This is a genomic window from Caballeronia fortuita, assembly GCF_001544835.2.
Lineage (GTDB): Bacteria > Pseudomonadota > Gammaproteobacteria > Burkholderiales > Burkholderiaceae > Caballeronia > Caballeronia fortuita.
In genome coordinates, this window is sequence record NZ_FCNX02000013.1 from 1 (window position 1) to 54,510 (window position 54,510).

At 62.0% G+C, this 54,510-nt stretch carries 61 protein-coding genes (1 of these 61 only partly in view); 28 read left to right on the top strand and 33 right to left on the bottom strand.

Going from position 1 to position 54,510, the window contains the following annotated elements; genetic code table 11:
- Positions 1-400 precede the first annotated feature (400 nt).
- The 6 genes from AWB77_RS23310 to ehuR all read right to left on the bottom strand — a co-directional run bounded on the left by AWB77_RS23310 (position 401) and on the right by ehuR (position 6,598).
- Positions 401-877: an Lrp/AsnC family transcriptional regulator gene (locus AWB77_RS23310; protein ID WP_061136817.1), complete on the bottom strand. Its 477-nt coding sequence runs from the start codon at positions 875-877 to the stop codon at positions 401-403.
- A gap of 1 nt (position 878) precedes the next feature.
- A complete protein-coding gene (doeB, locus tag AWB77_RS23315) occupies positions 879-1,901 on the bottom strand; it encodes a N(2)-acetyl-L-2,4-diaminobutanoate deacetylase DoeB (protein WP_061136818.1) in 1,023 nt (340 codons plus the stop codon).
- Between the two features lie 4 nt (positions 1,902-1,905).
- The gene (gene doeA / locus AWB77_RS23320) at positions 1,906-3,135 is read right to left on the bottom strand and encodes an ectoine hydrolase DoeA (protein WP_061136819.1); all 1,230 of its coding nucleotides are present in this window, start codon (positions 3,133-3,135) and stop codon (positions 1,906-1,908) included.
- A gap of 11 nt (positions 3,136-3,146) precedes the next feature.
- A complete protein-coding gene (locus tag AWB77_RS23325) occupies positions 3,147-4,151 on the bottom strand; it encodes a cyclodeaminase (RefSeq protein ID WP_061136820.1) in 1,005 nt (334 codons plus the stop codon).
- 3 nt (positions 4,152-4,154) lie between these two features.
- Positions 4,155-5,120, bottom strand: a complete 966-nt coding sequence (gene eutB / locus AWB77_RS23330) for a hydroxyectoine utilization dehydratase EutB (protein ID WP_061136821.1) — start codon at positions 5,118-5,120, stop codon at positions 4,155-4,157.
- 80 nt (positions 5,121-5,200) lie between these two features.
- On the bottom strand, positions 5,201-6,598 hold the full coding sequence (gene ehuR / locus AWB77_RS23335; protein WP_061137014.1) for a MocR-like ectoine utilization transcription factor EhuR: 1,398 nt from the start codon (positions 6,596-6,598) through the stop codon (positions 5,201-5,203).
- A gap of 225 nt (positions 6,599-6,823) precedes the next feature.
- Between ehuR and ehuB the strand changes: the two genes are divergently transcribed.
- The 7 genes from ehuB to AWB77_RS23370 all read left to right on the top strand — a co-directional run bounded on the left by ehuB (position 6,824) and on the right by AWB77_RS23370 (position 12,596).
- Positions 6,824-7,678 carry an ectoine/hydroxyectoine ABC transporter substrate-binding protein EhuB gene (gene ehuB / locus AWB77_RS23340; protein ID WP_061136822.1) on the top strand — a complete coding sequence of 285 codons (855 nt, stop codon included), beginning with the start codon at positions 6,824-6,826 and terminating at the stop codon, positions 7,676-7,678.
- A 50-nt stretch (positions 7,679-7,728) separates the two neighbouring features.
- Complete coding sequence (gene ehuC / locus AWB77_RS23345; RefSeq protein ID WP_208601554.1) at positions 7,729-8,412, top strand: ectoine/hydroxyectoine ABC transporter permease subunit EhuC; 684 nt, start codon at positions 7,729-7,731, stop codon at positions 8,410-8,412.
- Positions 8,409-9,077: an ectoine/hydroxyectoine ABC transporter permease subunit EhuD gene (gene ehuD, locus AWB77_RS23350; protein WP_061136824.1), complete on the top strand. Its 669-nt coding sequence runs from the start codon at positions 8,409-8,411 to the stop codon at positions 9,075-9,077. Before ehuC ends, ehuD begins: the two co-directional genes overlap by 4 nt.
- 26 nt (positions 9,078-9,103) lie before the next feature.
- Positions 9,104-9,928 (top strand): ectoine/hydroxyectoine ABC transporter ATP-binding protein EhuA, encoded by an 825-nt coding sequence (gene ehuA / locus AWB77_RS23355; protein WP_061137015.1) that lies wholly within the window; start codon positions 9,104-9,106, stop codon positions 9,926-9,928.
- A gap of 85 nt (positions 9,929-10,013) precedes the next feature.
- Positions 10,014-11,576 carry an FAD-dependent oxidoreductase gene (locus tag AWB77_RS23360; protein ID WP_061136825.1) on the top strand — a complete coding sequence of 521 codons (1,563 nt, stop codon included), beginning with the start codon at positions 10,014-10,016 and terminating at the stop codon, positions 11,574-11,576.
- 6 nt (positions 11,577-11,582) lie between these two features.
- The gene (locus tag AWB77_RS23365; protein ID WP_061136826.1) at positions 11,583-12,206 is read left to right on the top strand and encodes a UdgX family uracil-DNA binding protein; all 624 of its coding nucleotides are present in this window, start codon (positions 11,583-11,585) and stop codon (positions 12,204-12,206) included.
- Between the two features lie 9 nt (positions 12,207-12,215).
- Complete coding sequence (locus tag AWB77_RS23370) at positions 12,216-12,596, top strand: DUF3175 domain-containing protein (RefSeq protein WP_061136827.1); 381 nt, start codon at positions 12,216-12,218, stop codon at positions 12,594-12,596.
- A 57-nt stretch (positions 12,597-12,653) separates the two neighbouring features.
- Here the strand turns inward: AWB77_RS23370 and AWB77_RS23375 are convergent, their stop codons facing one another.
- Positions 12,654-12,836, bottom strand: coding sequence for a hypothetical protein (locus tag AWB77_RS23375; RefSeq protein ID WP_061136828.1), 183 nt, complete (start codon positions 12,834-12,836; stop codon positions 12,654-12,656).
- A gap of 155 nt (positions 12,837-12,991) precedes the next feature.
- On the opposite strand from AWB77_RS23375, the gene AWB77_RS36465 reads away from it, so the two are divergent.
- The 3 genes from AWB77_RS36465 (at position 12,992) to AWB77_RS23385 (ending at position 14,964) form a co-directional block, all read left to right on the top strand.
- Entirely contained in the window at positions 12,992-13,159 is a 168-nt protein-coding gene (locus AWB77_RS36465) for a hypothetical protein (protein WP_167354173.1), read from the top strand.
- An 89-nt stretch (positions 13,160-13,248) separates the two neighbouring features.
- The gene (locus AWB77_RS23380; protein WP_061137016.1) at positions 13,249-14,499 is read left to right on the top strand and encodes a PQQ-dependent sugar dehydrogenase; all 1,251 of its coding nucleotides are present in this window, start codon (positions 13,249-13,251) and stop codon (positions 14,497-14,499) included.
- A complete protein-coding gene (locus AWB77_RS23385; RefSeq protein WP_061136829.1) occupies positions 14,500-14,964 on the top strand; it encodes a hypothetical protein in 465 nt (154 codons plus the stop codon).
- Positions 14,965-14,973: 9 nt separating this feature from the next.
- On the opposite strand, the gene AWB77_RS23390 is transcribed toward AWB77_RS23385, so the two are convergent.
- Positions 14,974-17,169 carry a hybrid sensor histidine kinase/response regulator family protein gene (locus AWB77_RS23390; RefSeq protein WP_061136830.1) on the bottom strand — a complete coding sequence of 732 codons (2,196 nt, stop codon included), beginning with the start codon at positions 17,167-17,169 and terminating at the stop codon, positions 14,974-14,976.
- 170 nt (positions 17,170-17,339) lie between these two features.
- On the bottom strand, positions 17,340-18,542 hold the full coding sequence (locus AWB77_RS23395; RefSeq protein ID WP_061137017.1) for an ammonium transporter: 1,203 nt from the start codon (positions 18,540-18,542) through the stop codon (positions 17,340-17,342).
- Between the two features lie 274 nt (positions 18,543-18,816).
- Between AWB77_RS23395 and AWB77_RS23400 the strand changes: the two genes are divergently transcribed.
- The gene (locus AWB77_RS23400) at positions 18,817-19,467 is read left to right on the top strand and encodes a phosphoribosyltransferase (protein WP_061137018.1); all 651 of its coding nucleotides are present in this window, start codon (positions 18,817-18,819) and stop codon (positions 19,465-19,467) included.
- Here AWB77_RS23400 and mdeB read toward each other — a convergent pair.
- The gene (gene mdeB / locus AWB77_RS23405; RefSeq protein WP_061136831.1) at positions 19,464-22,175 is read right to left on the bottom strand and encodes an alpha-ketoglutarate dehydrogenase; all 2,712 of its coding nucleotides are present in this window, start codon (positions 22,173-22,175) and stop codon (positions 19,464-19,466) included. The two genes, AWB77_RS23400 and mdeB, sit on opposite strands and share 4 nt — an antisense overlap.
- 138 nt (positions 22,176-22,313) lie before the next feature.
- Between mdeB and AWB77_RS23410 the strand changes: the two genes are divergently transcribed.
- Entirely contained in the window at positions 22,314-22,844 is a 531-nt protein-coding gene (locus tag AWB77_RS23410; RefSeq protein ID WP_061136832.1) for an Lrp/AsnC family transcriptional regulator, read from the top strand.
- Positions 22,845-23,001: 157 nt separating this feature from the next.
- Positions 23,002-23,814: a mechanosensitive ion channel family protein gene (locus AWB77_RS23415; RefSeq protein WP_061136833.1), complete on the top strand. Its 813-nt coding sequence runs from the start codon at positions 23,002-23,004 to the stop codon at positions 23,812-23,814.
- Between the two features lie 5 nt (positions 23,815-23,819).
- Here the strand turns inward: AWB77_RS23415 and AWB77_RS23420 are convergent, their stop codons facing one another.
- The 8 genes from AWB77_RS23420 to AWB77_RS23455 form a co-directional block, all read right to left on the bottom strand.
- On the bottom strand, positions 23,820-24,722 hold the full coding sequence (locus AWB77_RS23420) for a LysR family transcriptional regulator (protein ID WP_061136834.1): 903 nt from the start codon (positions 24,720-24,722) through the stop codon (positions 23,820-23,822).
- Between the two features lie 197 nt (positions 24,723-24,919).
- Positions 24,920-25,684, bottom strand: a complete 765-nt coding sequence (locus AWB77_RS23425) for a ParA family protein (protein WP_061136835.1) — start codon at positions 25,682-25,684, stop codon at positions 24,920-24,922.
- 738 nt (positions 25,685-26,422) lie between these two features.
- Complete coding sequence (locus AWB77_RS23430) at positions 26,423-26,932, bottom strand: hypothetical protein (protein WP_061137019.1); 510 nt, start codon at positions 26,930-26,932, stop codon at positions 26,423-26,425.
- 62 nt (positions 26,933-26,994) lie between these two features.
- Complete coding sequence (locus tag AWB77_RS23435) at positions 26,995-28,113, bottom strand: ABC transporter ATP-binding protein (RefSeq protein WP_279616193.1); 1,119 nt, start codon at positions 28,111-28,113, stop codon at positions 26,995-26,997.
- 5 nt (positions 28,114-28,118) lie between these two features.
- Positions 28,119-29,156 (bottom strand): carbohydrate ABC transporter permease, encoded by a 1,038-nt coding sequence (locus AWB77_RS23440; protein ID WP_061137021.1) that lies wholly within the window; start codon positions 29,154-29,156, stop codon positions 28,119-28,121.
- Positions 29,156-30,304, bottom strand: coding sequence for a carbohydrate ABC transporter permease (locus AWB77_RS23445; RefSeq protein WP_061137022.1), 1,149 nt, complete (start codon positions 30,302-30,304; stop codon positions 29,156-29,158). The genes AWB77_RS23440 and AWB77_RS23445 overlap by 1 nt, the downstream gene beginning before the upstream one ends.
- Positions 30,305-30,354: 50 nt before the next feature.
- Positions 30,355-31,833: an extracellular solute-binding protein gene (locus tag AWB77_RS23450; protein WP_061136836.1), complete on the bottom strand. Its 1,479-nt coding sequence runs from the start codon at positions 31,831-31,833 to the stop codon at positions 30,355-30,357.
- 61 nt (positions 31,834-31,894) lie between these two features.
- The gene (locus tag AWB77_RS23455; RefSeq protein ID WP_061136837.1) at positions 31,895-32,623 is read right to left on the bottom strand and encodes a GntR family transcriptional regulator; all 729 of its coding nucleotides are present in this window, start codon (positions 32,621-32,623) and stop codon (positions 31,895-31,897) included.
- Between the two features lie 131 nt (positions 32,624-32,754).
- Here AWB77_RS23455 and AWB77_RS23460 point away from each other — a divergent pair, with 131 nt between their 5' ends.
- From AWB77_RS23460 to AWB77_RS23470, 3 genes are read left to right on the top strand one after another with little or no spacing between them, the layout of a single operon-like run.
- Positions 32,755-34,053, top strand: a complete 1,299-nt coding sequence (locus AWB77_RS23460) for an L-fuconate dehydratase (RefSeq protein WP_061136838.1) — start codon at positions 32,755-32,757, stop codon at positions 34,051-34,053.
- On the top strand, positions 34,041-34,916 hold the full coding sequence (locus AWB77_RS23465; RefSeq protein WP_061136839.1) for an ATP adenylyltransferase family protein: 876 nt from the start codon (positions 34,041-34,043) through the stop codon (positions 34,914-34,916). Before AWB77_RS23460 ends, AWB77_RS23465 begins: the two co-directional genes overlap by 13 nt.
- Before the next feature lie 54 nt (positions 34,917-34,970).
- Positions 34,971-36,014 (top strand): S1C family serine protease, encoded by a 1,044-nt coding sequence (locus tag AWB77_RS23470; protein WP_061136840.1) that lies wholly within the window; start codon positions 34,971-34,973, stop codon positions 36,012-36,014.
- Positions 36,015-36,067: 53 nt separating this feature from the next.
- Here the strand turns inward: AWB77_RS23470 and AWB77_RS23475 are convergent, their stop codons facing one another.
- Positions 36,068-36,358 carry a hypothetical protein gene (locus AWB77_RS23475; RefSeq protein WP_061136841.1) on the bottom strand — a complete coding sequence of 97 codons (291 nt, stop codon included), beginning with the start codon at positions 36,356-36,358 and terminating at the stop codon, positions 36,068-36,070.
- 287 nt (positions 36,359-36,645) lie between these two features.
- Between AWB77_RS23475 and AWB77_RS36065 the strand changes: the two genes are divergently transcribed.
- Complete coding sequence (locus AWB77_RS36065; RefSeq protein ID WP_157694903.1) at positions 36,646-36,813, top strand: hypothetical protein; 168 nt, start codon at positions 36,646-36,648, stop codon at positions 36,811-36,813.
- A gap of 62 nt (positions 36,814-36,875) precedes the next feature.
- Here the strand turns inward: AWB77_RS36065 and AWB77_RS23480 are convergent, their stop codons facing one another.
- A complete protein-coding gene (locus AWB77_RS23480) occupies positions 36,876-37,250 on the bottom strand; it encodes a hypothetical protein (RefSeq protein WP_082852741.1) in 375 nt (124 codons plus the stop codon).
- A gap of 256 nt (positions 37,251-37,506) precedes the next feature.
- Between AWB77_RS23480 and AWB77_RS34725 the strand changes: the two genes are divergently transcribed.
- Positions 37,507-37,950 carry a hypothetical protein gene (locus AWB77_RS34725; protein WP_074168953.1) on the top strand — a complete coding sequence of 148 codons (444 nt, stop codon included), beginning with the start codon at positions 37,507-37,509 and terminating at the stop codon, positions 37,948-37,950.
- 10 nt (positions 37,951-37,960) lie between these two features.
- Here AWB77_RS34725 and AWB77_RS36070 read toward each other — a convergent pair whose 3' ends face one another.
- Positions 37,961-38,167 (bottom strand): hypothetical protein, encoded by a 207-nt coding sequence (locus tag AWB77_RS36070; protein ID WP_157694904.1) that lies wholly within the window; start codon positions 38,165-38,167, stop codon positions 37,961-37,963.
- A 410-nt stretch (positions 38,168-38,577) separates the two neighbouring features.
- Positions 38,578-38,739 (bottom strand): hypothetical protein, encoded by a 162-nt coding sequence (locus AWB77_RS36075; RefSeq protein WP_157694905.1) that lies wholly within the window; start codon positions 38,737-38,739, stop codon positions 38,578-38,580.
- Between the two features lie 270 nt (positions 38,740-39,009).
- Between AWB77_RS36075 and AWB77_RS23490 the strand changes: the two genes are divergently transcribed.
- A complete protein-coding gene (locus tag AWB77_RS23490; protein ID WP_061136844.1) occupies positions 39,010-39,948 on the top strand; it encodes a DMT family transporter in 939 nt (312 codons plus the stop codon).
- A 21-nt stretch (positions 39,949-39,969) separates the two neighbouring features.
- Here AWB77_RS23490 and AWB77_RS23495 read toward each other — a convergent pair whose 3' ends face one another.
- Positions 39,970-40,254, bottom strand: coding sequence for a helix-turn-helix domain-containing protein (locus AWB77_RS23495; protein ID WP_061136845.1), 285 nt, complete (start codon positions 40,252-40,254; stop codon positions 39,970-39,972).
- A gap of 553 nt (positions 40,255-40,807) precedes the next feature.
- Here AWB77_RS23495 and AWB77_RS23500 point away from each other — a divergent pair.
- Positions 40,808-41,371, top strand: coding sequence for a phasin family protein (locus AWB77_RS23500; protein WP_061137023.1), 564 nt, complete (start codon positions 40,808-40,810; stop codon positions 41,369-41,371).
- 49 nt (positions 41,372-41,420) lie between these two features.
- Here AWB77_RS23500 and AWB77_RS23505 read toward each other — a convergent pair whose 3' ends face one another.
- Genes AWB77_RS23505 through AWB77_RS37235 form a run of 4 tightly spaced genes read right to left on the bottom strand, consistent with a single transcriptional unit; the run spans position 41,421 to position 43,854 of the window.
- Positions 41,421-41,789, bottom strand: coding sequence for a DOPA 4,5-dioxygenase family protein (locus AWB77_RS23505; protein ID WP_061137024.1), 369 nt, complete (start codon positions 41,787-41,789; stop codon positions 41,421-41,423).
- A 51-nt stretch (positions 41,790-41,840) separates the two neighbouring features.
- Positions 41,841-42,194 carry a hypothetical protein gene (locus AWB77_RS23510; RefSeq protein WP_061136846.1) on the bottom strand — a complete coding sequence of 118 codons (354 nt, stop codon included), beginning with the start codon at positions 42,192-42,194 and terminating at the stop codon, positions 41,841-41,843.
- Positions 42,191-43,726: an FAD-binding oxidoreductase gene (locus AWB77_RS23515; RefSeq protein ID WP_061136847.1), complete on the bottom strand. Its 1,536-nt coding sequence runs from the start codon at positions 43,724-43,726 to the stop codon at positions 42,191-42,193. The genes AWB77_RS23510 and AWB77_RS23515 overlap by 4 nt, the downstream gene beginning before the upstream one ends.
- Complete coding sequence (locus AWB77_RS37235) at positions 43,726-43,854, bottom strand: hypothetical protein (protein WP_279616194.1); 129 nt, start codon at positions 43,852-43,854, stop codon at positions 43,726-43,728. The genes AWB77_RS23515 and AWB77_RS37235 overlap by 1 nt, the downstream gene beginning before the upstream one ends.
- Before the next feature lie 223 nt (positions 43,855-44,077).
- Here AWB77_RS37235 and AWB77_RS23520 point away from each other — a divergent pair, with 223 nt between their 5' ends.
- The 8 genes from AWB77_RS23520 to AWB77_RS23555 all read left to right on the top strand — a co-directional run bounded on the left by AWB77_RS23520 (position 44,078) and on the right by AWB77_RS23555 (position 51,926).
- On the top strand, positions 44,078-46,399 hold the full coding sequence (locus AWB77_RS23520) for an ATP-dependent DNA helicase (RefSeq protein ID WP_061136848.1): 2,322 nt from the start codon (positions 44,078-44,080) through the stop codon (positions 46,397-46,399).
- A gap of 120 nt (positions 46,400-46,519) precedes the next feature.
- Entirely contained in the window at positions 46,520-47,020 is a 501-nt protein-coding gene (locus AWB77_RS23525) for a hemerythrin domain-containing protein (protein WP_082852744.1), read from the top strand.
- 83 nt (positions 47,021-47,103) lie between these two features.
- Positions 47,104-47,838 (top strand): 2OG-Fe(II) oxygenase, encoded by a 735-nt coding sequence (locus AWB77_RS23530; protein ID WP_061136850.1) that lies wholly within the window; start codon positions 47,104-47,106, stop codon positions 47,836-47,838.
- Positions 47,839-48,103: 265 nt separating this feature from the next.
- The gene (locus AWB77_RS23535) at positions 48,104-49,342 is read left to right on the top strand and encodes a hypothetical protein (RefSeq protein WP_061136851.1); all 1,239 of its coding nucleotides are present in this window, start codon (positions 48,104-48,106) and stop codon (positions 49,340-49,342) included.
- Between the two features lie 104 nt (positions 49,343-49,446).
- Positions 49,447-49,728 carry a hypothetical protein gene (locus AWB77_RS23540; RefSeq protein WP_061137025.1) on the top strand — a complete coding sequence of 94 codons (282 nt, stop codon included), beginning with the start codon at positions 49,447-49,449 and terminating at the stop codon, positions 49,726-49,728.
- An 870-nt stretch (positions 49,729-50,598) separates the two neighbouring features.
- Positions 50,599-51,075: a hypothetical protein gene (locus tag AWB77_RS36080; RefSeq protein ID WP_157694906.1), complete on the top strand. Its 477-nt coding sequence runs from the start codon at positions 50,599-50,601 to the stop codon at positions 51,073-51,075.
- The gene (locus AWB77_RS23550) at positions 51,017-51,580 is read left to right on the top strand and encodes a helix-turn-helix transcriptional regulator (protein WP_061136853.1); all 564 of its coding nucleotides are present in this window, start codon (positions 51,017-51,019) and stop codon (positions 51,578-51,580) included. The genes AWB77_RS36080 and AWB77_RS23550 overlap by 59 nt, the downstream gene beginning before the upstream one ends.
- Positions 51,570-51,926: a hypothetical protein gene (locus AWB77_RS23555; protein WP_061136854.1), complete on the top strand. Its 357-nt coding sequence runs from the start codon at positions 51,570-51,572 to the stop codon at positions 51,924-51,926. Before AWB77_RS23550 ends, AWB77_RS23555 begins: the two co-directional genes overlap by 11 nt.
- 73 nt (positions 51,927-51,999) lie before the next feature.
- Here AWB77_RS23555 and AWB77_RS23560 read toward each other — a convergent pair whose 3' ends face one another.
- The 6 genes from AWB77_RS23560 to AWB77_RS23585 all read right to left on the bottom strand — a co-directional run.
- Positions 52,000-52,557, bottom strand: coding sequence for a lysis system i-spanin subunit Rz (locus AWB77_RS23560; protein WP_061136855.1), 558 nt, complete (start codon positions 52,555-52,557; stop codon positions 52,000-52,002).
- Positions 52,558-52,559: 2 nt separating this feature from the next.
- The gene (locus AWB77_RS23565) at positions 52,560-53,084 is read right to left on the bottom strand and encodes a glycoside hydrolase family protein (protein ID WP_061136856.1); all 525 of its coding nucleotides are present in this window, start codon (positions 53,082-53,084) and stop codon (positions 52,560-52,562) included.
- Complete coding sequence (locus AWB77_RS23570; protein ID WP_061136857.1) at positions 53,056-53,346, bottom strand: DUF7940 domain-containing protein; 291 nt, start codon at positions 53,344-53,346, stop codon at positions 53,056-53,058. Before AWB77_RS23570 ends, AWB77_RS23565 begins: the two co-directional genes overlap by 29 nt.
- Positions 53,347-53,405: 59 nt before the next feature.
- Entirely contained in the window at positions 53,406-53,963 is a 558-nt protein-coding gene (locus AWB77_RS23575; RefSeq protein WP_157694907.1) for a hypothetical protein, read from the bottom strand.
- Positions 53,947-54,366, bottom strand: coding sequence for a hypothetical protein (locus AWB77_RS23580; RefSeq protein WP_157694908.1), 420 nt, complete (start codon positions 54,364-54,366; stop codon positions 53,947-53,949). The genes AWB77_RS23575 and AWB77_RS23580 overlap by 17 nt, the downstream gene beginning before the upstream one ends.
- Before the next feature lie 86 nt (positions 54,367-54,452).
- On the bottom strand, positions 54,453-54,510 hold the 3' portion of the coding sequence (locus AWB77_RS23585) for an acyltransferase family protein (RefSeq protein ID WP_061136860.1). Its footprint extends 1,052 nt past the window's final position; only the last 58 of its 1,110 coding nucleotides appear in the window; the start codon falls outside the window, past its right edge — the gene reads right to left on this strand; the stop codon is at positions 54,453-54,455.

The window sequence follows — 54,510 nt, forward strand, 5'->3', positions numbered from 1 at the left end:
GCGTGGCTCGTTGGTTCAGCACCAAATAGCTCCAGCCCGCTTCGCGGCCGATGGGTTAATCGGAACGCGAGCGCGCTCGCGTCCCATCGGTTTCCCTCGCATACTCGCCGGCAGCGCGCAGCGCTGTGCCGAAACTGTTTGGTGCTGAACCAGCGCGCTCAAAGTAATGGCAAGTCAGACCGTGCGCGATCCAAGCCCGGTTGGGCCTATGAGGGCACTCTTTAGGCGAGTGCCGCCTTGGACGAGAGAACTACCCAAACTGCGTGTGACCGCGGGCTTGAAAAGCTGCTTTCTTTGGTTACTTTCTTTGCAGCAGCAAAGAAAGTGACTGCCGCCCCGCACAGGGGCAACGCTAATAGACCACAAAGAAAACGGGATCCGGCGAAAATAAATCTAACTCTCACCCCCCCAAAAATTCCGGCAACCCCAAACCAGAATCCTTAACGACCTTAGTCACGATATAAGTGAAATACCGCTCGATCCCCAACTCCTCAACGAGCAAAGAATCGATGAACCGCTGATAGTGATCGATATCCCTCGCCACGACATGCAGCACATAATCCACGCCACCGCCGGTGGCATAACACTGCACGATCTCCGAAGCCCCACCAACACGTTCTTCAAAGCGCCGCATATCCTGCGCCGTATGACGCGAGAGCGTCACCTCGACCACGATGCGGCTACCTTTGAACGCCGCCGTCCAGTCGATATCCGCGCGATATCCCTTGATAAGCCCGCTCGCTTCGAGCTTCTTCACACGCTCCCAAGCAGGCGAGATCGACAGACTCACCTCTTCCGCGAGCCGCGATTTCGTGATGCGGCCATCCCGCGCAAGGATGCGCAAAATGGCCAAGTCATAGCGGTCGAGCTTGATCAACTTATACGCTCACAGCAATGTTTCGTTCGACGATGTCCGCGACCACCGCCACCGTATCGCCCGTTTGCACGAGGCCCGGAAAATGCCGCGCCGCAAGCAGTCCATCACGCTTCGCACGATACTCCACAGGCGCCGCGCCCGTGCGCGTCATGTCGTACACGCGCGCGAGCACATCGCCCGCCTTCACCCTGTCGCCGAGATCGCGGCACATTTCGAGCAAGCCCGAATGCTCGCTCGTCGTGTAGCAGGATGCATCCGGCATATCGAGCAGCGTCGTCGTGCGCGCATCAACGCTCACAACTTCTTTATCGATGATGCCCGCGCTCACGAGAAAGCCATACACGCCACGCTCCGCGATCGCCACGCTCTTCGACGTCGACGTTCCGCCGCCGCCCAGTTCGGTCGATACGAATACCTTGCCCGCATCCTCGGCCGCGCTATCATAAAGACCGACGCTGTCGAGTTCCAGCATGCGCATCGAATACGGCGCGCCGAATGCGCGCATCGCGGCTTCGCAACGTGATTGCTGTGTCGCGTCGTTCAGCACGTGTATCGCCGCGAACGGCAAGAAGTCGAGCGTGCGTCCGCCCGCGTGTATATCGAGCACGTAATCGGCGAGCGGCAGCAGATGACGCTGAAAGTAATCCGCGATCTTCTCCGTCACCGTGCCGTCGGGCTTGCCGGGAAAGCTGCGGTTCAGATTGCCCGCATCGATCGGGGATGTGCGCGAACCCGCTTGAAACGCGGGATAGTTCATGAACGGCACGATGATTACGCGGCCGTTCACGTCGCTTGCCTTTAGCGTCGATGCGAGCTTGGCCAGCGCGATCGGCCCTTCGTACTCGTCGCCATGATTGCCGCCCGTGAGCAGCGCGGTCGGCCCGTCGCCGTGTTTCACCACGGTGACCGGAATCATCACGGCGCCCCACGCGGAATCGTTGCGCGAGTACGGCAGCTTGAGGAAACCGTGCTGCACGCCCTGCGCATCGAAATCGACGGTCGGGCTGATCGGTGACGCGCGCATCGTGCTACTCCTTCACGAACAATTTGCGAGGCGTGTTGCAGAAGGTCTCGACGCCGGAATCAGTAATGAGGATGCTCTCGGTGATTTCGAGGCCCCAGTCGTCGAGCCATAGCCCCGGCATGAAGTGGAACGTCATGCCGGGTTCGAGGACGGTCTGGTCCCCGGGACGCAGGCTCATCGTGCGCTCGCCCCAATCGGGCGGATAACTCGCGCCGATCGGATAACCGCATCGGCTATCTTTCTCGATGCCGAACTTGCGCAGCACCCCGAAGAACGCGTTGGCGATGTCCTCGGTCTTGTTGCCTGGCTTCGCCATCGCGAGACCCGCCTCGATACCTTCGACGACCGCCTTCTCGCCTTCGATGAAATGTTGTGGAGGCTTGCCCAGATACACCGTGCGCGACAGCGGACAGTGATAACGCCTGAAGCATCCCGCGATCTCGAAGAACGTGCCCGCATTGGCCGTGAACGTCGAGTCGTCCCACGTGAGATGCGGCGCGGCCGCGTCCGATCCCGTCGGCAACAGCGGCACGATCGCGGGATAGTCGCCGCCATGACCTTCGACGCCAGTGATGCCCGCTTCATAAATCTGCGCGACGAGATCGCTCTTCTTCATGCCCGGCTCGACCTTGTCGAGAATGCGCCCATGCATCTTCTCGACGATGCGCGCCGCGACCCGCATGTACTCGATCTCGCGCGCCGACTTCACCGCGCGTTGCCAGTTGACGAGCGCGGTGGCATCGACGAACTTCGCGTTCGGCAGATGCCACGTGAGCGACGCATAGGCCTTTGCGCTGAAGTAGTAGTTGTCCATCTCCACGCCGATGCGCTTGCTATCCCAGCCACGCGCGGCGATAACTTCCGTGGAGAGGTAGTCCATCGGATGACGCAGCGTCGACTGTACGTAGTGATCCGGATAGCCGACGATATCGCCGTGCGACATGAACACCGTGCGTTTCGCGCCGTTCGCATCCTGACCTCGGCCATACCAGACCGGATCGCCCTCCATCGCGAGCAGCACGCATTGATGCACATAGAACGACCAGCCGTCATAACCGGTGAGCCATGCCATGTTGGTCGGGTCGGTCACGATCATCAGATCGATGCCCGCCTTGTCCATCGCGCGCCGCGTCTTCGCGATGCGCGCATCGTACTCGCTGCGCTCGAACGGCAGGCGTACCACGGGCGCCTCTCGTTCATCCGGCTTCTTCTTCTGTTGCATGATTTCGGACATCGTCCCCTCTATCAGGCGCTTACGTCGTTGTGGAAAATCGTTCCCGCCCGCGCCGCGCGCGCACGCCGGATCGCGAGCGTTGCGATCGCCGTGTCCTGCGCGCCGGTGCCGGTCAGATCGCACACGGTGATGTCGTCATCGCCCGCGCGGCCTTGTGCTTTGCCCGCGATGACTTCACCAAGCTCCGCAAACGATGCGTGCGCGTGCGTCACGCCCGCAACGATTGCATGATGCAGTTCGCCCAGCACGCGCACCTGTTGCAAGCGGTCGCATACGTAGTGCGCTTTCGCGAACACATCGGGCGCGATCTCGTTCTTGTGCTCCGCATCCGATCCCATCGCGGTGATATGCAGGCCAGGATGCAGATCGCGCGCATGGATCAGAGGATCGCGGCTCGGCGTCGTCGTGATGGCGATGTCGGCGTGCTTGAGCGCATGATTCACGCTATCGGCGACATCGCATCGCAGGTCTTCGCAATCACGCGCGAACTGCTGCGCGCGCTTTGCATCTCGTGCCCACACGGTGACGTGTTCGATGTCGCGCACGAGACGCAATGCCTTCAATTGCAGACGCGCCTGTTCGCCCGCGCCGATGATCGCCACGCGCTTCGCATCCTTGCGCGCGAGCCAGCGCGATGCGACCGCGCCCGCCGCGGCAGTCCGCACGGCGGTCAGATAACCGTTGTCGAGCAACACCGCTTCAGTGAGGCCAGTACGCGCGGATAGCACGAGCATCAGGCCATTGAGACTCGGCAGGCCGAGCGATGGGTTGTCGAAGAAGCCGGGGCTCACCTTGATTGCGAAGCTCGAAAAGCCCGGCAGATAAGCGGTTTTCACGTCGACTTCGCCCGCATGCTCGGGAATGTCGAGACGAAGGATCGGCGGCATCGCGACGGCTTCGGTCGCAAGCGACTTGAACGCGGCTTCGACCTGCTCGATCGCGTCGAGGTCGAGCGGCACGAGCTTGCGCAATTGCGCCTGCCCGAGCAGCACGGTTGATGTATCGATGTTGGACATGGTTCAGGCCGCTCCGATGAGACGGCGATGCGTTTCGATATCGATGTTGCTGCCGCTCACGACGATGACGACCGGTCCGCCTTGCGCCTTCACCGAGCCGCCGAGCAATGCCGCGATGCCGACCGCCGCCGCGCCTTCGACGACGAGCCGTTCCTCGCGATACGCGTGCACGATGCCGCGCGCAATCGATACTTCGTCGAGCAGCACGACCTCGTCGATGAGATCGCGCGTCATCGCGAACGTATGACGGTTCTCCAGACCTATGCCGCCGCCGAGCGAATCGGCGAGCGTTTCGAGTTCATCGACGAACACGGGCTTGCCTGCCGCGAGACTCGCTTGCATCGCGGCACCGCGTTGCATCGACACGCCGATCATCTTCACGCCGGCGCTTATGTTCTTTGCCGCGAACGCCACGCCGCTGAAAAGCCCGCCGCCCGACAAAGGCACGACGATGCTCGCGGCATCGGGCAATGCTTCGAGAATTTCCAGGCCGATGGTGGCTTGCCCCGCGATCACGCGTTCATCGTCGAAAGGCGGCACGAACGCATAACCTTCCTCGCACACGAGACGTTGCGCTGCGACTTGCGCATCGTCCTGACTCTTGCCTGCGATGACGACGCGCGCGCCGAGCGCGGCCACCGCATCGACCTTGTTCTTCGGCACGAGCGACGACATGCATACGGCCGCTTCGATGCCGAGCGCGCGCGCCGCATGCGCAACGGCGCGGCCATGATTTCCCGTCGATGCCGTGACGACGCGCCTGCATCCTTGTTCCGCGATCTGCGCGAGCGCATTGGTCGCGCCGCGCAATTTGAAGCTGCCCGTGGGTTGCAGCGTTTCGAGCTTCAGATGTACCGGCACGCCCGCAACACGCGAGAGCGACAGCGAATGAACCAGCGGCGTGACGAGCGCGCGGCCTTCGATGCGCTGGCGGGCGCGGTAGACATCGGCGAGCGTGAGTGCGGACATGTGAGGCCGGATTGCGTTTGAGCGAACGATGCAACCCAGTCTAATGTCCTAAAAAATCGTTTTCGATTGTCCTAGTTCATTTAGTTGAAGTCATGCACATGCGGGTATTGGCCGAAGACTTCGCGCATGGTCTGCACCGCGCCGCGAAACGTGCTCTCGCCGACTTCAGCGCCTACGCATAGCCGCACCGCATTGGGCCGGTCCGCGCCGCGCACGAGAAACGGATCGGGCGACGTCACCGCGATATTGCGATTGCGCAGCTCGCGCGTGATGCGTTCCGCTTCCCATTCGTCGGGCACGCGCAGCCATACCGACAACGCGTTCGGATGGCTGCCGAGTACATATTCGCCGAGCACTTCGCGCACGACGCTCTGACGCGCCGCGAGCCGTTCGCGCTGAATCTGCACGAGACGGTGCGCCGTGCCATCCATGATCCAGCGCGCAGTGACTTCGGCGATCGGCGATGTCGCCATCCAGCAACTCACGCGCAAGACGCTTTCCGCGCGCAACGCGAGACGCCGCGGCACCGTCATGAAGCCCGTGCGCAACCCGCTCAGCACGGACTTCGTCATGCTCGTGCAATAGAACGCGAGCTCTGGAATCAAACTCGCGATGGGCGTCTGTGCTTTCGCGGGCAGCGCGCCATAGACATCGTCCTCGATCACATAAACGCCGTAGCGTTCCGCGATGCGCGCAATTGCGCGTCGGCGCGAATCGGGCATCATCGCAACCGTTGGATTGTTGAGCGTCGGCGTGCAGACGAGCGCGCTCACGCGTTCGCTGTCGCACACCTCCTCGAAGTGCTCGGGGCGAATGCCGTGTTCGTCGATCTCGAGACCCTTGAGCGTAAACCCCAGCACGTTCGCCGAACCGATCACGCCGTGATCCGTGAGGCTTTCGCATAGCACCGTATCGCCCGGCCCGACGATGCTCGCCAGCGCAAGAAAGATGCTATGCGCGACGCCGTTGGTGACGAGCAGCGTCTCCACCTTCGCGGGCATGTTGAGCGATGCGAGCCACTCGACGCCCGCCTGACGATGACTGTCGAAACCCGCGATCGGACGGAACGCGCGTATCCACGGCTGATCCTCGATGGTCGATAACGTCGCGCAGACCTTGCGCCACATCGCATCATGTTCGGGCGTATGCACGATGCGCGCGATCGAAAAGTCGACGACCGAGCGCTCGGCGGTATCGAGCATGTAGTTGGACATCGTCTCGGTCACGCGCGCGGTGACGAAGCTGCCGCGCCCGACTTCGCAGCGAATCAGCCCTTGTCTTTCGAGTTCCTTGTACGCGTTGGTCACGGTCTGCACGCTGATCGCGAGATCGGCGGCCACTTCGCGCTGCGGCGGCAGACGTTCGCCCGACGCGAGCGCGCCGCTTTCTATATCGGCGGCCATCGCCTTGACGAGCCGCTTGTACTTCGACTGCACGCCCTGCACGGTACGCACGGCGTCGCGCCATCTCTCGTTCACTTCCCGTTCCTCGCATGCCTGGTTCCATGCGCAATAGTGGCGCAAAAGCGCGCGCGAAAATAATTGTCCTAGAGCAATCGGAACAAATATATGGCTTTGTATTCTGCATCGGTGGCTATGCGGCGAACACGTCGGAGCCCTCTGAAGTAAGGGTTTTCCTCGGCCCCACACATGCAGCGCCGCCCCACTCGACCACGCTTGAAGAACCATCACCACGGGAACGATATGAACACGAAGCGACTGTCTGGAATGCTGGCGGCGGCGTGCGTCGCGGCAGCGAGTCTCGCCGCCTATGCCACGAGCGCAAGCGCGGAAACCACGTTGCAGCGCATCCAGCGCACCGGCGAGGTGCGCATCGGCTATGCGAACGAAACGCCCTTCGCCTATACGACGCCCGATGGCACCGTGACCGGCGAATCGCCCGAGATCGCAAAGAAGGTGTTCGCGAAGCTCGGCGTGAAGAAAGTCGATGCCGTGCTGACCGAATGGGGCGCATTGATTCCGGGCCTGAAAGCAGGCCGCTTCGATGTAATCGCGGCGGGCATGTACATCACGCCCGAGCGCTGCAAGCAAGTCGCTTTCGCCGATCCGCAATACCAGATCCCCGACACGCTGCTGACCATGAAGGGCAATCCGAAGAACCTGCATAGCTATGCCGATGTCGCGAAGCAACCGGACACGAAACTTGCGGTGATGGCAGGTACGGCGGAACTCGGTTACGCGCGCGCGGCGGGTATCAAGGATGACCAGATTCTTCAGGTTCCGGACACGACCGCGCAATTGCAGGCGGTGCGCGCGAAACGTGCCGATGCAGCCGTGGGCACTGCACTGACGATGAAGGGTCTCGCCGAGAAGGGCGGCTCGTCGGTCGAAGCGCTCAAGCAGTTCAACGACGATCCGAAGCACACCGGTTACGGCGCGCTCGCGTTCCGTCCGGAAGATACCGATCTGCGCGACGCCGTCAGCAAGGAACTGCACCAATGGCTCGGCACCGACGATCATCTGAAGACAGTCGCGCCCTTCGGCTTCGACAAATCCAACGTGACGACGAAGAAAGCGCCGGAACTGTGCGCCGGTTGAACATCGATGCATCGCGACGCGCAACGTTCACCTACTAGCGAGGAACCGTCATGAGTGACCTCAATGAGCTTTTGCCCTTGATGATGAAGGGCACGCTCGTCACGATCCAGATCGCGGTCCTGAGCATCCTGCTCGCGATCGCGATGGCGGGCATCGCGACGGCGTTGCGCGCCGCACCCTATCGCGTCGTGCGCTGGGCCGGCAACGTGTACGTCGAGGTATTTCGCGGCACATCGCTGCTCGTGCAGTTGTTCTGGCTGTTCTTCGTATTGCCGCTGCCGCCGTTCAACGTGCAGCTCACGCCGTTCACTGTAGCGATCGTCGGCCTCGGGCTTCATTACGGCGCGTATGGATCGGAGATTCTGCGCGGCGCGCTGCGCTCCGTGCCAGGCGGTCAATACGAAGCGGCGCTCGCGCTGAACATGCCGGCCGCCGCGCGACTGCGGCGCATCGTACTGCCGCAGGCGATGATCAACGCACTGCCGCCCGCGACGAATCTCATGATCGAACTGTTGAAAGGCACATCGCTCGTCTCGCTCATCACGCTCTCGGACCTCACCTTCCGCGCGCGTCAGCTCGACGAAGCGACCTTCAAGACCGCGGAGATCTTCGGGCTCACGTTGCTGATTTACTTCGTGCTCGCGCAGGTGATCGTCGCCGTGATGCGCGTGTTCGAGCGGCGCGTGAGCAGTCATGTGGCGATTCGCCAAACCGTACCGAGGGCCGCATCATGACGTCGCTGGGTCAGCTCTTCGATGTGAAGTACGCGCTGCATATTCTTCCCGAACTCGCGCGCGCGGCGATCTATACCATCGGCATCACGCTCGTCGGCTTTGCGATCGCGCTCGTGCTCGGCCTCGTCCTTGCCATCATGCGGCGCAGCGATTTCACGCCGCTCGCGAAGACGACCGCGTTCTTCATCGAGTTCATACGCAGCACGCCGCTGCTGATTCAGGTGTACGTGCTCTTCTATGTCGCGCCGCTCTACGGCTTCACGATGTCCGCGTTGACGGCGGGCACGCTCGGCATCGCGGTCCATTACGCGTGCTATGTGTCCGAGGTGTATCGCGCGGGTCTCAACGGCATCGCGCGCGGGCAATGGGAAGCATCGTGCGCGCTGTCGTTGAATCCGTGGCGCACTTATACGGGCGTGATCTTGCCTCAAGCGATTCGCCCGGTGATTCCCGCGCTCGGCAACTATCTCGTCGCGATGTTCAAGGACACGCCGGTACTCTCCGCGATCACCGTCGTCGAATTGATGCAGCAGGCGAAGAACATCGGCTCCGAGACCTTCCGCTATCTCGAACCGATCACGATGACCGGGATCTTCTTTCTCATCATCAGCGTGACGTTCGCCTCGGGCGTGCGTCATCTCGAACGGCGCGTGAGGCTGCCATGACCGCGACTCACTATCAGGAGCAGCAGATGAAACGAGACCTCGACCCCGCGCTCGGCGCAGCAGCCAATGCCAGCGCGAACACGCCGATCGTGCGCTTTCGCAACGTCACCAAACGCTATGGCGCGCTCACCGTGCTCGATGGCCTCGATCTCGATGTCGCGCCGAACGAGAAAGTGGCGATCATCGGGCCGAGCGGCTCGGGCAAGTCCACCTTGCTGCGCGTCTTGATGACACTCGATCCGCTGACCGATGGCGTCATCGAAGTGGATGGCGAGCCGCTCACGCACGAGATGCGCGGCGGCAAGCTCGTCCCCGCATCGCCGCGTCATGTTCGCCAGGTCCGCAGCAAGATCGGCATGGTGTTTCAGAGCTTCAATCTCTTCCCGCACATGACCGCGCTCGCGAATACGATCGAAGCGCCGATGAGCGTGCTCGGTCTGTCGAAGAAGGAAGCGACCGAACGCGCGCGCGAACTACTGTCGATGGTCGGCCTCTCCGAGAAGTGCGAGCACTATCCGTCGCAGTTGTCAGGTGGACAGCAGCAACGCGTCGCAATTGCACGCGCGCTCGCCATGCGCCCGAAGATCATGCTGTTCGATGAAGTCACTTCCGCGCTCGATCCCGAACTCTGCGGCGAAGTGCTCAACGTGATCCGACGTCTCGGCGAGGAACACAACCTGACGATGCTGATGGTCACGCATCAGATGGGCTTTGCAAAAGAGTTCGCCGATCGCGTGTGCTTCTTCTCGCAAGGCAAGATCATCGAACAGGCGCCGCCACAGCAGTTTTTCTCTGCGCCGCAGCATGACCGCACGCGGCAGTTCCTGCGCGCCGTGACCGAAGCGCTCTGATCGAAGCGTTACACGCCTTACACGCGGTCCGATAATTGCTGCGCGCTCTTCGTATGGACTGATACTTCAGCCACCGGAGAGTGCGATGTCCCCCACCTTGCATAAAGTCGCGCGCTTCGCGGATCTGTCCGCCGAGCGCGGGACGCGCGTGAGCGTCAGAAGCGACGACAAAGACGCGAAGGAAATTCCCATCCTGCTCGTGCGCGATCGGCACACCGTGCGCGCCTACACCGCCGAATGTCCGCATGCGGGCGGCCCGCTCGATGAAGGCGCCATTTGCAACGGGCGCATCGTATGTCCGTGGCACAAGGGCACGTTCGATGTCAGCGACGGCAGTCTCGTCGAGCCGCCGCCGTTGAAGGCGCTAACGCGTTACGAAGCAACGATTCGCGATGGCGACGTGTACGTGTCCGCACATCCCATCGACAGCGGCGCAACATCGCAAGCCAAGACGAACGATAGCCGCACCATGCTCATCGTCGGCGCGGGCGCGGCGGGCGCGGCAGCATGTTCGGCGTTGCGCGAAGCGGGCTTCGACGGGCGCATCGTGCTCGCGGGCGACGATGCGCGCGAGCCGTACGATCGCACGTCGCTCAGCAAGTTCACGCTCGCCGGCGACATGCCGCCCGACGAAGTGCCGCCGCTTCTCGACGGTGACTTTTTCAGGAAGCACGACATCGAACGCATCGAATCGCCCGCTGTTCGTCTCGATGCGAGAGAGAAGCACGCCGAACTCGCGAACGGACACCAGATCGATTACGACGCGGCTCTCATCTGCACCGGCGGCAAGCCGAAACCGCTCACGATGCCCGGCGCGAATCTCGATCACGTGCATCTGCTGCGCACGCGCGACGATGCGCGCGCGATTCTCGCATCGCTCGAAGGACACAGGCGCGCGGTGATCGTCGGGGCGAGTTTCATCGGGCTGGAAGTGGCTTCGTCCTTGAGAAAGCAGAAGATCGACGTGACCGTCGTCGCGCCGGGCAAGGTGCCGTTCGCAAAGCAGTTTGGCGCGCGCATCGGCGATATGTTCAGGAGGCTGCATGAAAAGAACGGCGTGGCGTTTCATATGAATGCGCACGTCAGCGCATTCAGGGGCGGCAATGCGGTCAGCGAGGTGATCCTCAATTCGGGCGAGAAGATCGCGGCCGATATCGTGATCGCGGGCACGGGCGTCGCGCCGGCGACGTCGTTTCTTTCAGGCCTCACGCTCGCGGACGATGGCGGCATCGACGTCGATACGTCCATGCTCGGCGCGCCCGCGCTCTATGCCGCCGGCGACGTGGCGCGCTTCGTGTTGCCGCGTTCGAATCAGCGCGTGCGTATCGAGCACTGGCGCGTCGCGCAGCAACATGCGCGCGTGGCCGCTTACAACATGGCGGGCAGCGCGCGTCAGTTTGCGGGCGTGCCTTACTTCTGGACGTTTCACTACGACAAGACCTTCGACTATCTCGGGCATGTCAGCGAGCCCGAGAGCATCGAAATAGACGGCGATCTCGACGCGCAGCACTTCATCGCATATCTGATGAAGAATGGACACGTGGGCGCTGTAGTCGCATGCGAGTACGACACCGCCGTGTGCCGTCTGGCCGAAGCGATGCGCGAGCCGCTCACGCTCGACGCCGCGCGCAGCATCGCGAACGCCTGAGCGGACATGGCGACGAAACAGCCGGGCGTCGAACCGGAGCAAACCCCCGCATCGCTCGACGAATGCAGGCGCTGCGCGCTCTGGGAACACGCGACGCAAGCGGTGCCCGGCCAAGGTCCGCGTCATGCGACGATCATGATCGTCGGTGAACAGCCCGGCGATCAGGAGGATGTGCAGGGCAAGCCGTTCGTCGGACCGGCGGGCGCGATGCTCGACCGTGCGCTGGACGAGGCTGGCGTCGCGCGCAAGGAAGTGTATGTGACGAATGCCGTGAAGCACTTCAAGTGGGAGCCGCGCGGCAAGCGGCGCCTGCACAAGACGCCCGCGCAACGTGAGATCGACGCATGCCACTACTGGCTCGATCGCGAAACGGGCGATGTCGCGCCGAAGGTGATCGTCGCGCTCGGCTCGACTGCGCTCAAGTCCGTTCTGCGCGATTCGAAGGCGACCTTGCAAGCGTCGATGGGTCGAGACATCGAACATGAAGGCCGTGCCATCGTCGCGACGTATCATCCTTCGTATGCGTTGCGCGCGCCCGATCCCGAGACGCGCGAACGTGCGTACAAAGCGATAGTCGATGCATTGCGTGAAGCGCATCGGCTCATCGCGCATCGTCGGAAAGAGCGTTGAGGAAAGGCTATGGCAACGAGCACCCGAACGGCAAAGAAGAAGACCACGACCGGCAAGCGGCCGAGCACACGGCAGCGGCATTCGCTCGCGGGCGCTCGCAAGAAGCCGGCGCGCTCGACACATCGCTGGTCGCATGATGTGATGGAAACGAGCGATGCGATGGATATCCAGCGCGACATCTTCAAGACCGGCAACGCGCAAGAGATCGCTGATTCGCTCAAGCGCTCTTCGACACGCAGCACGCGCCGCAAGGGCTCGCCGTTTCAATCGGCGATGTCGATGCTCAACTTCTACATCAATCGCGCCGGTCGCAACCTGCCGAAGTCGCGCAAGAGCACATTGGAACGCGCAAAGAAACGCTTGCGTGAAGCGTTCGGGCGCAAGCCTTGAAAAAGGCGCGGCCCCGTCGGAACGAGGCCGCGGCGTGCTGCAGCACTGCGAAGACGATCAAGGCTGACGCTGGCCGCCCTGATGTTGCGGTTGCGGTTGATTCTGCTGCCGCTGGCCGCTCTGCTGATCCTGTTGCGGTTGTCCCGGCGACTTTTCTTGCTGGCCGTGTTGCCGCTGCGATTGATTCGACTGATCCGGCGTCGACGGCTGGTTGCCCATTTGCTTCTGGTTTCCGCTCATAGAGTCCTCCTGCAAGTGGTAAAAGCCGCGGCTTGCGCCGCATGATAGTGAGCGCATCGCGCGTACCAGACCGGGCGTTCTTTTCGATCGATTGGGAACATCGTTTGCTTGCGTCTGATCGAAACGATGCGACCCGTACAACAAAGGAGATAGCGATGGCGCAAGAACCTCCTCTCAATCCCGGCGATGAAGCCGAACCCGGCGCACCCGGCACCGGCGAAGATCTCTGTCCCGACTGCAACGGCACGGGCAAGCGAGAAGGCACCGAATGCAATACCTGCGGCGGCACGGGCAAGGTGACGCAAGGCATCGGCGGCGGTTGAATTTAGCTTCGGAGAGACGTTTGAACCCGCATTCGAATCGTGTGGTGCGTGCAGCCGTGTTAGCACTGTTGCTCGCGAGCGGCGTAGTCATGGCCGAAGATTACGCGCCTGGATTCGGCCCAAATCCGGTCTTGCCCGCGCCGCGTAAGTCCATGATGCCTACCGTCAACATCGCGCCGGCAAAGCCGTGGGGCGAGGGACAAAGACCCATCGCGCCCGAAGGCTTCGACGTGACTGCGTTTGGTACGGGACTCGTTCATCCGCGCTGGCTCGCGACGCTGCCCAATGGTGATGTCCTCGTCGCCGAAAGCAATGCACCCGCGCAGCACGATGAAAACGCTGGCATCAAGGGCTTCGTCATGAAGAAGGTGATGAAGCGCGCGGGCGCGGCGGTGCCGAGCCCCGATCGCATCACGCTGCTGCGCGATGCGGATGGCGACGGCGTCGCGGAAACGCGTACGGTGTTCATCGACAATCTGCATTCGCCGTTCGGCATGGCGCTCGTCGGCGACGATCTCTACGTCGCGGATACCGATGCAATCCTGCGTTTCAAGTACGAAAGCGGCGCGACGCAAATCACGACGCCCGGCGAGCAGTTCATCGACTTGCCAGCTGGCGATATCAATCATCACTGGACCAAGAACATCATAGCGAGCCGCGACGGCAAGAAGCTCTACGTGACGGTCGGCTCGAACAGCAACGCGGCGGAAAACGGCATCGATGCCGAGCGCGGCCGCGCGGCGATCATGGAAGTGGACATCGAAACGAGGCAAACGCGCCTCTTCGCAACGGGTCTGCGCAATCCGAACGGCATGGCGTGGCAACCGCAAAGCGGCGCGCTGTGGACCGTGGTCAACGAGCGCGACGAACTCGGCAACGAACTCGTGCCGGACTATCTGACGTCGGTAAGAGACGGCGCGTTCTACGGCTGGCCTTACAGCTATTACGGCGCGCATGTCGATGAACGCGTGAAGCCGCAGCGCCCCGATCTCGTGCAGGCGGCGATCGCGCCGGACTATGCGGTCGGCGCGCACACCGCTTCGCTCGGACTCGCGTTCTACGATGGCAACGCGTTTCCCGAACGTTATCGCAATGGCGCGTTCATCGGTCAGCATGGCTCGTGGAATCGCAAGCCGAGGAGCGGCTACGAGGTCATCTTCGTGCCCTTCGATAACGGCAAGCCATCGGGTCCGCCGCAAGATTTCCTGACGGGATTCCTGTCGTCGGATGGTCATGCGCTCGGGCGGCCAGTCGGCGTGGTGGTCGATGCCAAGGGCGCCTTGCTCGTCGCCGACGATGTCGGCAACACGGTGTGGCGTGTCGCGCCCGCCGCGAAGTGAATGGCCGCGAAGAGACCGGCGCGAAGCGCGCAAAGCCTCTTCACGTTCGCGGAAAAGCAGCTCGTCGCGCTCTACGATGCAGGCGTGATGTCGCCCGCCGTGCTGCATCACGTCGTCGCGGCGTATGCGGATAGCGGCATCGACTGGAATGAGAACGGCACGCTGAAGACCGTCGACGGACATAGCGTGCATGAAGCCGTCGTGCTCGTCATGATGCCCGGACGCGCATTGAAGAACGCGCGCAAGGACTTCATCTCCGTGGTCGAGCATCTTACCGGTGGCGAAACTTCATCCGGCGAAGAAGCCGCGGAGACGCAAGACGATGAAGACCTGCTCAGCCAGTTGAGCGGCGATGCATCGCCGTCGCGTTCGAAGACTCGCACCGCGAAGAGAAGCTCGCAAGCGGAGGAGCCGAAGCGCGCGGCGTTCAATCCACTCGTCGGCGCGCGTGCCGTGCGCAAATGAAAGATGCAGTCAGAGCAGCACGCGCGGCGCGATCAATGCGAGCAGCGCGTCCATATCGAAAGGCTTCGCGAGTATCGGCACGCCGAGATGTTTCGCGCGTTCGAGTTCATCGGCGTAACCCGTCATCAACACGAGCTTTTGCGCGGGCAGACGCTTGATGATCTGCTCGGCCAGATCGATGCCGTTCATGCGCCCCGGCATCTGCACGTCCGACAGCACGAGATCGAAGCCATAGCCTTCGCCCAGGAGCGAGAACGCGGCGTCCGCGCTTTCTTCGTGATGCACGGTGCAGCCGAGCACTTCGAGCACCGCAGTGACGCCGGCCGCAACTTCCACGTTGTCCTCGACCAGCAGCACCGACATGCCGCGCAACGGCTGTTCATCGTCATTCGATGACAGCACGATCGGCGCTGCGGCGCTTGCGGGCGCGACGAACGATGTCGAACGCGCTCGCGCCGGTCCATGATGACGCGGCAGATACAGCCGCACCGTCGTGCCCGAACCGACGACGCTCGTTATGCGCGCCGTGCCGCCCGCCTGCTCGCACGCGGCAAGCACTTGCGTGAGACCGAGTCCCGTTCGCGCAATGCGCTGCCTGGTTGTAAAGAGCGGCTCGAACGCGCGCCTTCTCACCTGCTCGGTCATGCCTTCGCCGTTATCGGTGATCGAGACGAGCACGTATTCGCCATCGGCGATATCCGTTTCCGCGCCGCGCACGCGCGCGTTCTGACAACGGACGAGAACACGCCCGCCGTGCGGCATCGCATCGCTCGCGTTCACCGCGACATTCACGAGCGCGAGTTCCAGTTCGACAGGATCGGCCAGCACGTGCCACAAATCAGGCGATAGTTCCAGCGTCACCATGATCGACGGATGCACCGATTTCTTCACGAGATCGAGCACGCTTCGCAGCCAGTCGGCGGGATCCACGAGTTCCTGTTTCAGCGGCTGCTTGCGCGCGACGCTCATCAACCGGCGCGCAAGCGATTCGGCGCCCGCGGTTGCGCGCTCGACCGCAAGCACTTCGCTTTCGACGTCGTTGAAGCGCTTGCGCCGCGCCAGTTCCATGTTCGAGCCGACCACCATCAGCAGATTGTTGAAGTCGTGCGCAACGTTCGCGACGAGATTGCCGAGCGCGCCCATGCGAAGCATTTGCCGGCTCGATGCTTCGATGGAAAGGCGCGTCGCGACTTCCGCCTGCCATCGTTCCCACGCGGCCTGCTCCGCGTCGAGACGCCTGATCGAAAACGCGATCAGCAGCCATACCGCGATGCAAGGCACAAGCGCGATCGCGACGACGAGCGCGAGGTTGTCGCGCCAGCGCGCCGCGACCGCGGACGCCGCATAACCCGTTGCGACATAGAGCGGATAATCGCCCACGCGCCTGAAAGCGATCAGGCGATCCACATGATCGACGCTCGATTGCACGCGCATGCTGCCGTATAGCTCGTTGTTGCGGAACGCGTCCGTGAAGGGCGTGTTCGTTGCGGCCTGCGTGCTGTCCGGATTCGCGGGAAAGCGCGCAAGGATGCTGCCGTCGCGTCGATAGAGACCGATGACGAGCGCGCGATCGCCGGCGGCGAGCTCTCGATAGAAGTCGGTGAAATAGGCGCGCTTGAGCGCAATCGACACGACGCCCATGAACTGCCCGTTCTGCCCGATGCGGCCCATCGTCGTCGTGAAGACATCGGAGCGCGCCACCTTGCCGCGCAAGGGCAGCGAGTAATACGTGACGGGCGCGACCGCGCGCGCGGACTGGAAGTCGTCGCGCTCCTCGATCGACACCGCGGGCGCGGGATACCAGCGGCTGTTCGCGAGCAGCGCGCCCTTCTCACCGAACACGGATATCGCCGCAACCTGCGCAAGCGGGCCGCTCATGTCGTCGAGCGTGCGATGCAGCCCTTCTTCGCCGCTCTTGATGCGCGCGTCGTTGCTGTCGCCGAGCAGATCGACGACGCGCGTTTCCAGTTGCTCATTGAGGTCGATGACCTTCAGCGCGTGTTCGTCCGCGACGCGCGTGACGCGTTCGGTGAGCTCGCGCGCTTCGGCGAGGCGGCGCTGATGATCGTAATAGCCGTAGATGCAAAGGCACGTGAGTGGCACGACGACCGACGCGCACAATACCAGCAGCAATACTCTTCGCGTCGATGCGAAATGACGCGCGGGCAGCGGCAGATCGAATGTCGCGGTCTCTGTGGAGTCCAAGCGTTGCGCCTCCGAGGAAGTCGACCGGTGTATCGTAACCGGCGCGCGCTCGGAGCGGTATGACAAATGCAAATGACGACAGCGCCGGGCCCGCCATCCCCGATCGATCGAGGCGTGCTTACGGTCCCGTCAGCGAAGCGCATGCCTGCGATACGCCTGTACTCCGCCCGTTATCCGGCCATCTCGCGATCGGGCGTCGCCGAGATGCGATGAATCGCGAGGTCGGCGCCATTGAATTCTTCCTCGCGGTCGAGCCGTAACCCGACCGTCATCTTGATCGCGCCATAGACGAGCGCGCCGCCCGCGAGCGCGAGCGCCACCGCCCCCGTCGTGCCGATGAGCTGCGACCCGATCGACACACCGCCGATGCCGCCGAACGCCTTCTGACCGAAGACGCCCGCCGCGATCCCACCCCACGCGCCGCACATGCCGTGCAGCGGCCACACGCCGAGCACGTCGTCGATGCGCCAGCGGTTCTGCACGCACGTGAACATCTGTACGAAAAGCACGCCCGCGACCGCGCCGACGATCAGCGCGCCGAGCGGATGCATCAGATCCGAGCCCGCGCATACCGCGACGAGCCCCGCGAGCGGCCCGTTATACGTGAAGCCCGGATCGTTGCGGCCCGCGAACCACGCGGCGAGTGTGCCGCCGACCATCGCCATCAGCGAGTTCACTGCGACGAGCCCACTGATCTTGTCGACGGTCTGCGCGCTCATCACGTTGAAACCGAACCAGCCGACCGCGAGCACCCACGCGCCCAGCGCGAGAAACGGAATGCTCGACGGCGGATGCGCGGCGATGCGTCCGTCCTTGTGATAACGCCCGTGACGCGGCCCGAGCAGCAACACGGCCGGCAACGCGACCCAGCCGCCGAACGCATGCACGACGACCGAGCCCGCGAAGTCGTGAAACGGCGCGCCAAAGACGTGCGCGAGCCAGCCCTGGATGCCGAAGCGCTGGTTCCACGCGATACCTTCCAGCAAGGGATACACGAAACCGACGATCACGCACGTCGCGAACAATTGCGGATTGAACTTCGAGCGTTCGGCGATGCCGCCCGACACGATCGCCGGAATCGCGGCGGCGAAGGTCAGAAGGAAGAAGAAGCGCACGAGTGCGTAGCCGTTGTGCGCCGCGAGGATATCGGCGCTGTGCATGAACTGCACGCCATACGCGATGTTGTAGCCGATGAAGAAGTACGCGAGCGTCGATACCGCAAAGTCCACGAGGATCTTGACGAGTGCGTTCACCTGATTCTCACGGCGCACAGTGCCGAGCTCGAGGAACGCGAAACCGGCGTGCATCGCGAGCACCATCGCAGCGCCTAGCAGCAAAAAAAGAGTATCGGTTCCAGATTGAAGTGCCTGCATGATCGAGCGGTCGGTCGAGAAGGAGCGCTGGTTTTGCAAGTTCCGGGCCAAGTTGATGCACGCAGCATCGAAACGGTGCGGACACTTGGTGCGCATTGGTGGCGTATGGTGCATTGAAGATAAGCGATGTTTTCTCGACACGCGCGATGTTGGTGCAACGCCCTGTCATGCAGCATCAATGCACCGTCAAAGCGCAAACACGCATTCGCATCGCGCAGCGAGTATTCTGATGATGCGCGCGGCTTTTCAAGCGCACACGTCGAAGGGACGTGACATGGACTCAATCTTCGAGAACCGAAGAGCGGCGGGCCGCGAACTCGCGCAGCATCTTCATGCTTACGCGGGCCGCGACGATATCGCCGTGCTCGCGCTGCCGCGCGGCGGCGTGCCGGTCGCGTATGAAGTGGCGCGCGCGATCGGTGCGCGGCTCGATGTGCTCGTCGTGCGCAAACTCGGCGTGCCGGTGCAGCCGGAACTCGCGATGGGCGCGATCGCGTCGGGCGATACGTTCTTTCTCGACGAGCGCATGGTGCAATGTGCGGGCGTCGGAAAGGACGATCTCGATCGCGTCATCGCAAGGGAACGTGTGGAACTCGCGCGGCGCGAGCAACTTTATCGCGGTAACCTGCCGCCGCTCGATGTAAGCGGACGCGTTGCGATCGTCGTCGATGACGGCATGGCGACCGGCGCGACGATGAAAGCAGCGGCGATGTCCTTGCGTCATGCGCGTCCATCGAAGATCGTGGCGGCACTGCCCGTTGCGCCGCTCGATTCGGAAGCGCGCGTCGAAGAAGTCGTCGACGAATTCGTGTGCGTGCTGCGGCCGCATCGATACTTCGGCGTCGGGCAGTTCTATGTCGACTTCGATCAGACGAGCGACGACGAAGTGCGCGAACTGCTCGACGCTGCGCGCAAGAACGCTTAACGCAGCCAGGGCGCGTCTTGCGCTTCCTGCGTCTTGCCGTAACGTTCACGCGCGGCCTTGAGTGTCTGCTTCTCAATGACGCCTTCGTCCGCGAGCGATTTCAACGCAGCAATGACGATCGACACGCGATCCACTTCGAAGAACGCGCGCAACGACTGACGCGTATCGCTGCGGCCGAAGCCATCGGTGCCGAGCGTGACGTAACGGCCCGGCACGTAGGCGCGAATCAACTCGGGCACGGCGCGCACGTAATCGGTCGCGGCGATCACGGGACCGCGCGATGCTTCGAGCGCACGCGTGACGAAGGGCACCGGCGTGTCGTCGTCGGAGAGGCGGGCCGCGCGCTCGCACGAAGCGCCATCGCGATGCAGCTCCGTGTAGCTGGTCACGCTCCATACGGCGGCATCGATGTTCCAGTCTTCCTTCAGCATCGTGCGCGCGGCGATGGCTTCGTTGAGGATCGCGCCGGAACCGAGCAATTGCACCTGCGCTTCTTTCGCGTCGCCGCCGATGCGATAGATGCCGCGCAGAATGCCTTCGCGTGTGGGCGCATCGAGCGCACCGCCGGGCGCGGAAGGCTGCGCGTAATTCTCGTTGGTCACCGTGATGTAATAGAACACGTCGTGCTGGCGTTCCATCATCTCCTGCATGCCTTCATCGACGATAGCCGCGACTTCATACGCGAACGCGGGATCGTAAGCGCGGCAGTTCGGAATCGTCGATGCACTCAGATGACTCGTGCCGTCCTGATGCTGCAGCCCTTCGCCGCCGAGCGTCGTGCGCCCCGCCGTCGCGCCGATGAGAAAGCCGCGCGAACGCTGATCCGCCGCCGCGAAAATCAGATCGCCGATGCGCTGGAAGCCGAACATCGAGTAGTAGATATAGAACGGCAGCATCGGCAGATCGTGCACGCTATATGACGTTGCCGCCGCGATCCACGACGACACCGCGCCCGCCTCCGAGATGCCTTCCTCCAGTATCTGCCCGCGCGTGTCCTCGCGGTAATAAAGCATCGAGCCCATGTCTTCCGGCTCGTACAACTGGCCGAGCGGCGAATAGATGCCCACTTGCCTGAAGAGATTGGCCATGCCGAAGGTGCGCGCTTCGTCGGCGACCACGGGCACGACGCGCGGACCAAGCGTCTTGTCCTTCAGCAGGCTGCCGAGCATACGCACGAAGGCCATCGTCGTCGACATTTCCTTGCCCGATGCGTCGAGTGCAAACTGGCCCCATGTATCGAGCGCGGGCGGCGTGATGCCATGCGATGCCTTCGCGCGACGACGCGGCAAGTAACCGCCCAATGCCGCGCGGCGTTCATGCAGATAGCGCATTTCCGGAGCATCGTCGCCGGGCTTGTAGAACTTGAGTTGCTCGACGTCATCGTCGGAAAGCGGCAGGCGGAAGCGATCGCGGAATTGCTTGAGGTCGTCGAGATCGAGCTTCTTCTGCTGATGCGTCGTCATGCGGCCCTGTCCCACTGTGCCCATGCCAAAGCCTTTCATCGTCTTCGCGAGAATCACGGTCGGCTGGCCCTTGTGCGAAAGCGCCTTCGCGTAAGCGGCGTGCAGCTTGCGTACATCGTGGCCGCCGCGTCGCAGCCGATCGATATCTTCGTCCGACATATGCGCGACGAGCGCCGCAAGCTCCGGATTCTGTCCGAAGAAACGCTCGCGATTGTAACGGCCATCGTTCGCGGAGAAGGTCTGGAATTGACCGTCGACGGTATGCGCGAATGCACGCAGCAAGGCGTTGTTGCGATCACGCGCGAACAGCGCGTCCCAGTCCGATCCCCACAAGACCTTGATGACGTCCCAGCCCGCGCCGGTGAATTGCGCTTCGAGTTCATCGACGATGCGCCCGTTGCTGCGCACAGGACCATCGAGCCGCTGCAGATTGCAGTTGATGACGAACACGAGGTTATCGAGCTGCTCGCGCGCCGCGAGCGACAGCGCGCCGATCGCTTCGGGTTCGTCCATTTCGCCGTCGCCAAAGAAGCCCCACACCTTGCGGCCTTCGGTGCGCAGCAGATCGCGATTCTGCACATAGCGCATGAAGCGCGCTTGGTAGATCGAGTTGATCGGGCCGATGCCCATCGAGCCGGTCGGGAACTGCCAGAAGTCGGGCATGAGCCACGGATGCGGATACGAGCACAAGCCGGGCCCCGCGATCTCGCGCCGATAGTGCTTCAGATGTTCTTCGTCGAGAAACCCTTCGAGGAATGCGCGTGCATACACGCCTGGCGACGAATGCGGCTGAAAGTAGACAATATCGCCCCCGTTGTTGTCATCGGCCGCTTTGAAAAAATGATTGAAGCCGACTTCGAACAGATCAGACGCCGACGCATAACTCGCGATATGTCCGCCGAGTTCGCCATACGCGCGATTCGCGCGCACGACCATCGCGAGCGCGTTCCAGCGCAGCACGGCGGCGAGCTTCTCCTCGATGTCGAGATTGCCGGGATAACGCGGCTGCTGCGCGACGGGAATCGTGTTCGCATAGGGTGTCGCGCGCGCGCGCGCCGATTCGACGCCGACCGACAGCGCGTGCTCCGCGAGCCTGTCGAAAAGATATTGCGCGCGTTCGCGGCCGACATGCGCGACGACTGCATCGAGCGCCTCCAGCCATTCGGCCGTTTCGCCGGGATCAGTATCCTCGCGGCCTTTTGCGATGGAAAGAAGCTGGGTGGTACCGCTCGACAAGTCGGTCATGGCGCGACTCCGCTGTAGCTTGAGAATGCTTCAAGCATATCCATTGAAGTGCAGAATGTGCGTCTCATTTGGTTTGATTCTCGCTTTGCGGTAGTGTATTTATTCTTCGAAAAGGCCTGGAACCGGAATCTTTCGACTATGACCGCCAACGCAAAGCAGCGCCTGGACCGTATCGATATCGGCATATTGAATCAGCTTCAGCAGAACGCGCGCATCACGAATTCCGAGCTGGCGCGCGCGGTGAATCTGTCGCCGACGCCGTGCTTCAATCGCGTGCGCGCACTGGAAAAAGCGGGGCTTTTCAAGCAGCACGTGACCTTGCTGAATCCGGAAGCCCTCGGGCTATCGATCAATGTCTTCATACAGGTCAGTCTGGAGAAGCAGATAAAGGACGCGCTCGCGCGCTTCGAGCAGGCGATCAGCGAGCGCCCCGAGGTGATGGAGTGTTATCTGATGACGGGCGACGCCGATTATCTCTTGCGCGTCGTTCTGCCCGATGTGGCCGCGCTCGAACGCTTTATCCTCGAACGTCTTACGAAGATGCCTGGCGTTTCCAATATCCGTTCGAGCTTCGCGCTCAAGCAGGTGCGTTACAAGACCGCGCTGCCCTTGCCTGCATCCGGGATGACCCTGCCCGATCCGAACACCGACGAAGCGGAATGGACGTGACTGTGTTTCCGAAGCGGTCGATCCTTCCGATCAAATTCATGTGTTCCCGTAATTCTTGCGATGTCACGGTGCGTCGCCTATAACTCGTGTGGCCTGCGCGGCATTTTTTTCGGCCTGATGCGTTCCTTCGACGAAGCTCCACGCACGCGAGAAAGATATGAACTTCGAAACCGTACGTGTGTTCATCATGACGCGTGGCGTCGACTTTGCCATCATGGTCATCGGCGCGATTGCGCTGTGGATCATCGGGCGATGGCTCATCAACCTCGTCACGAGCGCGATGCGCAAGCTGCTCGCGCGCAATGGACGCGTAGATCCGACGCTTGCGCATTATCTCGGCTCGATCGTCGGCGTCATTCTCAATCTGCTGCTCATCCTCGCGATACTGCAGATATTCGGCGTTCAGACGACGTCGTTCGCGGCGCTGCTCGCCGGTCTCGGTCTCGCGATCGGCACGGCGTGGGGCGGGCTGCTCGCGCACTTCGCCGCGGGCGTGTTCATGCAGGTGCTGCGGCCATTCAAAGTGGGCGATTTCGTAACGGCGGGCGGCGTGACCGGCACGGTTACCGAACTCGGTCTCTTCGGCACGACGATCACGACGCCCGACAACGTCGCGGCCATCATCGGCAACAACAAGATCTTCTCGGACACGATCTGGAATTTCAGTCTGCTGCCGCATCGGCGCGTAGAGCTGACAGCGAAGATCGCGAACGGCGTCGATCCGCTCGACGCCATCGCGCGATTGAAGGATGCCGTCGCGAAGATACCGAACGTGGCGAGCTCGCCGCCGCCCGATGTCGAAGTGCTGTCGTTCACGCCGGAAGGACCGCTGTTGTGCGTGCGGCCCTATACCAACACCACGGATTACTGGCAGGTCTATTTCGACACGAATCGCGCGATCATCGAAACGTTCAAGCAAGCCGGGTATCCAACGCCCGAAACGCCGCTCGTGCGCCGGGTCGTGAATTGAAGCGCTTACGCCGCGCGAAAGCGCACTTCGTGTGACGGCAGACCGCCGAGCCGCTGCGCCACGTGATCGATGAACGCGCGCAGGCGCGGCGCTTCGTGGCGGCTCGGCGGCCAGAGAATCTGGAACACGCCTTCCGTGCGCATGTGCGCGCCGAGCACCGCGCGCAGCAGGCCGCCTTCCATCGCGCTCTTCGCGACGAAGTCGGGCACGCACGCGAGTCCCAGACCTGAGATGCATGCCGCGAGCACGGCTTCCATGTCGTTGAACGTGAGCGTCGCGTGGGGATCGATGGCGAACGTGTGATCGTCGCGTGCGAAGCGCCACGGTTCGGGGCGGCCACTCGCCGGCGAACGGAAACGGATGCACGCGTGACCTTCGAGATCGCCTGGCGTCGCGGGCTCGCCGTGACCCGCGAAGTAGGCAGGCGAGCCTACGACGACGGGACCATATTGCGCGAGCGGACGCGCCAGCAATTGCGAATCGGCGAGACGTCCCGTGCGGATCACGGCGTCATAGCCTTCCTGCGTGACATCGACGACGCGATCGCTGAAATCGATATCGAGTTCGATATCCGGATAGCGGCGCCTGAATTCCGGAACGAGCGGCATCAGAAGACGGCTGCCGAGCGAAGGCGCGCTGATGCGCAGCCGCCCGCGCGGCGACGATGTCGAATGAAACAACTCGCGCTCTGCTTCTTCGAGATCGGCGAGCATGCGTTTGCAACGCGCGAAGAAGCGTGCACCTTCATGCGTGAGACCGATACGGCGTGTCGTGCGGTTGAGGAGTTGCACGCCGAGCTTCGCTTCGAGCCGCATCACGCTCTTGCCGACCGCCGACGCCGACAGTCCGAGCGCGCGCCCTGCCGCCACGAAACTGCCCGATTCCGCCGCACGCACGAACGCGACCATGCCGGAGAGACTTTCCGTGGAAGGCGGCCCGCCGGGCGATGTCGTTGTGGAGGGCCCGTGCGAAGTCGGCGTTGAGACGGTCGTCATGTTCATGATCTGGCGGGAAGTGAGGCGCGACGGATTGCGCCCGTCTCCTGCAAGAACGTTCGTGACAGCGATTTATTCCCGAAACATCGCGATGATGCAAACGTTGCGCGTTATCCGTTCAGTTCTTCGTGCAGCGCGACGTATTCCTGCGCGAGCTTGTGACGCGGTTCCAGATAAATCATCGGACGCGCGTGTTGATGACTCTCGCGGATTTTCACGGAGAGCGACAGATGCGAATTGAGCACGGGCAGGTCTTCGCCGCGCAGTTCGTCGACGAGTTGCTGCGGCAGGCTCGCGCGCGGCTGGAACTGATTGATGACGATGCCTTCGACGCTCAGATCGGGATTGTGATCGTGGCGGATCTCTTGCACGTTATCGAGCACGGAATAGAGAGCGCGGCGGGAGAAGTCATCGCAATCGAAAGGGATGAGGCAAAGTTCGACCGCGATCAGCGCCGAGCGCGTGAAGAAGTTGAGTGCGGGTGGCGTGTCGATATAGACGGCGTCGTATTGTTGCAGGCCTTTCAGTGCGTCGCGCAGCTTGTAGATCTTGTAGCGCGATTCGAGCTTGCTTTGCAGCGCGTCGAGATTCGGATGCGAGGGCACGATGTCGAGATTGCCGAACGGCGTCGAATGAATGAACGATTCGAACGCAGGTTCGCGGAAGCTGTAGCTCAGGGCGGATTCGAAGAAGCTGGCGAGATTCGGTTGAGCTTCGCGGGCCTGTGCGCCTAGCAGGTACTGGCTGGCGTTGCCCTGCGGATCGAGGTCGATGACCAGTGTGCGCAGGCCGCGGGAGGCGCTGATCGCGGCGAGATTACAGACGATGGTGGACTTGCCAACGCCACCCTTTTGATTGAAGACCACACGGCGCATCGGGATTTTTTTCCTCGGGTTTGTGAACGGTCGGTTTTTTTGTATTTATTCAGTTGGGAGTTTGCTGTCGTGATCTTAGCGCATCAGAATTGTGGTTTTTTGGTTTGGTTCTTGGTTGTTGCCGGATCCCGTATTCTTTGTGGTCTATTAGCGTTGCCCCTGTGCGGGGCGGCACCTACTTTCTTTGCTGCTGCAAAGAAAGTAGGCAAAGAAAGCAGCTTCTCAGGCCCGCGGTCACACGCACGTTGAGTAGTTCTCTCGTCCACCGTGGCACTCGCCTAAAGAGTGCCCTCATCACAATTACCCGACTTGGCTCGCGCACGGTCTGCCATATTGCATCGCGTGGCTCGTTGGTTCAGCACCGAATAGCTCCAGCCCGCTTCGCGGCCGATGGGTTAATCGGGTACGCGAGCGCGCTCGCGTACCATCGGCTTTCCTCGCATACTCGACGGCAGCGCGCAGTGCTGTGCCGAAACTGTTTGGTGCTGAACCAGCGCGCTCAAAGTAATGGCAAGTCAGACCGTGCGCGAGCCAAGCCCGCTTAGGTGTTTGAGGGCACTCTTTAGGCGAGTGCCGCCGTGGACGAGAGAACTACTCAACGTGCGTGTGACCGCGGGCTTGAAAAGCTGCTTTCTTTGGTTACTTTCTTTGCAGCAGCAAAGAAAGTGACTGCCGCCCCGCACAGGGGCAACGCTAATAGACCACAAAGAAAACGGGATCCAGCGAAAAAACAAAAAATCAAGGAAAAGCAGGAATCGTAGGATCCGCCCCTTCGACATCGGCCTCCGGATGATGCCCCTTCACCAGCGCCTCAATCTCCTCCACGCGATCCTTCGCCACATCGACCATCATCAGCAGCTCACCTTCCTCGATAGCATGCTCGAAGCGCCGTAAGCGCGTATTCGGAATCCCCACGCCGATCATCGTAGCCGCCCACGCTCCGAACCCCATGCTCGCGAGCGTCATGCACACCACCGCACCGCCGGCAATCGTCAACCCCGCCGGCGGAAACGCCATCGCAACAAGTCCTGCAAGCGCGCCCGTCACACCACCCGCAGCCGTCCCGCGCGCAAGCGCAGGCAACAGATCGGAGCGTTGCACGAGCGTAGCCTGCGGCAAATCCTCCAGCGGTTCATGAGGCCGCGCAAGCACATGTATATGCCGCCATTCGATTCGCTTCAAAAGCAGTTCGTCGATGATCCCCTTTGCGCTCGCCACACTCGGGAGCAGAAAATAGATGCGCCGCATTTCGCGCCTCCCTATATCGAATCGCATGTATTCAATATAGACGACGCAAAGAAGCATGTTTTTCAATCAGCTTGCTTGATGCGCGCGCCGCGTTCATCGAAGAAATATATGCGCTCGCGATTCACGCGCACGCCCGCCGCGCCACCGATCTCGCCAGCAAATGTATTCGGCACCTTCGCGATCATCTGCTGCTCGCCGACGCTTATCGTGACCAGCGAATGGTCACCGATCAGCTCGACCGAATAGATGCGCCCCTGCCAGTCGCCCTCGCCTTGCGCGACGAGCGAACACTCCTCCGGACGCACGCCGAGCGTCGCCTGGCCTTCGTATCGAACGGGCGCGGCAAGCGAAACGGCCGACGCATCGAAACGTCCTTGCGCAAGCGTGCCGCGCAGAAAATTCATCGGTGGCGAACCGATGAAGCCCGCCACGAACAGGTTCGCCGGATCGGAATAAATGCGCGCGGGCGTATCGAGCTGCTGCAGCGCGCCCTTGTCGAGCACGGCTACGCGATGCGCAAGCGTCATCGCTTCGATCTGATCGTGCGTCACGTAGATCGTCGTGATGCCAAGCTCATGCTGCATATGCTTGAGCTCCGCGCGCATATGGCCGCGCAGCTTCGCATCGAGATTGGAGAGCGGCTCGTCCATCAGGAACGCGGCGGGCCGCCGCACGATCGCGCGCGCGAGGGCCACGCGCTGACGCTGCCCGCCCGACAACTGACGCGGCAATCGCGACAGCAACGGTTCGAGCTGCACGCTCGCGGCCACTTCGCGCACGGCGGCATCGATCTCGGCCTTCGGACGCTTTCTCACGATCAGCGGATACGCAATGTTCTCGAACACCGTCTTGTGCGGATAGAGCGCGTACGACTGAAACACCATCGCTACATCCCGATCGCGCGGCAGCCGATGCGTGACATCGGAATCGCCCACGAAGACCGCGCCCTCCGTCGCCGATTCGAGACCCGCGACGATGCGCAGCGCCGTCGTCTTGCCACAGCCGGATTCGCCAAGCAGCACGAGAAATTCACCAGCCTGCACATCGAGCGATAGGTCGCGCAAGACGCGCGTGTCGCCGAACGTCTTGCCGACGCTTCTCAACGACACGCTCTTCGACTGCCGCGCCGCCGCGATCTTCGAGAGGCGAGCGTCGTCGACCTTCACCGCCTCGCTATCCATGACCGTCATCCTTTCACGGCTCCCACGAGAATGCCCCGCACGATGAAGCGCTGCAACGTGAGCGTCAGCAACATCACCGGCAGGATCATGATGAGTATCAGCACCGACATGTTCCACCACTGCGGACCGCGCGTCGCGTTCTGCGCGGCGACGAGCAACGGCATCGTCTGCGCATTCGCGGTCGTCAGAAAGAGCGCGAACAGGTACTCGTTCCACGAAAGAATCAGCACGAGCAGACTCGTTGCGACGAGGCCCGGCGCGACGAGCGGAAGCACGATGCCAAAGAGAATCGAGAAGCGCGTCGCGCCATCGATCTGCGCGCTTTCTTCGATCTCGCGCGGCACGCCATCGAAGAAATCGAACATCAGCCAGACGACGATCGGCAGGTTCGCCGTCGCATACGTGATGATGAGTGCGAGATGCGTGTCGAGCAGGCCCGCATCTCTGAACATGAGATAGATTGGAATCACCGTGACGACCGGCGGCAAGATGCGTTGCGATACGACCCAGAACAGGATGTCGTCGTTGTTCAGATGCCTGTGCGCGCGCCGCACGATGGGCCGCAAGAGCAGAAAGAAAAGCGCGAACGCAACGGCAATTGCAATACGCATATCGACATGGCCCCACGCCACCGCGGCGATCAGCAAGCCAATCAACAACACGCCGAGTCCGACCGCTGCAACGGGCGGTCGATACACGATGCGCGCGAGCGCATACGCCGCCATCGAGCCGAGAAACACGCACGCCGCCGTGCCGCATGTCGCCACGATCAGCGAGTTCATATAAGGCCGATACGTGTCCGGCCCGAGATCGACGAAGACGTAATACCACGCATCGAGATGCGGCGTGAAGTCGACGAACGGAAGGTAGAGCGGTCCTGTCGATACATCGACCGGCAGCTTGAACGACGTGATCGCCATCCAGTAAAGCGGAAACAGCACGACGAGCGACCAGAAGCCGAGCAGAAGATACGCGACGATTTTTGCGCCGATCGGCAATTCATCCAGACGCGCGGGCACGAACCAGCGTTTCATCGTGCTCATCATGACGCTCCCCGCGCGCGCCGCACGACGAACTGAAAGAACGATACACACGCGATCGTCGAGACGAAAAACAGCATGTACGCCACGGCCGATGCGCCGCCGAGATTCAGCGCGCGCCATTCAATGAACGCGTGCAGGGTCATCGATTCCGTTGCGATGCCGGGGCCGCCATTGGTCAGCACGTTCGGCAGATCGACGATCTTGAACGCTTCGATCAGACGGATCAGCACCGCGCTCGCGGCAACGGGCGCGATCGATGGCCACGTGACATCGCGGAACACGCGCCATGCCGAAGCGCCATCGAGCTGCGCCGCCTCGATCTGTTCGCGCGACGTGCCTTCGAGCGCCGCGAGCATCACGAGAAACATGAACGGCACCCACTGCCATGTATCGCCGATCACGACGACGAGCCGCGCAAGCCACGGGTCCGCCGCCCACGCGATCTGGCCGAGCCCGAGCCACGACCATAGCGGCGCGAGCGGGCCGACGGATGTATCGGCCATCATGCGGAACATGTATGCGATGCCCACGGGCGTCACCATCAACGGCAGAAAGAACAGCAGGCGAAAGAAGCGCCCGCCCGCGAGCGGCAACGTGCACAGATACGCGAGCGCCAGTCCGATGAAGAACTGCAACGCGACGCCGAGCACGACATAGAAAATCGTCACCATGAGGCTGCCGAGCGCGCCGCCGCCACCCAGCGTGTTCGCTGCGAGCCACACGAGCGCGAGGAACGCGCACGCGGCGATCAGACGCCCGAGCGCGCCCATGATCGAGCGTCGTCCATGTACTGCATAGCGATAGAACCAGTAGAACACTGCGAGCATGGCGAACGCCATCGTCGCAACGCTGACTACTCCAGGCGCGCGGAATACGCCGGTGAAATGATATTGCTGGCTGCCGGAAAAAAGCCGCGCATAGTTGCGCAGGCCCGTGAACGTCAGTTGGTATCCGCCCTCGCCCAGTTCAAAACGCGTGAGCGAAAGATAAGCGGACGTCACGAGCGGAAAGATAGAGAACGCGAGAATCAGCAGCACGGTCGGCAGCACGAATACGAAAGGCGCTTGCCGGTCGAGCCAGTTCGCGGCGCGCGCGCGCGAGCTTCGTTCGTGTGCGGCGACAGGCGTTGCGTGCGACGGCGTAGTCATCGTGTCTCCATGCGAAGCGGGCACGTTGAGATGCGCGCCCGCTTCCGTGCTCACTTCGCGCCAATGGACGCCTTGTACGCGCGCAACTGCATGTCCTTGCCGAGATCGTCGGTGATTTCGCTCCAGCCCGTGTCGATGGCCTTCATCGTCGCGTCCGCATCGATCTCACCCGCGACGAAGCGCGCGACCGCCGTATCGAGCACGACCTGTTCATAGCGCTGATTCTGCGGAATCCGCAGATCGATGATCATGTTCGGGCTTTGCAGGCTTTGCTGTATCGCGCCGAGATACGACTTCGCGGCGGCGTCGCTCATGCCGGCTTTCTTCCACGCGGACATGTCCGTGAATTGCGAGCGCCGATAAGGATTGAAGCCCGATGCGCCGATCGTCACATCCACGTTCGATTGCGCCGGCTGGCTCATGAACGACAGGAACGCATAAGCCGCCTCCTTCACCTTCGGCTTGGCCTTCGCGTTGACGCCGCCCGACCATCCGCCGAACGCCGCGAAGGGTGCATGATTCACGCCGTCGATCGCATAGGGGCAACGCGTCTTGTCGCACGGCACGAGCTTGCCCGTGTCGCGATCGACGACCTTGCGCGAGCCCGGCAGGATCACCGCGCCGACCTTGTCGATCACCTTCGACTGCTTCGGATCGATAGCGAGCACGCCGACATCGCCCCAGTCGAGCGTCAATGCGCAATGTCCGGAGATGAACGCGCTGCGCGTATCGCCGACATCGAGATTGATTTCGTTGGGCGGCCCGTACGTGGTCGATTCCTTGTAGATGCGCAGTGCTTCCTTGAAGCCGTCGTTGTTCACGAGCGACTTGAAGTTGCGCGGATCGAAGAACGCGCCCTGCGCCGTGCCCTTCGACTGCAGATAACCGCCCGCGATGGAAATGATCGCCCAGTAAGCCTGCGCGTTGCGCTTCTTCGAGATGCACGAGCCCGCCACCGGCTTGCCGTCGCCGCCGAACACCTTGCCGTTGGCCGCCTTCGCGATGTCGAGATAGTCATCCCACGTCTTCGGCGGCGCCTTGCCGAGCTGTTGAAGAATATCCGTGCGGTAATAGACCATCTGGAAATCGCCATCGAGCGCGACGAGATAAGTCTTGCCGTTGAACTTCTGCGAGAAGTCGACGAAGAACGGCATGACGTCGTCCTCTTTCAGCGCCGCATCTTTCGCGACGCGCTGCGTCAGGTCTTCGAGAAAGCCGCCCTTGGTGTAATCGACCATCCATTGCGGCGCGAATACGGCAGCATCGACGGAGTTCGTGCCCGAAGCCCAGTCCGTCAAAAGCTTCTGATAGAGGTCAGAGAATGGCACAGTCAGCACGTTCACCTTCGCGCCCGTCAGCTTTTCGAACTCGGGCGCGCGGCGTTGCAGCGGCTCCGCGATCTGCGGACCGACGAAGGTCATCACGTTGATGGTCACGCCCTTGAAGTCCTCGGCCGCTATCGCCGGCGACGCGGCCACACATGCGGCCGCGAGTGCGGTCGCAGCGCCCGCTTGCTTGAACAGGTTCATTGTGTGTCTCCTTCATTGCGGTTGACTACGCTTCTTCGTCTCTCTCTGTCCTTCTCGTCTCTTACTCCCTGAACAAATCGGGCCGCTCCATCGAGAAGCGCCGCAGTTCCGCGACTACTTCATCCAGATGAACATGCATCGCGTGGGCGGCGGCATCGCCGTCGCGCGCGCGTATCGCATCGGCGATACAAGTGTGTTCCGCGAGCGTATGCGCGTGACGCTCGGGACTCGCCATCAAACGGCGCGCGCGATCGAGCGCATTGCGCGATGCCGCGACGATTTCCTTCACGCGCGGCAAGTCGATCGCGTCGAGAAGCAACGCGTGAAACGCGAGATCGAGCAGATGAAATTCGCGGCGCAAACCTTGCTGCACCGCATCGCGTTCGCGTTCGAGATTGGCGTCGAGCGCATCGAGCGTGGTGTCGTCGCAGGTAGCGGCAAGCGTGCGCACGGTCTCCACTTCGAGCGCGCTGCGAATGAACAGATGCTGGCGTATGTCGTGCATGACGATGGGCATCACGCGCGTACCGCGTTGCGGCAACACTTCGACGAGACCCGCAGCCGCGAGCTTCGCCAATGCAGACGAAACCGGAAAGCGCGATACGCCCATGCGCTCGCACACCGCAAGCTTGTCGATCATCATGCCCGGCTCCATCGACAGATTGACGATGGCCGCGCGCAGTGCCTCCTCGACCGCGTCGGTGAGGTTGCCGCGCTCCGTACCTTGCAGGCGCGGCAGTGCGCGGTAAGGGTCGGCGGCAAGACTGTTTTCATTCGTCGATGTGCTCACGCCGCCCTTGCTTTAGCACTAACATGCTAGCAGGCTAGGAGGCGAAGCAAGCGTTGTCAATGTCGTTTGCGCCCGTGCGTTGCAGCATATTCAGGCCTTTATACAAGGCTTCGTTTAAGGAGGAGATGAACATGACCCGCATCACCAGGCTCTCCGTGCGCGATATCCGTTTCCCCACATCGCGTTCGCTCGACGGCTCAGACGCCATGAACGCCGCACCCGATTATTCGGCCGCCTACGTGATACTCGAAACCGATGCGCCCGCGCTCGCCGGACACGGCCTCACGTTCACCATCGGGCGCGGCACCGAAGTCGTCGTCGCGGCGGTCGAGGCACTCGCGCCGCTCGTCGTCGGCAGGACGATCGAAGATATCGCCGCGGACATGGGCGGCTTCTGGCGCGCGTTTACATCGGATAGTCAACTCCGCTGGATCGGTCCGGAGAAAGGCGTGATCCATCTCGCGACCGCTGCCGTCGTCAACGCGGTATGGGACCTCTGGGCCAAGAGCGAAAAGAAGCCTGTGTGGAAACTGCTCGTCGACATGAGTCCGGAAGAGCTCGTGCGCTGTCTCGACTTCCGCTATGTGACCGACGCAATCACGCCCTCAGAAGCGCTCGCGTTGTTGAAGCGCCTGCATGGCACGCGCGGCGAACGCGAGAAGGAAATGCTTGCGCAGGGTTTTCCCGCGTACACGACATCCGCCGGCTGGCTGGGTTACGACGACGACAAGATCCGCCGGCTGGCGCGCGAAGGCGTCGCGGCGGGCTGGACGCATTTCAAGCAGAAGGTCGGCGGCGATCTCGAAGAAGACATGCGCCGCGCGCGCATCCTGCGTGAGGAAATCGGCCCTGACCGCAAGCTGATGATGGACGCCAATCAGGTGTGGGAAGTCGATGAAGCCATCGCCAACATGCGTCGTCTCGCGGCGTTCGATCCGTGGTGGATCGAAGAGCCGACGAGCCCCGACGACGTGCTCGGTCACGCCGAGATACGCCGGCGTCTCGCACCGATGATCGGCGTCGCGACGGGCGAGCATTGTCAGAATCGCGTGATCTTCAAGCAGTTGCTGCAGGCCGAAGCAATCGACTTTTGTCAGATCGATAGCTGCCGACTCGGCGGCTTGAACGAAGTGCTCGTCGTACTCCTGATGGCCGCGAAGTTCGGCGTGCCGGTCTGCCCGCATGCGGGCGGCGTCGGCCTATGCGAGTATGTGCAGCATATTTCGCTGTTCGACTACATCTGCGTATCGGGCTCGCTCGATCATCGCGTGCTCGAATACGTCGATCATCTGCACGAGCATTTTCTCGATCCCGTCGTCATCAGGAACGGGCGTTACATGCCGCCGCGGTTGCCCGGCTATAGCATCGAGATGCACGCGGCATCGCTCGAACGATACGAATTCGGCAAAGGAGAAGCATGGCGCACATGAACGCACCTTCGTGGCAGGACGTGCTCGCTCAAACCGAACGCGCGCTCGCATGCGGCGCGTTGCGTTCGTTCGATACGGCGCGAAGCGTGATCGAAGATGGCGGCGTGCGCTTTCTCGTGCGTCAGGCGGCGAATGTCGCGCGCAAGGAGCAGGCGTCGAAGCTCGCGGCGAAGTCCGCCGCCGACGCCGCAAGCGAATGGCGCGATCCGTTTTCGCCCTGCGAGGAAGCGTTGCGTGTCGGCGATATCGGCGAGCGGCACTTTCTGTTGCTCAACAAGTTCAACGTGCTCGCGCATCATCTGCTGATCGTGACGACGGAATTCGAGCCGCAAGAAGCGCTGCTCGGCGAGGATGACTTCGCCGCGCTCCGTGCATGCCTCGATCGCTTCGACGGGCTCGGCTTCTATAACGGCGGCGCGGTCGCCGGATCGAGTCAGCCGCACAAGCATCTGCAGATGGTGCCCTTGCCGCTCGACGGCCACGCGTTGCCGATCGAAGCGGCGCTCGAAGCGTCGCGCACGAACGGCATCTTTCGCGCGCCGCAACTCGCGTTCGCGCACGCGGCCGCTTGGCTCGACGACGCCGGCGCCGCCGACATACACGCGACCTATCTGCACTTGCTGGAGGCGATCGGCGTGCAGCCGCTCGATGTCGTCGGCGTCGCGCATCAGGGCGCGCCCTATAACCTGCTCGTCACGCGGCGCTGGATGCTCGCGGTGCCGCGCAGCGTGTCGCATATCGAAGGCGTCGCGGTCAATGCGCTCGGCTTCGCGGGCTCGCTCTTCGTGCGCGACGACGCGCAACGCGGCATCGTCGAGAAGCTCGGGCCGATGAAACTGCTCGCGAGCGCAGCCGTCTCTTGAAATCGGCTTTGCGTGCCCGCATGTCGGCTTCCAGACATCTGGAGTTTACAGACCATGGGAAGCCGGCCTCAATTCATCGACGATCTTGCGCGCGGCACGCAAGACGCCTCGCTCGATCGCAGCGGCAGTATCGACAATATCGACGATAGCGCCCTGCTCGACGCCTATTCGCGCACGGTCATCGGCGCGCTCGAGCGCGTGCAGCAAGCCGTCGTGTTCATCGCCGTCGAGCGTCAGATTGCCGACGCGCGCGGCACACGGCGGAATGTCGGCGGCACGGGCTCGGGCTTCATTTTCACGCCCGACGGCTATCTGCTGACGAATAGCCATGTCGTGCACGGCGCGACGCATATCGTCGTCACGCTCGCGGATGGCGCGCGTTTCGATGCCGATCTCGTCGGCGACGATCCTGCAAGCGATCTCGCCGTGTTGCGCATCGGTTCGGCGGAGCCGCTGCCGCATGTCGAACTGGGCGAGTCGGGCAGCCTGCGCGTGGGTCAGATCGCGATCGCGGTCGGCAATCCGCTCGGGCTCGCGCAGACCGTCACCACGGGCGTCGTGTCGGCGCTCGGCAGAACCTTGCGCTCGACCTCGGGCCGCATGATCTACGACGTCATCCAGACCGATGCCGCGCTCAATCCCGGCAATTCCGGCGGCCCGCTCATCAATTCGGCGGGGCAAGTGATCGGCGTGAACACGGCCATCATCTCCGGCGCACAGGCGATCTCGTTCGCGACCGCGATCGATACGGCGAAGTGGGTCATCATGCAGATCTTCGCTCACGGGCGCGTGCGGCGCGCGTATATCGGCGTGGCGGGGACGACAACGCCGATCTCGCGGCGCGTGCAGCGCTTCTTCGAACTCGCGTCCGCAAGCGGCGTGCATGTGATGGAGATCGTGAAAGGCAGCCCGGCCGCGCTCGGCGGATTGCGCACGGGCGATCGCATCGTCGCGGTGGATGACATCGCCGTCGATAGCGTCGATGGTTTGCAGCGCACGCTGGACGCATCGCGTATCGACAAGGCGGTCAAGATTTCGGTGCTGCGCGGCACGCAGAAGCTCAATATCGACGTGACGCCCGTCGAGCAGACGGGTTGACGCGGCAGCGGCGCGCGCTCTTGCGAACACGCGCCGCTACACGTCGCTTCCCTTCATCTTCTGCTGCCGGTCTCCCGCGCCGGTTCTCCTGCTGGCCCCGTGGTTCGTCCGGGCGCATTGGCGAAAGCGCCGGTCACGCGCTCGCGCAAAGCAGCGGCATCGCGCCGCAACAGTCCGTTCGTCGACGCCGCCATCAACACATCGATGCGCCGCAGCCAGTATTCAGGCCGCATCACGGCATGGCGCGCGCACTTGCCGTGTGGGTTTGTCGCGACGCGTTCGAGCTCCGCGATCATTCGCCCGATGTGCGCGAGTTCGTCCTGTGCGTGTTGATCGACGCTCACGGGCGCCTCCTCCCGTCTCCCGCGTCTGAATTGCAGCGCGGGCTCCATCCTCCTAAACGGCACAACCCGACGGTTTATTCCAGCGCCGGAAGCAAACAATGCGAAACAGGGGCGTGGCCCGCGCTTTGCGCTATTCGCGATGTATCGACGGCTATGTGCGCTAACAGGCGGTCGCGCGTGCGCGGCTCCGGCCTAATGCGAAGGCAGGCAGCATTCGCGCGCACGGGCCGCCCCGTCGAACGATCTGCCCTGTCGGGGAAGGTCCTAAAAAAGGATTGCCAATGATCATGCACAAGAAAAACCAGACGGCCACGCGCCGCGAAGCATTCCGCTGCACCGGCGCGCAACTCGACGCCATCTTGCGGTTCGCCGAGGAACGCAAGCTCGACAATCAGCCGCTGCATATCGTCGTTGCCGAATACTGGCGCTATCAGGCGCACGCGAAAGCGGCCTGATCGTCCGGTCCGTATGACGTGCTCGCGAGTTTCGATGCAGCGCCCATGCGGGCGTGGCAGGACTATTGTCCCGAAAGCACGCGTTGCTTGAGCACCCAGATCGCGGTCGGCACCGCGTAGTATCCGCTCACGTTGCCGGTGACGAGCTTGCCCGTCACCTGGATGCGCGCGTTTTCCGTGGGCGTCGCGTCGATGATCTGCACCGCCGACACGTTCGATTGCTGACGCCCGCCTTGGCCTGCGCCCGCGCTCGTCACGCAGACCGGGCTCGATAGCGAAAGCACCCACGCGGATTTCGCCGATGCATCGCCTTCATGCGCGGCCTGGCGTGTCGCCGTGCCTTCCAGCGTGACGACATCGCCGTCGTTATAGCAAGGCGCCGCCGCCGCGGAGCCTGCCATCAGCACGAGCAACCAAGCACAGGCTTTCGCAGTCATTCGAACCTCGCGAAGAGCGCGTATGACGCGCGGATCCGGGAAAGAAGCTCAGCTACTTTAGGGGATAGCGGTTGGGGTCGCAACCCGCGGCGCACAGTCATCGGAGCATTCCTTACAAAATCATCATGCTGGAACGCCCGTTGCTGAACTTGATCTGACCAATTAAACAGCGCGGAAGACGGATCTTAAGGCCGCGCCTACATAAGACATCTGTTGCTCGGTCCGTGAAGCCTGCGGACCGACAGAGGGGGCGACGATGAACCAGGTGATAGTTGGAGTGTTCGGGTCTTATCGGGACGGACATGATGCATTACGCGCTTTGCAACTCGCAGGTTTGCGGCGCGACGACGCACATCTTTATCGGGCTGGGCGTGGCGAGATCGACATCGATGCATTGCTGCCGCCAGCACACGACGAAGACGATGCCGAATACGCCGCGCATGGCGAGCACCAGGGCGTGATCGGCGCACGCAACCGCTTCGTGCCGCACGAGCCGCACGAGCCGCTTGCGCCGCGCCCGCCCGCGCCACACGCCGCCGACGACGCCACGCCCCAGCGCACCTTGCTCGTCATCCGCATGACGGACGATATCAAGCCGGGCGCTATCGGCGAGCTGCTGCACGAGCATGGCGCGATCGCTGTCAAGGACCCAAGCGGCCACTGGCGTTTCTCGCCGTTCCGGAATCCGGCACGCGCCTGAGCGTCCGCATTCAATGCATGCCGGGATGAGGTTTGCGTGCGTTGGGCCAGACGTTGGCATCGGCGCGCGCGTCTTCGCCGGTCGCATCGTCTTGCGTTGGCTCGTTCGCGAGGTCGCGCGCTTCCTGCGCCGCCGCGGCCGCGCGCAACCTTCGACAATGCGCCGAATGGCGGAATGTCGCGAGCATGCGGACGACTTCGCGGGTTCTCGTCCTCATTGTTGCCTCCCTCGAAGCAGTTGAGAAACTACTTTAAGTGTAGGCGGCAAATCCTCGGGTGCAAGGCGTTCGGCGAAATAATGATCAGGCGCGAAAAAAACCGGACGGTTGCTTGCGCAAACGTCCGGCTTTTTTTTCACTGCTGTCCTGCTGCTTCAACTACGCACTTTCACGTCGCGGAATTTACTGCTGTTGCGTTACTTCTTTGATGCTGCACTGCTTACTTCTTTTCTGCATTGCTGACTTATCGCTTCACTGCTTTACTGCTTTACTGCTTTACTGCTTCACTGCTTTACTGCTTTACTGCTTCACTGCTTCACTGCTTCACTGCTTCACTGCTTCACTGCTTCACTGCTTCACTGCTCTACTTCGTTACTGTTGTACTGCGTTACTGCTGCTTTACTGCTCTACTACCGGAAGTCGTGCTGACCGCTCTCAACGTAGAACACTTGCTCTGGCGCGTTACTCCTGACCGAAAACACCGATGCCACGCGTCCATTAGCCATCGACATGAAAGCGATCAGGCTCATCGACATGATCGCAGCGGCGAGAATGATGCGCTTCTTTTGCATGGCGGCTGTCTGTGTTGTTCGGCGTTGATGCAATAGTAGAGAGACCCGGATGAGAAAGCTCTAATCCGCGTCTTAAACGCAAACATCTCCGGCGCTTCCGAACAGCCGCAACACGCGATTGTTCGAACCGTCTAGTACATTCTTCCTGTCGTGACCGGTGCACAACACGGCGGAAAAGAACTTTACTGTCGCCTTGCCAGTGGCCTTCGATGCCGGGAGAATCGAAGCAACGACCCCAAAAAGGCCGTTCCTTCACTACACGAGAGCTCGATGGCAACCTTAGAGGGCAAGGCGCGTTACCGCATTGATACCGATAACACCGGCGCCGGCATCGCCATCATGATCCTTACGACGGCCACTTTCGCGGCCAGCGATTCGACCGTCAAGCTGATCGGCAGCGCAGTCCCTCTCCTCGCGCTGCTCTGGGTGCGCTATGTGTTTCAGATGGTCGTGATGGGCGTTTGGCAAATCCGCCGCCGCGCGTTCGGGCTCTTTCGCACGGGCAGCGTCCGGTTGCAGATCGTGCGCGCCGTGCTGCTGCTCACGAACTCCGCATGTACGTTCGCCGGTCTGCGGCATCTGCCGTTGCCGGTGTCCACGTCCCTTGCGATGCTCGCCCCGCTCATCTCCACGCTGCTCGCCGCGCTCGTCCTGAAAGACGACGTGCCGCGCAGCAAATGGGCGCTGGTCGCTGTCGGCTTCATCGGCATGTTGCTGGTCGTACGGCCTGGCGGCAGTCAGTTCAGCTGGACCGTGATCTATCCGATCGGCGCGGCGACGACGTTCGCGTGCTTCCAGGTGGTGTCGAGCCATCTTTCGCGCGTCGACGATGCCATCACGACCAACTTCCTCACGGCGCTCGTCGCGACCGTCATGCTGTGCGTGCTTGTCTGGATGGATCAGGCCGAAACGCTGCCGGCACTCGCGCAGGTGCGCTTCGAAAGCTGGCTGCTCGTCGTATTCATGGCGACGATGGCGACCACCGGCCACGGACTGATGCTGCAAGCACTCAAGCGCGCGCCGCTCTCCGTGCTGACGCCGCTCGGCTATGGCCAGCTCGCGTTCGCCGCGTTATTCAGCTGGCTGCTGTTCCGTCAGGTGCCCGACATGTGGATGGGAATCGGCATGTGCGTGATCGCCGCGAGCGGCATCGGCACCGTGCTGTTGCATGGCCGCAAGCCGCCGCCGGCCGTATCGACGGAAATCTGACTGCAGGGAGGAGCGATTCGCTCAGTTGGCGGTATGCGCGTGCTGCGCCTGGCCCGTGCAAAGCCAGTGCGGATCGATGTCGAGCGCCTTCGCGATGCGGTTGAACGCGGCGAACGGCGGAACCGTGATGCCGCGCCGCCAGAACTGCACATCGTGTTCGCTCACGTCGAGCCAGTTGGCGGCTTTCGCGGAACTGATGTTCGCCTTCTGCAAGGCCCGGTCGAGACGCGCGGCCATCGCGCGCCGCAATGCGTTGTCTTCGTGACTACGTTCAAGGTGGCCAAGGGTTTGGGAATGTCGCCCCATTTTCTTCCAATCTCTCGATTTATATATACGCCGTTCAGCGCCGGCTCATTCGCGCGAAGGTGAATCCTATTGATCCACGATGACGAGGCGGTGACAAAAATACCGAAGAATCTTCGGCGTCCCGCAAGTCTGTCGCGCGTGTTGCAGTGCGAGATTTTTTCAAGTTACGTATGAATGCGTCAAGTGGGGAAACAACGCACAGCAAGCGTTTCGGCTAGGTGTTTACGCCAAGAGCCCTGTCCGGACGTGCGGTATCACTCATAACGAACGCACGTTCGCCATCCGACTGGTCGGGATTATCTCGTTTTCAGCGAATATTGCAGAGACAATTGGTCGCTTGCATTATGCGACTCCTGCAAGGAAGCAATTACGGCGCATTATTCGGCTGATTTGTTTATTACTCGACCTTATTTTTGATTAAATGACTGCATGGTTTGAAGTCAAGCCGGGAAAACGTAATTGACACTTCATCTGCTTGCCTTAGAATAGGTCGATCGTTGCAGCGCACAAATCCATCGGGCAATCAATTGGCAACTTCAATATGGAGTCGAGCATGAGTAGTCTTGCGCCGGAAAACGTAATCGCATCGCAGAAAGCGGGCGTCGACACGACGTTCGGTCTTGCCGCACAAGCCGTCGGTGGCTTCGAAAAGCTCGTCGACCTGAATGTACGCACCGTCAGAACGGCGCTCGACGAGCATCAGGCGCTCGTAGCCAGAACGTTCTCCGTGCGCGATCCGCAGGAATTCTTCGCGCTTCAGAACCAGCATCTGCAGGAGAGCGCCCAGCGGGTGCAGGCGTACTGGCTCGGCGTCTACGAAATTGCGGCCGGCGTGCGCGGCGGCTATCTGGAAGCGGCGCAGGATCACATCGAGAAATCGCAGCGCAACGTGCAGGCATTCGTCGAAAGCCTCGCGAGCAATGCGCCGGTCGGCAGCGAAGCCGTCGTGTCGGCGTGGCGCACTGCGATCGACGCCGCGACGGAATCGGCGAATTCGGCTTACGAAGCCGCGAAGAAGGCCGCGAAACAAGTGGTCGAAGCAGCACAGAACGACGCCACCGTCGCTAACCAGACGGCCGTGCGCGCCGTATCGAAAACGGCGAGCGTCAGGAAGTAAGCGCGAGTAACGCAAAAAAAGGCGGACGCGATCCGCCTTTTTTTGCGTCTCAGCCGCCCAGACTTTTCAGCACGAGTTCGTGCGAGCGGCCGATCCACACGGCCGAATCGCGATGATCGGCGAGCGCGTCGCCGGTATTCGGATGCATGAAGACATCGAGCGCGCCGTGGTTGAGCGTGAGCCACGCGAGCATCGGCGCAAGCAGGTCACCGCCGAATCCCAACTGAAACGACCACATCGGATGCGGTCCGACAGGCCGCTCGTGAAAGCGTCCGAGCCGTAACGCGCCGCTCTGCAACGCGTCCGCGAAGCGTTGCTCGATGACGAGCCGAAGCTCCCAGGCGGCGTCGCGGCTCGATGCATCGAAGTAGACATGCGCGTGCCAGTCGGTAATGGTGCGGGTGTCCGGGGCGTTCATAGTTTCATCCGTGCGCGACAATATGGCGATGCGTGCCATTCTAGCGAACCGCTATCCGCAACGTTTGAGCGACCAGAGCACGGCGCCGTTATCGAAGCTTCGATGATGCGCCGCGCGCAGGCCGATCTCTGCGCCGAGTTGCGACAGGACGAACGCGTCGGCGAAACGCGTGATGCCGGCAATCGCCGGCTCCGGCGACAATCGCTCGATCCACAGCCATCCCGCATCGCCCGACAAGGCCGTAATGCGCGCGCCCGCAGACCGCGCGTGCCGCACGATGACGCGGCTTTGCGGCAAGTCCGCGTCGACGATCCACGCATGTGCCGATGCGCCCATCGCGCCGCCGAACGGCATCCACGGCAACGATGCCGTCGCGATGAGAAACGCGCGCCGCGTCGTCGTCATCGCGCTTGTCTTCCAATATCGCGCGGCCAGATGCCCTGCTTGCCCGGCGACAGAATGGCGTTCGGATCGAGCGCGGTCTTGATCGTATTCGACAGCCGCATCGACGCGTGATCGTTGAAATCGTATTGCGCGGCGGCGAGGTCCATATACGAAAGATGCGTGCGATATTGCCCGTAGCCCGCCGCGCCCGCGTCGCGGATCAGCGTTTCGATGAGCGCGCCCGCATCGCGCGATTGTTTCGGATCGTCGCGATCGAATATCGCCGCGAAGATGTGATGCATCGCGCGCTCGCCCGCCGTAAAGCCGCCGTAGTAATCGAAGCCCAACTGCGCGGCGCGCTCGCGCACCATGCGCGCCTGCTTCACGGCGTCGCGCCCGAGCGGCGCGCAAACCGGCGAGAAGTCGATATGCGCGCCCGAGCCGCCGCGCCAGTTCAGCAAGTTGCACGCTTCGAGTCCCGGAATGCCGACTTGCGCCCGATCGCCGCCGCCTTCGGGCTCGACCGATCCATCGCGATACGGCATCTCGAAGAGCGTCGCACCCGCGATCGGCTTGAAGCGCGCATGCACGATATCGCGCCGCGCTTCGACCAGCGCGCGCGGTCCATACAAGCAGAAGCGCAGGTTCCAGCGGCCGATCCCGATCTTGCGCGCCATCGCGTCGATGACGTCGTCGGGCATGGCGCCGTCGCCGTCGAACCATTGCTTGCGCGTGGACACGCCCGCCGCCCAGCGCACCGCGCTCTCGATCACCGCGTTGCTCTGGATCGTGCCGTCCATCCGGAGCGGACGCAGCGTATCGACAATGCGCTCCAGATCGTCCTCGCGCGCGAACGCATAGCGGCAGATCATGTAGCCCTCCGGCGCGGGCATGAGCCAAATACCGAGCTTCGTGACGACGCCGAAGTTCGACTGCATGAACATGCCGTCGTAAGACGGCCCGAAGCCGCCTTTGAAGACCTGCCAGTCGCGGCTCGACGACATCGCGCCCATGCCGGTGCGAACCAGATCGCCGTTGGCGAGCACAACTTCCATGCCGCACTGGTTCGCCGCGTGATCGCCGTAAGGTGTCGTGCCGTAGCCGCGTTCCAGCGTGTTGCCGATCACGCTGCCCCATCCGGCCGCGGGCGGATCGAGCCAGAAGCGGCGGGGCGTGCCGAGCGCGCGATGCAGGTCGTAGTAGGTCACGCCCGGTTCGACGAGCGCGTGGCCGAGCGTTTCATCGATCGCGATGATGCGGTTCATGCGCCGCAAATCGAGCACGACACAACCGCGCATGCGCGGCGCGGCGCCGCCGTAAGCGAAGTTGCGCCCCGTCGATACGGTCCACAACGGCACGCGATACCGATTCGCGATCGACAACACCGCGCGCACGCCATCGACATCCTTCGGCATGACCACCGCCGACGGCGCGTGTGCGGACGCATCGCCGGGCGCGAACGGATCGAAATACGCGGCGATGTCGTCGGCGCGCACCGCATCGCCACCGAGCGCCGAGCTGAACGCCGCCAGCGCCGCCGGCAAGTCGGGCATCAATAGCCGCCACTGCTGCCGCTGTTCGATGTCGTGCCCGATGCGCCCGAACTACCATCGGTCTGACATCCCGCAAAGAGGCCGGCGAGCAGAACGAGCATGACCGTTGCGAGTCTGGCGAGCTTCATGAAACACCTCCGAAAGGAATTGAAAAGCGGAGCGCGGTAGTTAAGCCGCTTACCCATTAAACGCGCGGCGATCCGCCGATATTCCTTCGATAAACGCCAGCGAGACATTTTTGCGCCCCGTCACGCACGCAATGAAGCGCTCTCCAGGCCTTTCGACACGACGGCGGCCGAGTCTCACACGGGCCGCTCGGTGGCGTAAAAGGCGCGTGCTAGACTGCTGTACATGCATACAGTATCCGCGCCCGCCTATACCGTCGCCGTGCGCGCGCTGTGCGAATTCACGGCGAAACAGGGCGATCTCGATCTTCGCTTCACGCCGACGCCGAACGCGCAGGAAGGCGTCGCGGGCCATGTCACGGTGACGAACCGCCGTCCGGCCGGTTATCAGAAGGAAATCTCGCTGTCGGAAACTTACGGGCCGCTTTTCGTGCGCGGCCGCGCCGACGGCTACGATCCCGCGCTCAACCGGCTCGAAGAGATCAAGACGCATCGCGGCAAGCTCGAATCGATGCCGGAGAATCATCGGCATCTGCATTGGGCGCAGGCGCGCGTCTATGCGCATCTGATGTGCCGCAAGCTCGCGCTGGATTCCATCGAGATCGCGCTCGTGTATTTCGATATCGTCGATGAAACCGAAAGCGTGCTCGTCGAGACGCAAACGGCGCAGGCGCTCGCGGCACACTTCGAGACGCAGTGCGAGCGCTTCATCGCGTGGGCGAAACAGGAACTGGCGCACGGCGCGGCGCGCGACGAGGCGCTGAAGACGCTAACCTTCCCTCACGCCGATTTCCGTCCTGGCCAACGCGCGCTCGCGGAAGCGGTGTATCGCGCGGCGGTATCGAAGCGCTGTCTCGCGGCGCAAGCGCCCACGGGCATCGGCAAAACGGTCGGCACGCTCTTCCCGCTGCTCAAGGCGTGGCCCGGCCAGCAACTCGACAAGATCTACTTTCTCACCGCGAAAAGCGCGGGCCGGCAACTCGCGCTCGATGCGCTGACGACGCTCGCCGCGAAACCGTTGCGCGTCGTCGAACTCGTCGCGCGCGACAAGGCTTGCGAATATCCGGATCGCGCGTGTCACGGCGATTCGTGTCCGCTCGCGCGCGGCTTCTACGATCGCCTGGCCGATGCGCGCGCCGCCGCGCTGGAATGCGCGCAGCTCGATCGCGCATCGGTGGCCGAGGTCGCGCGCCGGCACGAAGTCTGTCCGTACTATCTGAGTCAGGAGTTGTCGCGCTGGAGCGATGTAATCGTCGGCGATTACAACTACTACTTCGACACGAGCGCAATGCTCTTCGCACTCGCGGAGGCGAATCGATGGCGCGTGGCGGTGCTCGTCGACGAAGCGCATAACCTCGTCGAGCGCGCGCGCGGCATGTATTCCGCGACGCTCGATCAGGCCGTCTTCAACGCAATGCGGCGCAGCGCGCCGGGCGTGCTCAAGAAGGCGCTCGGACGCGTCGCGCGAAGCTTTAGCGAAACGGCGAGCGAGCAGCACGCGTCGGGCATCGATTACGTCGCGCACACCGAGCCGCCCGCGCGCTTCCTGGTCGCGCTCGGGCAGGCCGTCTCGTTCATGACGGAGATGCTCGGCGAACAGCCCGACGTCTTCACGCCCGACATCTTGCGCTTCTATTTCGACGCCGTTCATTTCACGCGCATCGCGGAGCGCTTCGGTGCGCATTCGCTTTTCGATATCACGTTGTCCGGTGCAAGCTTGCACGCAAAGAAGCCCGCCGCCGTGCTGTGTCTGCGAAACGTGATTCCGGCGCCGCATCTTGCGCCGCGTTTTGCGCGCGCCCACAGCGTCGCGCTCTTTTCCGCGACGCTCACGCCCGCGCATTTCTACGCCGACACGCTCGGGCTGCCGGCATCGAGCGTGCGGATCGACGTCGAATCGCCGTTTTCGGCGGAACAGCTCGACGTGCGCGCGATCGCCGATCTTTCCACGCGTTATCGCGATCGCGCGCAGTCGGTGGAACGCATCGCCGATCTCATCGCCGCGCAGTTTCATCGCGCCGAGGGCAACTATCTGAGCTTCTTCTCCAGCTTCGAATATCTGGCGCAGGTCGCGGACGCGCTCGCGGCCCGGCATCCGTCGATTCCGTGCTGGCAGCAGTCACGCGCGATGAGCGAAGCGGCGCAACGCGAATTCCTCGCGCGCTTCGTCGCCGATGGGCGCGGCATCGGCTTCGCGGTGCTCGGCGGCGCGTTCGGCGAAGCGATCGATCTGCCGGGCACGCGGCTCATCGGCGCATTCGTCGCGACGCTCGGCCTGCCGCAACTCAACGCGGTCAACCAGCAAATGAAAGCGCGCATGCACGATGTGTTCGGCGAAGGTTACGCATACACGTATCTCTTTCCCGGCTTGCAGAAGGTCGTGCAGGCGGCCGGGCGCGTGATACGCGGGCCGCTCGATCGCGGTGTGCTCTATCTGATCGACGACCGCTTTGCGCGCGCCGACGTGCGGCGTCTTCTGCCCGCGTGGTGGCAAGTGAAAGTGCTGCGCCAGCGCGACCTGGCCGCGTCGGGAGATACGACTATTTAGACGCGCGCGTCCGCGCCGTTAACTGGTCAAACGCGGGCATTCGTCTTGCTGCCAACCGGCGCTTTCGGGGACACGAAGGCGTCCTCGTGGGGCCGGCAGAGCCCACCCATGGAGAATCACATGTCTACCGCTGAAACCCCGCGACCCGTTGATGCGCTCGACATGCTCGCAGCCGATCACCGCGCCATCGAAGCATTGTTCGATGCCTGCGAACGCGCGGAACGCGGCGATTTCGAACGCAGGAACGCGCTCGTGCAGCGTGCGTGCGAGTTGCTGACGATCCACTCGATCGTCGAAGAGGAATTGCTGTATCCGGTCGCGCAGAACGCGCTTCCCGCCGATCGGCGCGTCGATGTCGACGTCGACGAAGCCTACGTCGAGCATTTTCTCGTGAAGACGCTGATCGAACGGATCGCGAACCTGAAAGCCGGCGACGACGCCTTCGATGCGACCTTCAAGGTGCTGAGAGAGAACGTGATGCAGCACATCGAGGAAGAGGAAAGCGTGCTGTTTCCGGAAGTGCGCAAGACGCCGATCGATCTCGCCGCGATGGGCGCGAAGCTCGATGCGCGGAAGGCCGCGCTGCATGAACGTATCGCCGAGACCGCGCCCGCGCACTGAATTGCAGAGCAAGACCCGGGGTGCGTGCGCGGCGCGGCAGGCGCACACTTTGAGGCGAATTCATGCACATCCGGAGAAACGACATGAAGGTGCTCGAACGGGCGACGGCAGACGATATCGACGAACGCATCGATGCGCTCGACTGGGCCGCTATCGAAGCGCAACTCGACAGCTACGGCTGCGCGAGCGCGCCCGCCCTCTTCTCGCGCGACGAATGCGACGCGCTCGCCGCGCTGTACGACCGCGACGGCGTGTTCCGCAGCCGCGTCGTGATGGAGCGCCACGGCTTCGGGCGCGGCGAATACAAGTACTTCGCGTATCCGCTGCCCGACGCGGTCGAGCGAACGCGGCGCGCCGTCTATCCTCATCTCGCGCCGGTGGCGAATCGCTGGAACGAGGTGATGGGCATCGAGACGCGATATCCGCGCGAACATGCGGCGTTCGTCGAGCGGTGTCATCGCGCGGGGCAGACGCGGCCGACGCCGCTGCTGCTGCGCTACATGCCCGGCGATTTCAATTGCCTGCATCAGGATTTATACGGCGAGCACGTCTTTCCGATTCAGATGGGGATCCTGCTCTCGGCGCCCGGCCGCGATTTCACCGGCGGCGAATTCGTGATGACGGAGCAGCGCCCGCGCATGCAGTCGCGCGCGGAAGTGGTGCCGCTCGACCAGGGCGATGCGGTGTTTTTCGCCGTGCATCATCGGCCGGTGCAGGGCACGCGCGGGCCGTACCGGGTGAACATGAAGCACGGTGTCAGCCGCCTGCGCTCGGGGCGCAGGCATATGCTCGGCGGGATTTTTCACGACGCGCAGTGAGCGCGCGCTTCATCGACGCCTGGTTCGCTTACTCGTTTTCGTCGAAAGAGCAATCAACCCTTACCGGACAAGGCTTGCTGCACGGACCTACGCTGAAACCTACGCCGTATAGGAATGTGGTTTGACAAACCAGCGATACACGAGGCGTGACGGCGCAACCGCAAGTTGCTCTGACGGCTTGGCTCAAGACGTTGTTTGCTGCGGCGCTTGTGTTCAGGAACCGATAGCTGACGTATTCTCCTCGCCTTTATATGGGAGGAGAAGCATGGCAAAACAACGCTTGTATCGTGAGGAGCTTTACGACTTGGTCTGGGCCGAAGAGATGCTCGTACTCGCGTCGCGTTATCAACTCTCCGAAGAACAGCTCATCGGACACTGCCGCGAGATGCGCATTCCTTTCCCCACTGAGAGCTATTGGAAAGCGCTTCGACAGGGAAAGAAAATGAAGCGCACACCGTTGCCAGATCCTAAACTCGGTCAGGTTTTGAGTGTCGAAACACCGCTCGACGCAGAACCTTCAGCCAAGAAAAGCCTCTCGGAACGATTGCGGGCCGTAATCGATGGAGCACAGCCCGAACAATCCGGTCTTACTTTCAAATTACCGCGCGCATACCGCTGGCATCGCTTGATCAAACCAATTCACGACGACCTGCAGCGACTTGCGGAGCAGGCGAGGCAATACAAGATTGAGCGCGATCGCGCTGCTAAGGTGGCGCGCCATGGCACCAAAAATAATCATAGGCCGCAACTTATATTTAACCCTGAACACAACGGCGTGTTAGGTAATGAAAAAAACCCGATTGTCCGTGCTTCGCTTGGTACCTACGAATATGCCTTATTCGTGGTAAATGAGGTATGCGTCCGAGCAGATGCGATAGGGTTTGTGCCGAAGATAAATCGCCCAAGGAGCCGTATCGAACTGCATCGCGGAGAGACATACGTTCAAATCCGAGTCCTGGAAAAGAGACGAGCCGAACGGATCAGAACCAATTCGAAAATATTACCTTACAGCCGCACATTGTATGCGACTGGAAAGATAGAGCTAGGCATCGCAGACCAAGGCTCGCGTGAGACTCGGTTTTTACTTGAGCCAGAAATCGCGCTAGACACCCAGTGGCGAGCGATTATCGATCTCATCGAAACTTGTTATGCGCGTTCCGTTGAATTGAAAATGGAACACGATGAATGGAGAAAGCGATACGCTGAGGAGGAAGCGCGGCGCCAGGAAGAGATCCGTCGGCAGCAGAAATTGCGCGAGGAGGCGGTGGCCGAATCCAAGCGGCGGGACCAGCTTCTGGAAGAAGCGGAAATTTGGAATCGCGTAAGTATTCTGCGCCGGTATCTCGCCGAACTCGATGCTCGTAGAGATGCTGGCGGAGAGATATCACCCAATCATGAGCAATGGCGGGAGTGGGCCGAGTCGGTGGCGAACCACCTAGATAGCAAACGCGTTGTCCAGCCAAATTTAAATGCTTGTTCTCGTTCGGACTCGCCGCAGAAGTAAACGCTGCGAACACGGCCGCTTCCAGGCCGCCGTCGGAAGCGCCTCGAATGGCTGCGATTGCATCGTCAACGAGTACGACGACGAGTACGAGCAGCCTGAGTGCGATGGGTAAGAACGGAGCCATTCTTCTTGGCGAGCTCGCGGCGCGCGCGACTCACCTCGACATTGAGTGCTCCCGTTGCGACCGCAAAGGCCGGTATCGACTTGCCAAGCTGGTCGCGCGGCTCGGCGAGGATTTCCCGATGACCGACCTCGGCACCGAGCTCGCAGATTGCCCGCGCCGAAGCGCGACCGCGCATCACGAGCGATGCGATGTGTTCTACCCCAAGCTCGCGCAGATCATTGCTGACGACCAGAAATCAACACCGACGAAACACACCCTATGAACGGTCGGAGGGCGCCGCCGCCCCATGCATACGATCTCTGGCCCGGGAATGGACATCTCGAACCTCTTGACGCGCAAAGCTTCGGAGTAACGCCAAGGAATCGCAGACGTCCTGCAGAGTTCTTAGTAACGTTTCACGAACGCAGAGCTCAGGGAATTCTTCTCCCCCGGAAGGTCTTTTCTGCACCGCCTCAATGCGTGCTCTGCACAGCATGATCTCCCGATTTAGCCGTGCCAACTTAGCGAGATGATCCGTCCGTTCCATAGCGCGCTCCCGAGGCCTCACCGAGCATAGGTGCCTTTATCGGCGACATCAGCGTCGGCGGCTATCGAGCGCTGATCTCGATATGGGAAAGGATAGTATCTGTTTCTCCGTCCGTGAAGGCTCTCGCCCAAGCGACTACTTGCTTTTCAACATCACTTCGGGTTTTCCCAACGAATCCAGTCGAGTAGGTAACCTTCTGAACTTTCGTCCTAGTGTTCCGATAATCACATCGTCTGGAGAAACGGGCATCAGCCGTCCAGCCGTCACCCGGGGCCGACGCGGGAAGAACTTCGAGAAAAAACGGACCCAACGAGTACATAGCGCCTCCCATTTTGGTCAGAACATGGACGCGCAGGTTTCGTTCCTCCGATCTGAAGACCGGCGGCTGGTCGCTAGTGCCTTAGCGCCAGGGTGAGGGGCCCAGGTGGTCGCGTGCGTTGCCACAACACGCAGTTGGCCCGAAGCCGATGACACGCACCTACCTGCCCCGCCTTGAAATGTGCGCTAAAGTTCCGACGCTTTCCGCCGACAAGCAGTCTCAGGATGACGAGAGGTCGCGTGCGGTAGCGCTCACTCACGATCGGGAAATCACAAAAAAGTGATACTATGTCGAACAAGAAATGGCGGCTGCACGACTATGAGACAAGCGCGGGAAAACGAGAGGTCAGAAAGGATTACGAGCGTGAAAGCGACTCGGTGCAAGCAGCGTTCGATCTGCATTGGGAGTATCTCGAAGTCCGCGACCGCTCAGAATGGGTGCGGCCCAATGCTCACAAGCTTCGCCCTGAGCACAAAGGGGGGTTCCGGGACTTCTTCGAATTCCGATTTCAAGCCGACAACGTCCAGCAACGCCCCCTCGGCTTTTTTGGACCGACGGACGGCGTTTTCACACTTTTGGTTTTCGCGAAAGAGAAAGGGGGCAAGTTCGTGCCGCAAAACGCCTACGGCATGTGCTGCGCCCGACGTGAAACGCTCGTAGAAGGCGGCGGACGTTCGGTACCATGGGACGAAAATGAGGTGGATCATGAAGCCGACAAAACTGGCAAAGCTGCGGCGCAAGGCGTACCGAAACGCTTACGTTAAGAGCAACGTCGCACAGGGGCTGGCCTTCCAAATCAAGGCTCTAAGAGTGTCGCGGGGTCTGACGCAAGCTGAACTCGCGCGTGCATTGAAGCTTGGCGGTCAATCTGCCGTGGCGAGGATTGAAGACCCGAGCTACGGCAAGACATCTATCGCTACCTTACTGAAGCTCGGCGAATTCTTCGACGTGGCGCTGCTTACTAAATTCGTCTCTTACTCACGTTACCTCGCTGAGTTCCAGGACCTCTCCGATCGCGCCCTTGCGGTCGAGTCGTTCGAACACGAGGATGCGGCCGGAGGCCTAGAGAACGCACCAGAATTCACTTTGATTCGTTCTATAAAATCGGAGTCAACGAGCCCGAAGACTGCTGTGGCTACTTGGGTTACCGCGACCACTCTCCAAAGTCAGCGTTCGCCGGCGCTGTTGTACGACGGCACTTCTGACTCTGCGTTGAGTACAGCAATCGCAAATTTTATTCTCCCGAGAGATCGAGTCCATGCCACGTAAAATCGAACAGCGGACGGAAGGAGTCGCATTCGACTGCCACGTGCCCGACAACGTCACCGAAATCTACGCTGATGGAGCCTCTGAGATCCAATTTGGCATGCCTATGTCGAGGATCTTGTTCCATAGTGTGACGAAGCCGGCAGATGGCCAGTCCCCGGAGGAGCGAGTCGCTCGTTTGGCTCTGGTTCTTCCAACCTCAGCATTGCTTGAACTGGTCGCTAACATAGCGACAAATACGACTCCCGAAGTGGCCGAATCGACCAAGGCAGCGATGGCAGGTTTCTTAGGCCACGTTTCCACACAAATTGGGCGACTGGTCGACATTACCGCAGCGAAGAAAAAGTAGAACGGGAGATAGACCACTGCCACGCGCCGGAATTGTGCGTGGCTAGTGCGTCACTGCTTGGCCGTAGTGGTCGTTAAGTGCAGGCGCCCGCGATTACTCCTTGCTGCTGGAGGATGCAGACGTAGTGCTGTAGATATTCGGCTTTTGCGCGGGCGTCGGCGTCGGCGTCATCGACGATCCCGAAAAGAGCTGATCCAAACGCAGGTGATAGCTCGGCTGTGCCACCGGAACCATCGACCACGCCGCCGGTGCTTGCGCCTGAATTTGCGGCGTTGCTACTGCTTGCGGGGGCGTAGGCTGTGACTGCGACGCGCAGCCGGCGAGCGCCATCAGCGATAGCAGCGCGATTCTTCGCATTGTCGGCATCATGGGATGCTTTCTCCTGAATGAGTTGCGCGTCGAGCGACGCGATCTGCGTCGACGCGTCGTTCTGTTTTGCGATCGCCGCGCGCGCCGCGCTCGCGGCCGCATCAGACACCGCCTGCAGCTTCTGCGCGTTGATCTCGTTGTCTCGTGCGTGCGCGGTCTGCTCGCTCGCCAGCTTCGTGGCATCCACGGTGTGCACGGCTGCGCCGCCTATCGCGATGCCGAGTACGGCCGCGATGATTCCTGTGATGAGGTATGGAGACATGGTCAGTTTCCTCGACAGGCCTGCGCCTCGAGTTCGCGCCGCGTCACGATGCCGCCGCAGCGGTTCGCCGCGATCGCGCAGTCCTTGCCCGCGACGAAGCGCCACTTAATGAACTCGCTGCATGCCCCGGGGAAGTCGCGCGCGACGTAGCGCTTCCGCAGCGTCGATCCACGATAGTTCGGCACGCCGATGTTGTACGCAAGATCCAGCACCGCAACCTTCTGGCCGTCCGACAGCTTGTCGAATCCGGGTGTAATCGCGCGCACCTCCGAGGCGTAGCCTGCGAGACTATCGCTGAGCATCTGCTTGCACTCGGGCAGCGTGTACGACCGCATCGCAACGTTCGTCTCGCCGAAGCACACCGTCTGAATGTTGTTGGCGAGCCGATCGTTGTATGGCTTAAGCGACACGCCCTCTTGCGATGCGGTGAGCGCGACGAGCGCCGCGGACGCCGCTACTCCGATCGATGCCGCAAGCGTGACCTTCTTGCCGGTGCCTTTACTTGGCTGCTGTGCTTGCGTCGCCATCGGCCGCCTCTGTTGCTGTCGTGGTTTTCGGAGCCGTCGTTGTGTAGCGCGCGGCGATGATGGCTAGGCAGCCGACGGCGATCGCGATCGCGAGCCGCCAGCTATCCGGCAAAAGCGACTTCACTTCGTCGGGCATGCCCGTCCATGCCGCCTCGATGAAAGGCGATGCGACCGAAACAGCGCCGAGCGCCGCCGCGATAATGGTTGACGAGTACGTGTGCACCTTGGCCGCGTCATCGACCAGGCGAAGCTTGAGGTTCATATGGCCTCTGAAAGAAAAACCCGGCGCGTGGCCGGGTCGGATGTGAAAGCGTGCGTGGCTTATCGCCGACTGCCCGCCCAAGGCTGCGCAGGCAGAGCCGGATGCGTCGCCGTCTCCAGCTTTTTGTCGACCGCCTTCGCGGTGTTCGCGGCTTCATCGGCCTTCGTCGCGGCGACTGCGACCTTCTGCTCGACGGCCTCTGTTTTCTGCGCGGCGACAGTTGCCGCCACGGCGGCCTGCCGCGTCTGCTTAATGAGCGCTGCTTGGCGCGCGTCGGTCAGCTTCGCCCGGTCGCCCAGGAAGCGCAGCGTGTATTGCGCGACCTCATGCGTGTCGGTGATCAAGGATCGAAGGTCCGACATCGCCTGGATGTTCTGCTGGTTCTGCTGTTGCAGCTGCTGCACCTTGCTCTCGTATTCGGCGACGCATGCGTTTCGAGTCTCAGCGCGCACCTCCGGGAACCGTTTGATGTAGGCCGCGCGCTCTCTGGTCCAGTTGGCACGTTCTACCGACATCCCCCACTGCCCGATGAAGAAGCCGACGGCGGCGACGCCCGCCAAGCCGCCGAAGAGACATGCGCCCATCACCCACCACCGCCAGTCACGAACGCGAGACATCTGACTCCCTCCGGTTTTCGATCGCCTTCTCGAGGCGTTCGATTCTGGTTTTCAATTCGAGCACTTCGGCCTCAGCGCGCTGCGCGCGCCGATCGGCTGCGTCCGCTCGCTGTTCGGCGGAGCGCATCAGTTCTTCAGCGCGGTCCGCGCGCTGCACGGCGAGCAGTTCCCGCGCCTCAGCGCGGCCGGCCCGTTCTTCAGCCAGCGTGGCCAACCGCTCGAACCGTGAAATGGCCTCTACTTGCGCGGCGGAGTCCGCCTTGACGATGTTGGCCTCGCCTTCGCTCTCGGCTTGTCGCCTGCGATCGATCTGCCGCCACATCCGGCCGCCGGCCCAGAACGTGCCCACGCTCCCGAGAGCAGTCACGATCGACTTGACGCCCTCGTTCCAGAACTCCGACATCTGGTATTTCCCCTGTTGAGCCGTGGAGGCATAAAAAAACCGCCCGAAGGCGGCTAAGGTCCGACATAGTCTTGCAAGTGTGGCGCTCAACCGGTGATTCTGAGCCGCCAACGCTCGACCACATTCGATAGAGCGCGTTTTGAT

What these genes read in the sequence shown, in the direction of transcription:
- AWB77_RS23460 (WP_061136838.1), top strand. Translation starts at nt 32,755, where the DNA reads ATGACCCGCATCACCAGGCTCTCCGTGCGCGATATCCGTTTCCCCACA.
- AWB77_RS23435 (WP_279616193.1), bottom strand. Translation starts at nt 28,113, where the DNA reads ATGGATAGCGAGGCGGTGAAGGTCGACGACGCTCGCCTCTCGAAGATC.
- ehuD (WP_061136824.1), top strand. Translation starts at nt 8,409, where the DNA reads ATGACGTCGCTGGGTCAGCTCTTCGATGTGAAGTACGCGCTGCATATT.
- AWB77_RS23445 (WP_061137022.1), bottom strand. Translation starts at nt 30,304, where the DNA reads ATGACTACGCCGTCGCACGCAACGCCTGTCGCCGCACACGAACGAAGC.
- AWB77_RS23565 (WP_061136856.1), bottom strand. Translation starts at nt 53,084, where the DNA reads ATGGCGACGCAAGCACAGCAGCCAAGTAAAGGCACCGGCAAGAAGGTC.
- AWB77_RS23515 (WP_061136847.1), bottom strand. Translation starts at nt 43,726, where the DNA reads ATGCCCGACTTGCCGGCGGCGCTGGCGGCGTTCAGCTCGGCGCTCGGT.
- AWB77_RS23560 (WP_061136855.1), bottom strand. Translation starts at nt 52,557, where the DNA reads ATGTCTCCATACCTCATCACAGGAATCATCGCGGCCGTACTCGGCATC.
- AWB77_RS23570 (WP_061136857.1), bottom strand. Translation starts at nt 53,346, where the DNA reads ATGAACCTCAAGCTTCGCCTGGTCGATGACGCGGCCAAGGTGCACACG.
- AWB77_RS36070 (WP_157694904.1), bottom strand. Translation starts at nt 38,167, where the DNA reads ATGAGGACGAGAACCCGCGAAGTCGTCCGCATGCTCGCGACATTCCGC.
- AWB77_RS23580 (WP_157694908.1), bottom strand. Translation starts at nt 54,366, where the DNA reads ATGTCGGAGTTCTGGAACGAGGGCGTCAAGTCGATCGTGACTGCTCTC.
- AWB77_RS23495 (WP_061136845.1), bottom strand. Translation starts at nt 40,254, where the DNA reads ATGGGGCGACATTCCCAAACCCTTGGCCACCTTGAACGTAGTCACGAA.
- AWB77_RS23430 (WP_061137019.1), bottom strand. Translation starts at nt 26,932, where the DNA reads ATGCGGCGCATCTATTTTCTGCTCCCGAGTGTGGCGAGCGCAAAGGGG.
- AWB77_RS23575 (WP_157694907.1), bottom strand. Translation starts at nt 53,963, where the DNA reads ATGTCTCGCGTTCGTGACTGGCGGTGGTGGGTGATGGGCGCATGTCTC.
- mdeB (WP_061136831.1), bottom strand. Translation starts at nt 22,175, where the DNA reads ATGACCGACTTGTCGAGCGGTACCACCCAGCTTCTTTCCATCGCAAAA.
- AWB77_RS23380 (WP_061137016.1), top strand. Translation starts at nt 13,249, where the DNA reads ATGGCCGAAGATTACGCGCCTGGATTCGGCCCAAATCCGGTCTTGCCC.
- AWB77_RS23370 (WP_061136827.1), top strand. Translation starts at nt 12,216, where the DNA reads ATGGCAACGAGCACCCGAACGGCAAAGAAGAAGACCACGACCGGCAAG.
- AWB77_RS23375 (WP_061136828.1), bottom strand. Translation starts at nt 12,836, where the DNA reads ATGAGCGGAAACCAGAAGCAAATGGGCAACCAGCCGTCGACGCCGGAT.
- AWB77_RS37235 (WP_279616194.1), bottom strand. Translation starts at nt 43,854, where the DNA reads ATGAAGCTCGCCAGACTCGCAACGGTCATGCTCGTTCTGCTCGCCGGC.
- AWB77_RS23505 (WP_061137024.1), bottom strand. Translation starts at nt 41,789, where the DNA reads ATGAACGCCCCGGACACCCGCACCATTACCGACTGGCACGCGCATGTC.
- AWB77_RS23450 (WP_061136836.1), bottom strand. Translation starts at nt 31,833, where the DNA reads ATGAACCTGTTCAAGCAAGCGGGCGCTGCGACCGCACTCGCGGCCGCA.
- AWB77_RS23360 (WP_061136825.1), top strand. Translation starts at nt 10,014, where the DNA reads ATGTCCCCCACCTTGCATAAAGTCGCGCGCTTCGCGGATCTGTCCGCC.
- AWB77_RS23400 (WP_061137018.1), top strand. Translation starts at nt 18,817, where the DNA reads ATGGACTCAATCTTCGAGAACCGAAGAGCGGCGGGCCGCGAACTCGCG.
- AWB77_RS23425 (WP_061136835.1), bottom strand. Translation starts at nt 25,684, where the DNA reads ATGCGCCGTGTGGTCTTCAATCAAAAGGGTGGCGTTGGCAAGTCCACC.
- doeB (WP_061136818.1), bottom strand. Translation starts at nt 1,901, where the DNA reads ATGCGCGCGTCACCGATCAGCCCGACCGTCGATTTCGATGCGCAGGGC.
- AWB77_RS36080 (WP_157694906.1), top strand. Translation starts at nt 50,599, where the DNA reads ATGTCGAACAAGAAATGGCGGCTGCACGACTATGAGACAAGCGCGGGA.
- ehuC (WP_208601554.1), top strand. Translation starts at nt 7,729, where the DNA reads ATGAGTGACCTCAATGAGCTTTTGCCCTTGATGATGAAGGGCACGCTC.
- AWB77_RS23385 (WP_061136829.1), top strand. Translation starts at nt 14,500, where the DNA reads ATGGCCGCGAAGAGACCGGCGCGAAGCGCGCAAAGCCTCTTCACGTTC.
- AWB77_RS23530 (WP_061136850.1), top strand. Translation starts at nt 47,104, where the DNA reads ATGAAGGTGCTCGAACGGGCGACGGCAGACGATATCGACGAACGCATC.
- AWB77_RS23365 (WP_061136826.1), top strand. Translation starts at nt 11,583, where the DNA reads ATGGCGACGAAACAGCCGGGCGTCGAACCGGAGCAAACCCCCGCATCG.
- eutB (WP_061136821.1), bottom strand. Translation starts at nt 5,120, where the DNA reads ATGTCCGCACTCACGCTCGCCGATGTCTACCGCGCCCGCCAGCGCATC.
- AWB77_RS23415 (WP_061136833.1), top strand. Translation starts at nt 23,002, where the DNA reads ATGAACTTCGAAACCGTACGTGTGTTCATCATGACGCGTGGCGTCGAC.
- AWB77_RS23470 (WP_061136840.1), top strand. Translation starts at nt 34,971, where the DNA reads ATGGGAAGCCGGCCTCAATTCATCGACGATCTTGCGCGCGGCACGCAA.
- AWB77_RS23420 (WP_061136834.1), bottom strand. Translation starts at nt 24,722, where the DNA reads ATGGTCGCGTTCGTGCGTGCGGCGGAATCGGGCAGTTTCGTGGCGGCA.
- AWB77_RS36075 (WP_157694905.1), bottom strand. Translation starts at nt 38,739, where the DNA reads ATGCAAAAGAAGCGCATCATTCTCGCCGCTGCGATCATGTCGATGAGC.
- AWB77_RS23395 (WP_061137017.1), bottom strand. Translation starts at nt 18,542, where the DNA reads ATGCAGGCACTTCAATCTGGAACCGATACTCTTTTTTTGCTGCTAGGC.
- AWB77_RS23490 (WP_061136844.1), top strand. Translation starts at nt 39,010, where the DNA reads ATGGCAACCTTAGAGGGCAAGGCGCGTTACCGCATTGATACCGATAAC.
- AWB77_RS36465 (WP_167354173.1), top strand. Translation starts at nt 12,992, where the DNA reads ATGGCGCAAGAACCTCCTCTCAATCCCGGCGATGAAGCCGAACCCGGC.
- AWB77_RS36065 (WP_157694903.1), top strand. Translation starts at nt 36,646, where the DNA reads ATGCACAAGAAAAACCAGACGGCCACGCGCCGCGAAGCATTCCGCTGC.
- AWB77_RS23410 (WP_061136832.1), top strand. Translation starts at nt 22,314, where the DNA reads ATGACCGCCAACGCAAAGCAGCGCCTGGACCGTATCGATATCGGCATA.
- AWB77_RS23550 (WP_061136853.1), top strand. Translation starts at nt 51,017, where the DNA reads ATGAAGCCGACAAAACTGGCAAAGCTGCGGCGCAAGGCGTACCGAAAC.
- AWB77_RS23520 (WP_061136848.1), top strand. Translation starts at nt 44,078, where the DNA reads ATGCATACAGTATCCGCGCCCGCCTATACCGTCGCCGTGCGCGCGCTG.
- AWB77_RS23325 (WP_061136820.1), bottom strand. Translation starts at nt 4,151, where the DNA reads ATGTCCAACATCGATACATCAACCGTGCTGCTCGGGCAGGCGCAATTG.
- ehuB (WP_061136822.1), top strand. Translation starts at nt 6,824, where the DNA reads ATGAACACGAAGCGACTGTCTGGAATGCTGGCGGCGGCGTGCGTCGCG.
- AWB77_RS23540 (WP_061137025.1), top strand. Translation starts at nt 49,447, where the DNA reads ATGGGTAAGAACGGAGCCATTCTTCTTGGCGAGCTCGCGGCGCGCGCG.
- AWB77_RS23555 (WP_061136854.1), top strand. Translation starts at nt 51,570, where the DNA reads ATGCCACGTAAAATCGAACAGCGGACGGAAGGAGTCGCATTCGACTGC.
- AWB77_RS23525 (WP_082852744.1), top strand. Translation starts at nt 46,520, where the DNA reads ATGTCTACCGCTGAAACCCCGCGACCCGTTGATGCGCTCGACATGCTC.
- AWB77_RS23535 (WP_061136851.1), top strand. Translation starts at nt 48,104, where the DNA reads ATGGCAAAACAACGCTTGTATCGTGAGGAGCTTTACGACTTGGTCTGG.
- AWB77_RS34725 (WP_074168953.1), top strand. Translation starts at nt 37,507, where the DNA reads ATGAACCAGGTGATAGTTGGAGTGTTCGGGTCTTATCGGGACGGACAT.
- AWB77_RS23465 (WP_061136839.1), top strand. Translation starts at nt 34,041, where the DNA reads ATGGCGCACATGAACGCACCTTCGTGGCAGGACGTGCTCGCTCAAACC.
- AWB77_RS23440 (WP_061137021.1), bottom strand. Translation starts at nt 29,156, where the DNA reads ATGAGCACGATGAAACGCTGGTTCGTGCCCGCGCGTCTGGATGAATTG.
- AWB77_RS23480 (WP_082852741.1), bottom strand. Translation starts at nt 37,250, where the DNA reads ATGACTGCGAAAGCCTGTGCTTGGTTGCTCGTGCTGATGGCAGGCTCC.
- ehuA (WP_061137015.1), top strand. Translation starts at nt 9,104, where the DNA reads ATGAAACGAGACCTCGACCCCGCGCTCGGCGCAGCAGCCAATGCCAGC.
- doeA (WP_061136819.1), bottom strand. Translation starts at nt 3,135, where the DNA reads ATGTCCGAAATCATGCAACAGAAGAAGAAGCCGGATGAACGAGAGGCG.
- AWB77_RS23500 (WP_061137023.1), top strand. Translation starts at nt 40,808, where the DNA reads ATGAGTAGTCTTGCGCCGGAAAACGTAATCGCATCGCAGAAAGCGGGC.
- AWB77_RS23510 (WP_061136846.1), bottom strand. Translation starts at nt 42,194, where the DNA reads ATGACGACGACGCGGCGCGCGTTTCTCATCGCGACGGCATCGTTGCCG.